57 protein-coding genes, 2 riboswitches and 1 other annotated feature (1 of these 60 running past the window's edge) are annotated in these 57,671 nt (G+C 38.6%); of the genes, 36 read left to right on the top strand and 21 right to left on the bottom strand.

The annotated features are described in order from the left end of the window. Positions 1-1,983: the 5' portion of a DNA topoisomerase III gene (locus tag GJU32_RS13455; RefSeq protein WP_155592473.1), read on the bottom strand. Its footprint begins 207 nt before the window's first position; 1,983 of the gene's 2,190 nt are visible here — the first part of the coding sequence; it begins with the start codon at positions 1,981-1,983; its stop codon lies beyond the left edge, outside the window. 377 nt (positions 1,984-2,360) lie between these two features. Between GJU32_RS13455 and GJU32_RS13450 the strand changes: the two genes are divergently transcribed. The 14 genes from GJU32_RS13450 (at position 2,361) to GJU32_RS13385 (ending at position 16,705) form a co-directional block, all read left to right on the top strand. Beyond that, on the top strand, positions 2,361-2,978 hold the full coding sequence (locus GJU32_RS13450) for a TetR/AcrR family transcriptional regulator (protein WP_155592472.1): 618 nt from the start codon (positions 2,361-2,363) through the stop codon (positions 2,976-2,978). Between the two features lie 120 nt (positions 2,979-3,098). After that, positions 3,099-4,241 (top strand): acyl-CoA dehydrogenase family protein, encoded by a 1,143-nt coding sequence (locus GJU32_RS13445; protein WP_155592471.1) that lies wholly within the window; start codon positions 3,099-3,101, stop codon positions 4,239-4,241. A 124-nt stretch (positions 4,242-4,365) separates the two neighbouring features. Further along, entirely contained in the window at positions 4,366-6,000 is a 1,635-nt protein-coding gene (locus GJU32_RS13440; protein WP_155592470.1) for an AMP-binding protein, read from the top strand. A 15-nt stretch (positions 6,001-6,015) separates the two neighbouring features. Next, on the top strand, positions 6,016-7,374 hold the full coding sequence (locus GJU32_RS13435) for an acetyl-CoA carboxylase biotin carboxylase subunit (RefSeq protein ID WP_155592469.1): 1,359 nt from the start codon (positions 6,016-6,018) through the stop codon (positions 7,372-7,374). 67 nt (positions 7,375-7,441) lie between these two features. Then, positions 7,442-7,654, top strand: a complete 213-nt coding sequence (locus GJU32_RS13430) for an acetyl-CoA carboxylase biotin carboxyl carrier protein subunit (protein WP_004225532.1) — start codon at positions 7,442-7,444, stop codon at positions 7,652-7,654. A 14-nt stretch (positions 7,655-7,668) separates the two neighbouring features. Continuing rightward, positions 7,669-8,586 carry a hydroxymethylglutaryl-CoA lyase gene (locus tag GJU32_RS13425; protein WP_155592468.1) on the top strand — a complete coding sequence of 306 codons (918 nt, stop codon included), beginning with the start codon at positions 7,669-7,671 and terminating at the stop codon, positions 8,584-8,586. Beyond that, a complete protein-coding gene (locus tag GJU32_RS13420) occupies positions 8,583-9,365 on the top strand; it encodes an enoyl-CoA hydratase (RefSeq protein ID WP_155592467.1) in 783 nt (260 codons plus the stop codon). Before GJU32_RS13425 ends, GJU32_RS13420 begins: the two co-directional genes overlap by 4 nt. A 52-nt stretch (positions 9,366-9,417) precedes the next feature. Next, complete coding sequence (locus GJU32_RS13415; protein WP_155592466.1) at positions 9,418-10,956, top strand: acyl-CoA carboxylase subunit beta; 1,539 nt, start codon at positions 9,418-9,420, stop codon at positions 10,954-10,956. A gap of 407 nt (positions 10,957-11,363) precedes the next feature. Continuing rightward, positions 11,364-11,930 (top strand): VanZ family protein, encoded by a 567-nt coding sequence (locus GJU32_RS13410; protein WP_230875045.1) that lies wholly within the window; start codon positions 11,364-11,366, stop codon positions 11,928-11,930. Positions 11,931-12,256: 326 nt separating this feature from the next. Continuing rightward, positions 12,257-12,985, top strand: coding sequence for a hypothetical protein (locus GJU32_RS13405; RefSeq protein ID WP_155592465.1), 729 nt, complete (start codon positions 12,257-12,259; stop codon positions 12,983-12,985). Between the two features lie 24 nt (positions 12,986-13,009). After that, positions 13,010-13,504 carry a Cys-tRNA(Pro) deacylase gene (gene ybaK, locus GJU32_RS13400; RefSeq protein ID WP_155592464.1) on the top strand — a complete coding sequence of 165 codons (495 nt, stop codon included), beginning with the start codon at positions 13,010-13,012 and terminating at the stop codon, positions 13,502-13,504. 127 nt (positions 13,505-13,631) lie between these two features. Continuing rightward, positions 13,632-14,267 (top strand): YczE/YyaS/YitT family protein, encoded by a 636-nt coding sequence (locus tag GJU32_RS13395; RefSeq protein ID WP_155592463.1) that lies wholly within the window; start codon positions 13,632-13,634, stop codon positions 14,265-14,267. A gap of 102 nt (positions 14,268-14,369) precedes the next feature. Further along, the gene (locus GJU32_RS13390; protein WP_155592462.1) at positions 14,370-15,446 is read left to right on the top strand and encodes a nucleotide kinase; all 1,077 of its coding nucleotides are present in this window, start codon (positions 14,370-14,372) and stop codon (positions 15,444-15,446) included. A 59-nt stretch (positions 15,447-15,505) separates the two neighbouring features. Further along, positions 15,506-16,705 (top strand): glycine C-acetyltransferase, encoded by a 1,200-nt coding sequence (locus GJU32_RS13385; protein ID WP_196426698.1) that lies wholly within the window; start codon positions 15,506-15,508, stop codon positions 16,703-16,705. Between the two features lie 99 nt (positions 16,706-16,804). Here GJU32_RS13385 and GJU32_RS13380 read toward each other — a convergent pair whose 3' ends face one another. The 6 genes from GJU32_RS13380 to GJU32_RS13355 all read right to left on the bottom strand — a co-directional run bounded on the left by GJU32_RS13380 (position 16,805) and on the right by GJU32_RS13355 (position 22,591). After that, on the bottom strand, positions 16,805-18,001 hold the full coding sequence (locus GJU32_RS13380; RefSeq protein ID WP_155592460.1) for a CaiB/BaiF CoA transferase family protein: 1,197 nt from the start codon (positions 17,999-18,001) through the stop codon (positions 16,805-16,807). Further along, positions 17,998-19,158, bottom strand: a complete 1,161-nt coding sequence (locus tag GJU32_RS13375; RefSeq protein WP_155592459.1) for an alpha-hydroxy acid oxidase — start codon at positions 19,156-19,158, stop codon at positions 17,998-18,000. Before GJU32_RS13375 ends, GJU32_RS13380 begins: the two co-directional genes overlap by 4 nt. A gap of 14 nt (positions 19,159-19,172) precedes the next feature. Continuing rightward, positions 19,173-19,952 (bottom strand): enoyl-CoA hydratase/isomerase family protein, encoded by a 780-nt coding sequence (locus GJU32_RS13370; RefSeq protein WP_155592458.1) that lies wholly within the window; start codon positions 19,950-19,952, stop codon positions 19,173-19,175. A 13-nt stretch (positions 19,953-19,965) separates the two neighbouring features. Then, complete coding sequence (locus GJU32_RS13365) at positions 19,966-20,637, bottom strand: methionine ABC transporter permease (RefSeq protein ID WP_155592457.1); 672 nt, start codon at positions 20,635-20,637, stop codon at positions 19,966-19,968. After that, on the bottom strand, positions 20,630-21,655 hold the full coding sequence (locus GJU32_RS13360; protein ID WP_155592456.1) for a methionine ABC transporter ATP-binding protein: 1,026 nt from the start codon (positions 21,653-21,655) through the stop codon (positions 20,630-20,632). Before GJU32_RS13360 ends, GJU32_RS13365 begins: the two co-directional genes overlap by 8 nt. A gap of 105 nt (positions 21,656-21,760) precedes the next feature. Beyond that, positions 21,761-22,591 (bottom strand): MetQ/NlpA family ABC transporter substrate-binding protein, encoded by an 831-nt coding sequence (locus GJU32_RS13355; RefSeq protein WP_155592455.1) that lies wholly within the window; start codon positions 22,589-22,591, stop codon positions 21,761-21,763. A gap of 90 nt (positions 22,592-22,681) precedes the next feature. Then, positions 22,682-22,786: riboswitch (SAM riboswitch) on the bottom strand. A gap of 122 nt (positions 22,787-22,908) precedes the next feature. Between GJU32_RS13355 and GJU32_RS13350 the strand changes: the two genes are divergently transcribed. Further along, complete coding sequence (locus GJU32_RS13350) at positions 22,909-23,412, top strand: PPC domain-containing DNA-binding protein (RefSeq protein ID WP_155592454.1); 504 nt, start codon at positions 22,909-22,911, stop codon at positions 23,410-23,412. Between the two features lie 40 nt (positions 23,413-23,452). Here GJU32_RS13350 and GJU32_RS13345 read toward each other — a convergent pair whose 3' ends face one another. After that, positions 23,453-24,622 (bottom strand): pyridoxal phosphate-dependent aminotransferase, encoded by a 1,170-nt coding sequence (locus GJU32_RS13345; RefSeq protein WP_155592453.1) that lies wholly within the window; start codon positions 24,620-24,622, stop codon positions 23,453-23,455. 96 nt (positions 24,623-24,718) lie between these two features. Between GJU32_RS13345 and GJU32_RS13340 the strand changes: the two genes are divergently transcribed. Next, positions 24,719-25,513: a carbon-nitrogen family hydrolase gene (locus GJU32_RS13340; RefSeq protein ID WP_155592452.1), complete on the top strand. Its 795-nt coding sequence runs from the start codon at positions 24,719-24,721 to the stop codon at positions 25,511-25,513. A 54-nt stretch (positions 25,514-25,567) separates the two neighbouring features. On the opposite strand, the gene GJU32_RS13335 is transcribed toward GJU32_RS13340, so the two are convergent. Then, on the bottom strand, positions 25,568-27,130 hold the full coding sequence (locus GJU32_RS13335; RefSeq protein WP_155592451.1) for a PucR family transcriptional regulator: 1,563 nt from the start codon (positions 27,128-27,130) through the stop codon (positions 25,568-25,570). A 234-nt stretch (positions 27,131-27,364) separates the two neighbouring features. Between GJU32_RS13335 and GJU32_RS13330 the strand changes: the two genes are divergently transcribed. The 3 genes from GJU32_RS13330 to GJU32_RS13320 are packed head-to-tail and all read left to right on the top strand — an operon-like array spanning position 27,365 to position 31,713. Then, the gene (locus GJU32_RS13330; protein WP_155592450.1) at positions 27,365-28,777 is read left to right on the top strand and encodes an amino acid permease; all 1,413 of its coding nucleotides are present in this window, start codon (positions 27,365-27,367) and stop codon (positions 28,775-28,777) included. Positions 28,778-28,798: 21 nt separating this feature from the next. Continuing rightward, positions 28,799-30,328, top strand: coding sequence for a CoA-acylating methylmalonate-semialdehyde dehydrogenase (locus GJU32_RS13325; RefSeq protein ID WP_155592449.1), 1,530 nt, complete (start codon positions 28,799-28,801; stop codon positions 30,326-30,328). Between the two features lie 32 nt (positions 30,329-30,360). Next, entirely contained in the window at positions 30,361-31,713 is a 1,353-nt protein-coding gene (locus GJU32_RS13320) for an aspartate aminotransferase family protein (RefSeq protein ID WP_155592448.1), read from the top strand. Between the two features lie 271 nt (positions 31,714-31,984). On the opposite strand, the gene GJU32_RS13315 is transcribed toward GJU32_RS13320, so the two are convergent. Continuing rightward, positions 31,985-33,151: an FtsW/RodA/SpoVE family cell cycle protein gene (locus GJU32_RS13315; RefSeq protein ID WP_155592447.1), complete on the bottom strand. Its 1,167-nt coding sequence runs from the start codon at positions 33,149-33,151 to the stop codon at positions 31,985-31,987. A gap of 243 nt (positions 33,152-33,394) precedes the next feature. Here GJU32_RS13315 and GJU32_RS13310 point away from each other — a divergent pair, with 243 nt between their 5' ends. From GJU32_RS13310 to GJU32_RS13300, 3 genes are all read left to right on the top strand, one after another. Then, positions 33,395-35,065 (top strand): HAMP domain-containing methyl-accepting chemotaxis protein, encoded by a 1,671-nt coding sequence (locus tag GJU32_RS13310; RefSeq protein ID WP_155592446.1) that lies wholly within the window; start codon positions 33,395-33,397, stop codon positions 35,063-35,065. 351 nt (positions 35,066-35,416) lie between these two features. Further along, positions 35,417-36,370: an L-threonine 3-dehydrogenase gene (locus GJU32_RS13305; RefSeq protein WP_155592445.1), complete on the top strand. Its 954-nt coding sequence runs from the start codon at positions 35,417-35,419 to the stop codon at positions 36,368-36,370. 194 nt (positions 36,371-36,564) lie between these two features. Continuing rightward, positions 36,565-38,184 (top strand): long-chain fatty acid--CoA ligase, encoded by a 1,620-nt coding sequence (locus tag GJU32_RS13300; RefSeq protein WP_155592633.1) that lies wholly within the window; start codon positions 36,565-36,567, stop codon positions 38,182-38,184. A gap of 44 nt (positions 38,185-38,228) precedes the next feature. Here GJU32_RS13300 and trpB read toward each other — a convergent pair whose 3' ends face one another. Further along, positions 38,229-39,395, bottom strand: a complete 1,167-nt coding sequence (gene trpB / locus GJU32_RS13295) for a tryptophan synthase subunit beta (RefSeq protein WP_155592444.1) — start codon at positions 39,393-39,395, stop codon at positions 38,229-38,231. A gap of 58 nt (positions 39,396-39,453) precedes the next feature. Then, positions 39,454-39,654, bottom strand: a binding site (T-box leader). Positions 39,655-39,723: 69 nt separating this feature from the next. Further along, positions 39,724-40,206 (bottom strand): QueT transporter family protein, encoded by a 483-nt coding sequence (locus GJU32_RS13290; RefSeq protein WP_155592443.1) that lies wholly within the window; start codon positions 40,204-40,206, stop codon positions 39,724-39,726. Between the two features lie 6 nt (positions 40,207-40,212). Continuing rightward, a riboswitch (PreQ1 riboswitch) is annotated at positions 40,213-40,257 on the bottom strand. A 320-nt stretch (positions 40,258-40,577) separates the two neighbouring features. On the opposite strand from GJU32_RS13290, the gene GJU32_RS13285 reads away from it, so the two are divergent. From GJU32_RS13285 to GJU32_RS13275, 3 genes are all read left to right on the top strand, one after another. Then, positions 40,578-41,600 carry an ABC transporter substrate-binding protein gene (locus GJU32_RS13285; RefSeq protein WP_155592442.1) on the top strand — a complete coding sequence of 341 codons (1,023 nt, stop codon included), beginning with the start codon at positions 40,578-40,580 and terminating at the stop codon, positions 41,598-41,600. 84 nt (positions 41,601-41,684) lie between these two features. Next, positions 41,685-42,683 carry an ABC transporter permease gene (locus GJU32_RS13280; RefSeq protein ID WP_155592441.1) on the top strand — a complete coding sequence of 333 codons (999 nt, stop codon included), beginning with the start codon at positions 41,685-41,687 and terminating at the stop codon, positions 42,681-42,683. After that, entirely contained in the window at positions 42,676-43,470 is a 795-nt protein-coding gene (locus GJU32_RS13275) for an ABC transporter ATP-binding protein (RefSeq protein ID WP_155592440.1), read from the top strand. The genes GJU32_RS13280 and GJU32_RS13275 overlap by 8 nt, the downstream gene beginning before the upstream one ends. Before the next feature lie 218 nt (positions 43,471-43,688). Here the strand turns inward: GJU32_RS13275 and ilvA are convergent, their stop codons facing one another. Continuing rightward, positions 43,689-44,951 carry a threonine ammonia-lyase IlvA gene (gene ilvA / locus GJU32_RS13270; protein ID WP_155592439.1) on the bottom strand — a complete coding sequence of 421 codons (1,263 nt, stop codon included), beginning with the start codon at positions 44,949-44,951 and terminating at the stop codon, positions 43,689-43,691. A gap of 267 nt (positions 44,952-45,218) precedes the next feature. Here ilvA and GJU32_RS13265 point away from each other — a divergent pair, with 267 nt between their 5' ends. Further along, complete coding sequence (locus tag GJU32_RS13265) at positions 45,219-45,962, top strand: TerC family protein (protein ID WP_155592438.1); 744 nt, start codon at positions 45,219-45,221, stop codon at positions 45,960-45,962. A 44-nt stretch (positions 45,963-46,006) separates the two neighbouring features. On the opposite strand, the gene bshB2 is transcribed toward GJU32_RS13265, so the two are convergent. From bshB2 to GJU32_RS13250, 3 genes are all read right to left on the bottom strand, one after another. Continuing rightward, positions 46,007-46,696 carry a bacillithiol biosynthesis deacetylase BshB2 gene (bshB2, locus tag GJU32_RS13260; RefSeq protein ID WP_155592437.1) on the bottom strand — a complete coding sequence of 230 codons (690 nt, stop codon included), beginning with the start codon at positions 46,694-46,696 and terminating at the stop codon, positions 46,007-46,009. A gap of 13 nt (positions 46,697-46,709) precedes the next feature. Further along, positions 46,710-47,060 (bottom strand): YojF family protein, encoded by a 351-nt coding sequence (locus tag GJU32_RS13255; protein ID WP_155592436.1) that lies wholly within the window; start codon positions 47,058-47,060, stop codon positions 46,710-46,712. 497 nt (positions 47,061-47,557) lie between these two features. After that, the gene (locus GJU32_RS13250; RefSeq protein WP_155592435.1) at positions 47,558-47,839 is read right to left on the bottom strand and encodes a hypothetical protein; all 282 of its coding nucleotides are present in this window, start codon (positions 47,837-47,839) and stop codon (positions 47,558-47,560) included. A 198-nt stretch (positions 47,840-48,037) separates the two neighbouring features. Here GJU32_RS13250 and GJU32_RS13245 point away from each other — a divergent pair, with 198 nt between their 5' ends. Beyond that, entirely contained in the window at positions 48,038-48,586 is a 549-nt protein-coding gene (locus GJU32_RS13245) for an acyl-CoA thioesterase (RefSeq protein WP_016993384.1), read from the top strand. Positions 48,587-48,629: 43 nt separating this feature from the next. Here GJU32_RS13245 and thiD read toward each other — a convergent pair whose 3' ends face one another. Continuing rightward, positions 48,630-49,460, bottom strand: coding sequence for a bifunctional hydroxymethylpyrimidine kinase/phosphomethylpyrimidine kinase (gene thiD, locus GJU32_RS13240; protein WP_155592434.1), 831 nt, complete (start codon positions 49,458-49,460; stop codon positions 48,630-48,632). A gap of 175 nt (positions 49,461-49,635) precedes the next feature. Between thiD and GJU32_RS13235 the strand changes: the two genes are divergently transcribed. The 5 genes from GJU32_RS13235 (at position 49,636) to GJU32_RS13215 (ending at position 52,640) form a co-directional block, all read left to right on the top strand. Next, positions 49,636-50,313: a uracil-DNA glycosylase gene (locus GJU32_RS13235; protein ID WP_155592433.1), complete on the top strand. Its 678-nt coding sequence runs from the start codon at positions 49,636-49,638 to the stop codon at positions 50,311-50,313. Between the two features lie 75 nt (positions 50,314-50,388). After that, positions 50,389-50,568 (top strand): uracil-DNA glycosylase, encoded by a 180-nt coding sequence (locus GJU32_RS13230; protein WP_155592432.1) that lies wholly within the window; start codon positions 50,389-50,391, stop codon positions 50,566-50,568. Next, positions 50,565-50,831: a YwdI family protein gene (locus GJU32_RS13225; RefSeq protein ID WP_155592431.1), complete on the top strand. Its 267-nt coding sequence runs from the start codon at positions 50,565-50,567 to the stop codon at positions 50,829-50,831. Before GJU32_RS13230 ends, GJU32_RS13225 begins: the two co-directional genes overlap by 4 nt. Positions 50,832-50,858: 27 nt before the next feature. Beyond that, a complete protein-coding gene (locus tag GJU32_RS13220; RefSeq protein ID WP_155592430.1) occupies positions 50,859-51,239 on the top strand; it encodes a DUF423 domain-containing protein in 381 nt (126 codons plus the stop codon). A 225-nt stretch (positions 51,240-51,464) separates the two neighbouring features. Further along, entirely contained in the window at positions 51,465-52,640 is a 1,176-nt protein-coding gene (locus GJU32_RS13215) for an amidohydrolase (protein ID WP_155592429.1), read from the top strand. Positions 52,641-52,724: 84 nt separating this feature from the next. Here GJU32_RS13215 and gerQ read toward each other — a convergent pair whose 3' ends face one another. Together gerQ and GJU32_RS13205 are read right to left on the bottom strand one after the other, a co-directional pair. Continuing rightward, the gene (gene gerQ, locus GJU32_RS13210) at positions 52,725-53,060 is read right to left on the bottom strand and encodes a spore coat protein GerQ (protein WP_004227629.1); all 336 of its coding nucleotides are present in this window, start codon (positions 53,058-53,060) and stop codon (positions 52,725-52,727) included. Positions 53,061-53,082: 22 nt separating this feature from the next. Then, complete coding sequence (locus GJU32_RS13205; RefSeq protein WP_155592428.1) at positions 53,083-53,508, bottom strand: cell wall hydrolase; 426 nt, start codon at positions 53,506-53,508, stop codon at positions 53,083-53,085. Between the two features lie 237 nt (positions 53,509-53,745). Between GJU32_RS13205 and GJU32_RS23190 the strand changes: the two genes are divergently transcribed. Together GJU32_RS23190 and GJU32_RS13200 are read left to right on the top strand one after the other, a co-directional pair. Beyond that, positions 53,746-53,916: a hypothetical protein gene (locus GJU32_RS23190; RefSeq protein WP_196426697.1), complete on the top strand. Its 171-nt coding sequence runs from the start codon at positions 53,746-53,748 to the stop codon at positions 53,914-53,916. A gap of 332 nt (positions 53,917-54,248) precedes the next feature. After that, positions 54,249-54,431, top strand: coding sequence for a hypothetical protein (locus tag GJU32_RS13200; RefSeq protein ID WP_155592427.1), 183 nt, complete (start codon positions 54,249-54,251; stop codon positions 54,429-54,431). A 43-nt stretch (positions 54,432-54,474) separates the two neighbouring features. Here GJU32_RS13200 and hemQ read toward each other — a convergent pair whose 3' ends face one another. Continuing rightward, positions 54,475-55,224: a hydrogen peroxide-dependent heme synthase gene (gene hemQ, locus GJU32_RS13195; protein ID WP_155592426.1), complete on the bottom strand. Its 750-nt coding sequence runs from the start codon at positions 55,222-55,224 to the stop codon at positions 54,475-54,477. 156 nt (positions 55,225-55,380) lie between these two features. Between hemQ and lipL the strand changes: the two genes are divergently transcribed. Continuing rightward, positions 55,381-56,214 (top strand): octanoyl-[GcvH]:protein N-octanoyltransferase, encoded by an 834-nt coding sequence (lipL, locus tag GJU32_RS13190; protein WP_155592425.1) that lies wholly within the window; start codon positions 55,381-55,383, stop codon positions 56,212-56,214. Positions 56,215-56,255: 41 nt separating this feature from the next. On the opposite strand, the gene GJU32_RS13185 is transcribed toward lipL, so the two are convergent. Beyond that, entirely contained in the window at positions 56,256-56,906 is a 651-nt protein-coding gene (locus GJU32_RS13185; protein WP_155592424.1) for an RsfA family transcriptional regulator, read from the bottom strand. Positions 56,907-57,142: 236 nt separating this feature from the next. Between GJU32_RS13185 and GJU32_RS13180 the strand changes: the two genes are divergently transcribed. Beyond that, entirely contained in the window at positions 57,143-57,367 is a 225-nt protein-coding gene (locus GJU32_RS13180; protein WP_004227652.1) for a YuzB family protein, read from the top strand. Positions 57,368-57,671 lie beyond the last annotated feature (304 nt).

Genomic DNA, 57,671 nt, shown 5'->3' with positions numbered 1-57,671 from the left:
TAATTTTTTATGACATTGTGGACAACGTGCATTTGTAGTACGTGAGACATTTTTACGATGCCCACATTCACGATCTTGGCAAACAAGCATTTTCCCTTTCTTGCCGTTTACTTCAAGCATTGGTTTACCACAATCCGGACAGGATTTAGTTGAAATATTGTCGTGTTTATATTTTTTGTCACTTGCCTTAATTTCCGTCACAATTTCTTGTGTATAATTTTTCATCTCGTTAATAAATACATCTTTTTTTAGCTTGCCCTTTGCAATTAGTTCAAGCTTCTGCTCCCATTCTGCTGTGAGGGTAGGGGATTTTAACTCTTCAGGCACTAGGTCAAGCAATTGACGACCTTTAGACGTAATAAAAATATCTTTGCCGCCGCGCTTTTCAAGTAAGAAGGAATTAAAAAGCTTGTCAATGATATCAGCACGCGTTGCCACTGTACCGAGTCCACCTGTGGATTTTAAAGTGTCAGCCAGTTTTTTATCATTCGTTCCCATGTACTTCGTAGGATTTTCCATTGCTGATAACAGTGTTGCTTCATTAAAATGAGCTGGTGGTTTTGTTTGACCAGAAGTTTGGGCAAGCAGCTTTACTTTTAGCGTATCTCCTTTATCAATGTGTGGAAGTATTTGTTCCTTTACATCCTCTGCTGTGTCCTCATCCTCAAAGCGATGCTCATAAACTTCCTTCCAACCAGATGATAAAATTGTTTTTCCACGGGCGATAAAGCTCTCATCGCCAATTTTTGCACGAAGTGTTAGTTGCTCATATTCAAAAGCAGGGAGTAACACAGCTAGGAAGCGTTTTACAACAAGATCATAAATTTTACGCTCTTTATCCGTGAAAGCAGAAAAATTCACATAGCCTTCTGTTGGAATAATCGCGTGGTGATCAGAAACTTTACTATCGTCGACAAATGCTTTTGTTGGCTTTATCGGTTTAGTGAGCAGTTTGTTGGCGATTGGGCGATACTCACCAATACCACATGCCTTTAAACGTTCTGGAATTGTTGCCACAATATCTTGAGAAATAAAGCGAGAATCCGTACGTGGATAAGTTAACACTTTATGTTGCTCATAAAGCTTTTGCATAATATTCAGCGTTTCTTTCGCAGAATAGCCAAAGATTTTATTGGCATCACGTTGCAATTCCGTTAAATCATACAGGCCAGGTGCAAATGATTTTTTAGGTTTCTTTTCAATGTCAGCTACGATGGCATTGTTATTTCCTATTTTTTTTACCAAGGCATCTATTTTTTCTTTATCAAAGCTACGGCTATTACCATTTTGATCCTGCCAAGTTAGCTTTAAATTGTCTGTTGTTTGTGCTTCTATACCATAATAAGTTTGTGCTTTAAAGTTTTTAATTTCATCCTCCCGCGCGGCTATAATAGCTACCGTTGGCGTTTGAACGCGTCCACAGTTCAGCTGTGCATTAAAGCGGGTAGTCAAAGCACGAGTAGCATTGAGCCCGATATACCAATCGGCCTCAGAACGAGCTACGGCAGAGGCATATAGATTATCGTAAGCTTTACCTGGTTTTAGATTGGCAAAGCCATCTTTTATTGCTTTATCTGTTACGGAGGAAATCCATAAACGTTTAAGTGGTTTTTTAATTTTTACTTTATCGATAATCCAACGTGCAACTAATTCACCCTCACGTCCAGCATCTGTCGCAATAATGATTTCACTTACATCATTGCGTGTAAGCTGACTTTTGACCGCATTAAATTGTTTACCTGTCTGTTTAATGACAGTCAATTTTAAGCGTTCAGGTAGCATTGGTAAATCTTCAAGATTCCACGTTTTATATTTCACATCATAATTTTCAGGGTCAGCTAGTGTGACAAGATGTCCAAGCGCCCAAGTAACAATGTATTTATCTCCTTCAAGGAAGCCATTTCCCTTTTTATTACACTTCAGCACACGTGCAATATCACGTGCAACAGAAGGTTTTTCAGCGATTACTACGCTCTTTGCCATTGTTAACACCCTTTCATAGTTCCATGGTTTTAAATATAGCATAGGTTGAGTGGGTTGGCAGTTTAACTGCAATGGAAAATTAATTTATTTGGCAAAGAAATGTAAGGAAAGGAAGTTTGTCATGAAGATTAGAGATAAATCATATGGTATGTATGTGTTTGTGGTTTTTTTGATTTCTGTTTTGTGTGGAATATATGCTCGTAATTATGCGAAAAATCTATTTTGTTGCTAGACACCAAATTTTGAGAATGCTATATTTATGTTGTCATAGTATTTTTATAATTAGGAAAAAATAGAATATTTTAAGGGTTTGAGTTATTTTTCCTGATTATAAGGAGTGATGAAGTATAGAGCTAGATGAAGGATGATAGGTGCCTATGGTAAAGAAAACGTTAAAACAAAGAATTGTAGACGCTTCAGTGGAACTGTTTCAGCAAGATGGTTATCACAATGTAACGGTTGATCGCATTGTTGAATATATTGGGGCATCAAAGGGTGGATTTTATCATAATTTTAAATCTAAAGATGAATTGTTATATGAAATTCATGATGTCTTTATTTCATATGTTATTCAACAATCGCAGGATGCATATGACAAATACGACACTCCCATCACACGTTTATGTGCCATGTTGCAAACACTGACACAGGTATTTGATATGTATCAAGCACATATTACAATTTTTTATGAAGAGAGTCGTTCACTCTCAGATGAATATAGTGACATCATTCATAAAAAGCGAGATCACTATCGAGATATCTTACAAAAAGTGATAGCAGAGGGCCAGGAATCAAAGGTTTTTCGTACCGAATTACCTTGTACGATTGTCACAATGGCAATTGTGGGGATGATTAACTGGACTTACAAATGGTTTAAGCAATCAGGGCAATTAACAATGGAACAAATTACAGATGTATTTACCGATATGGTATTACGTGCCATTGTAACGGAACAAGCAATGGAAGAAGCGAAGCAATTTATAATAAAGGGGTAGCCAGTAGAAAACACTGGTTTTATTATTTGTTTTTACAAACCGACTAGTCGGTATTTTACTTAAAGCAATTGTCATCGAGTTAAATCTACTATGGCAAATTTGACATTAGGGGGAATAGGGATGAATTTTGAATTAACAAAAGAGCAAGTAATGATTCGAGACATGGTGCGTGATTTTGCTGAGAAAGAGATTAAACCGTATGCTCGTGAGGTTGATGAGACATCAACAATGAGAATAGAAAGCTTTGAGAAGATGGCGGAACTAGGTTTATTGGGTATCCCATTTCCTGAAGAATATGGTGGCTCAGGCGGTGATACGGTGTCCTACGCTTTAGCTGTAGAGGAAATTGGTCGTGCATGTGGGGGCACAGGGTTAAGCTATGCAGCTGCTGTTAGCTTAGGGGCTTCGCCAATTTACAACTTCGGCACAGAGGAACAAAAGCGAGAATGGCTTGTTCCATTAGCAAAGGGTGAGACATTAGGAGCATTCGGTTTAACGGAGCCTAATGCAGGTTCAGATGCTGGTGGCACACGCACCACGGCAGTTATTGATGGTGACGACTACATTATTAATGGAGAAAAATGCTGGATTACCAATGCAGGATACGCTCGACAAATTATCGTAACTGCGATAACTGGTAAACGTGAAGATGGCAAGAAAATCATTTCTTCTATTATAGTGCCAACAAATACACCAGGTGTAACGATTAACTGTAATTATGACAAAATGGGTGTACGTGGCTCCAATACATGTGAAATTGTGTTGCAAAATGTTCGTGTTCCACGAGCAAATCTTTTAGGAGATGAAAAACGGGGATTTAGCCAGTTTTTAAATACATTAGATGGTGGTCGTATTTCTATTGCAGCACTTTCTGTCGGGATTGCACAGGCAGCTTATGAAAAGGCGCTGAAGTTCGCTAAAGAACGTGAACAATTTGGTGCACCTATTTCAAAGCTACAGGCTATTCAATTCAAATTAGCTGATATGGCAATGGAAATTGAGCTTGCTCGTACGCTAGTACATAAGGCGGCATGGCTAAAAGATCAAAAGAAACCATTCGGCAAAGAAGCTGCGATGGCTAAACTATTTGCTTCTGAAATGGGCTTCCGTACATGTAATCAAGCGATCCAAATTCATGGTGGTTCTGGGTATATGAAAGAATACGATGTGGAACGTCATTTACGTGACATTAAGTTAATGGAAATCGGTGAAGGAACATCAGAAATTCAACGTCTCGTAATTTCTCGTCTAATTGGCTGTTAATCATCATCAATTATGCCTTTGTATAATTGTGTCCGGAATTGGCTTTGTGCTTGCACAAAGCACTCCTTTCCGATTCCGAGACACCGTTGAAAGAAGTTAAGTAGCATAAATAAGGGGGATCTTCATGGCAGAGCTTGTGTATCAAACAATTGGTCAATTGCTAGATGAACAATCTAAAAAGTATCCACAGAACGAAGCTTTAGTCTATGCTGATAGGGATTTACGCATGACGTATAAGCAGCTAAATCGTCAAGTTCGACTAGTCGCGAGAGGCTTAATGGCTCTAGGTATTGAAAAAGGAGACCATATTGCAGTATGGACGACGAATGTTCCTGAGTGGGTGCAACTTCAATTTGGTACAGGGAAGATGGGTGCACCAATCGTTACGGTAAATACCAATTATCGTGCAAGTGAGTTGGAGTATCTATTAAAACAATCTGATGCCAAAACGATTTTTTTAATTGAAAATTATCGAGACCATTCTTTTATCAATACACTTCAAGAGTTATGTCCAGAGCTTGAACATTGTGAACCAGGTAATTTGCAATCAGAGCGACTACCTTTATTAAAAAATGTTATTTTAATCGGTGAAACAAAATACCCTGGTGTACTGAATTGGTCAGATGTTTTGTCTGCTGCCGAGCGAGTAACCGAGGAACAATTAGAACAAAGAGAGCAATCTCTTCATTATGATGATGTGATTAATATTCAATATACGTCTGGTACAACAGGCTTTCCTAAAGGTGTGATGTTAACGCACTTTAACTTAGTTAACAATGCTGTCAACATAGCAGAGTGTATGCGTTTAACTGCAGAAGATCGTTTGTGTATCCCTGTTCCATTCTTCCATTGCTTTGGTTGTGTCATTGGGACATTAGCCATTACGACAAGGGGTGGAACGATGGTGCCAGTGCAGGAATTTTCACCTGAAGAGGTGCTAAAAACTGTACAACAAGAAAAATGCACAGGATTACATGGCGTGCCAACAATGTTCATTAGCGAACTTAATTTACCGAATTTTGCGTCTTTCGATCTTTCAACTTTACGTACAGGAGTCATGGCAGGCTCAAATTGTCCAATCGAGGTTATGAAATCGGTCATTGAGAAAATGGGCATGAAAGATATTACAATCTGCTATGGTCAAACGGAATCATCGCCAGTTATTACTCAAACAAGAACGGATGACCTGTTAGCGTTAAAAGTAGAAACGGTTGGTCGTGCTTTACCCAACTTAGAAGTAAAGATTGTTGTTCCTGGTACAACTGAGGAAGCCCCGACGAATGAACAAGGGGAGCTATGTACAAGAGGCTACCATGTAATGAAGGGCTATTATAAAAACCAAGAGGAAACAGACCTTGCTATTGATCAGGATGGCTGGCTACATACAGGCGATTTGGCAACGATGGATGAAGCGGGCTATGTCCGTGTAACAGGTCGATTGAAAGATATGATCATTCGCGGTGGTGAAAATTTATATCCTAGGGAAATTGAGGAGTTCCTTTATACACATCCGAAAATTTCAGATGTACAGGTTGCTGGTGTACCTGATCCTGTTTATGGGGAAGAAGCAGCAGCTTGGATCATTTTAAGAGAAGGCGAGCAGGCAACAGAGGAAGAAATTCGAGATTATTGTCGAGACAAAATTTCTAGACATAAAATTCCACGACATATTTTCTTTATCGATAACTATCCAATGACTGCATCTGGAAAAATTCAAAAATATAAATTACGTGAAGATTTTGTAATGACCGTAAAGTAAGGAGGAGCAGTGGATATGTTCAAAAAGGTATTAATTGCAAATCGTGGGGAGATTGCTAGACGTGTTATCAGAACATGTAAGCGCCTAAATATTCATACGGTTGCTATCTATTCGGAGGCGGATGCTGAAAGCTTACATGTGAAGGATGCAGACGAAGCTTACTGTGTAGGGAAGCCACCCGTTGCACAAAGCTATTTAAATATTGACCGTATTCTTGAAATCGCACAAGAAAGTGGTGCAGAGGCTGTTCATCCAGGCTATGGTCTATTATCAGAGAATGCTGGATTCGCAAAACGCTGTACTGATGCGGGTTTAATTTTTATTGGACCAAGTGCTGATGTGATTGCTTCAATGGGTAGTAAATTAGAGGCACGTAAAACAATGAAAGCTGCTGGTGTACCTATCGTAGAAGGTGTAGAGACACCTGTGAAAGATGTAGCAGAAGCTACTGAAATTGCAGAGCGTTTAGGCTATCCAATTATGTTAAAGGCATCAGCTGGTGGTGGTGGTATCGGTATGCAGCTTGTTGAAAATGTAGAGGAGCTTGAGAAAGCATTTGAGGGAAATCAAAAACGTGCTCAGTCATTTTTTGGGGATGGCACGATGTATATGGAGCGCTTTATAGCTAATCCACACCATGTCGAAGTACAAATTATCGCAGACAATCAAGGGAATGTCGTACCTTTATTTGAACGTGAATGCTCCATTCAACGAAGAAATCAAAAGGTAGTAGAAGAAGCACCATCGCCGTTCATTTCTCTAGAGACCAGAGAGCAGATGCTAGAAGCGTCAGTTAAGGCCGCGAAGCATATTGGCTATGTCAATGCTGGAACGATTGAGTACTTAGTAGATGAAAATCAAAACTTTTACTTCTTAGAGATGAATACAAGATTACAAGTAGAGCATCCAGTAACAGAGGAAATTACGAAGCTTGATTTGGTAGAAGAGCAATTAAAAATTGCAGCAAAACAATCACTAACATTTACTAGAGAAAGTATTACTAAAGAAGGGCATGCGATTGAAGTGCGTATATACGCTGAAAATCCTTCAACTTTTTTCCCATCTCCAGGTACCATCACTGCTCTTGAGTTACCGACAGGTGAAGGGATTCGACATGAATGCGGTGTAGAGGCAGGCTCAGTAGTAACGCCATTTTATGACCCAATGATTAGTAAATTGGTGGTATGGGGGGAAACAAGGGCGATTGCGTGTGAAAGACTAACCGAGGCACTAAAAGCGTATAAAGTGGAGGGTATTCAAACGAACATTCCGATGTTGTTGAAAACCGTAATGCATGAACAATTTTTAAAAGGCTATACAACTACGAAGTTTGTAGAGCAATATTACTTACCGCAATTAGCAGAATCAAAATAACAAGATAAGGGCATTCGTGCTTCATAGGAAGTGCGAATGCATGACTTAAAAATAGGAGTGAATGATAATGGCAACAGTAAAAGCAAGCATGGCAGGAACAGTATGGAAAATCGTCGTAACAGAAGGTGAGAAAGTGACAGCAGGTCAAGATGTAGCCATTTTAGAATCAATGAAAATGGAAATTCCAATTGCGGCAGAAGAGGATGGCGTGGTAACAAAAATCATTGCCAATGAAGGAGATTTCATTAACGTCGATGATGATATTTTAGAAATTGAATAAGAGGAGGCCTTTCTATGCAGCTACCTAAGCATGTCATAATTAAAGAAGTTGGTCCTCGAGATGGTTTGCAAAATGAAAAAACGCATATTACAACCGTAGATAAAGTACAATTAGTGAATTTATTGAGTCAAACGGGATTAAATTATATCGAAGTAACGTCGTTTGTTCATCCAAAATGGATACCTCAATTAGCGGATGCGGTAGAAGTTCTTCAAGAAATTAAACGGCACAAGGATATTACCTATGCAGCACTTGTACCAAATATGCGGGGCTTAGAACGTGCATTGCAGGCTGAAGTAGATGAAGTAAGTATATTTATGTCTGCTAGTGAAAGTCATAACCAAAATAATATTAATAAAACAATAGTCGATACATTTCCAATAGTAGAGGAAGTAGTAGTAGGGGCAAAGGCTGCAAAGAAAAAAGTCCGAGGTTATATATCAACAGTTATTGGCTGTCCGTACGAGGGGTATATACATCCCGACAAGGTACTACGTGTAACGGACAAATTATTGGAGATGGGTGTGACTGAAATATCTCTCGGTGACACAATTGGAGTTGGCGTACCAACTCAGGTTGAGTATCTGTTAGAGGAATTACTAAAACGATATGGTGCTGAAAACTTTGCCATGCATTTTCATGATACACGTGGGACAGCACTAGCCAATATTATGAAATCATTAGAAATGGGCATTACCAAGTTTGATAGTGCACTTGGTGGATTAGGGGGCTGTCCATATGCTAAGGGCGCTTCAGGTAATGTTGCAACGGAAGATTTATTATATTTATTCGATGAGATGGGCATTGAAACAGGAATAAATCGACAGAAAGTGCTAGAGGCGGCACTCTTTATTGAAGAAAAATTAGGCAAAGCTGTTGCATCGAAGCAAATGGCTATTGTCCGTAATGAAAGGAGTGCAAATCAACTATGACGCAACTCGTTCGTTTTGAATTACTAGAAGGAAGTATTGGACTTGTTACCCTTTCAAGACCTGAAGCCGCGAATGCCATGTCTGTCCAGTTACTTCGCGAGCTGTCTGACACGCTTGACCAAATTAATGGAGATCCTGCAGTGCGAGTGGTCTTACTAACAGGCGCAGGGGAAAAGGCATTTTGTGCAGGGGCAGATTTAAAAGAACGCAAGGGTATGTCTGATCGACAAGTGAAGCAAATCGTGCAACTGATTGGTGCAACTGTCGCAAAAGTTGAGACACTTGCCCAACCTGTTATTGCAGTGCTGAATGGTGTTGCCTTTGGCGGAGGACTAGAGTTGGCATTAGCTTGTGATTTACGTCTTGCAGCAACCCATACAAAACTTGGTCTAACTGAAACATCACTTGGTATTATTCCAGGTGCAGGCGGGACACAACGACTTCCACGTTTAATTGGCCTTGGTAAAGCAAAGGAATTAATTTATACAGCACGTAGATTAAATGCTGAAGAAGCCAAGGATTATGGCATCGTTGAGTATGTTTTTGAGGGACATGAGGTACTGGAGAAAGCGCAACAACTTGCGCAGGAAATGGCGAAAAATGCACCGCTATCTTTAGTGCAGGCCAAAGTTGCTATCAATCAGGGTGTTGAGGTAGATTTAGCTACCGGTTTAAAAATTGAATCACTTGCATATAGTGCACTGATCCCTACAGAAGACCGACTAGAGGGCTTATTGGCTTTCCAAGAGAAGCGAGCGCCACAATATTCAGGGAAATAAAGCGCCAAAAATGATTTAGGCGTAATTGATAGGGCAAAGGGAGGAATTAAACATGAGCAATATATCGACAGAAAATACGCCACCTACAATGAAGGACAAAATTTTAACTGGTGGATTACCAAAATACCATGACAAAAATGCACAACAAGGGAAGCTATTTGTACGTGAACGTCTTGAACTATTACTAGATGATGGTCTTCAATCAGAGGATGGTCTCTATGCAAACTGTTTGGCAGGAGATTTACCTGCTGATGGTGTTGTTACCGGTATTGGTAAAATTCATGGTCGCACGGTTTGTGTGCTAGCCAATGATTCAACCATTAAGGCAGGCTCTTGGGGAAAACGTACGGTTGAAAAAATGATTCGCATTCAAGAAACGGCTGAAAAACTTAATTGCCCTTTATTGTATTTAGTTGATTCAGCAGGCGCACGTATTACGGATCAGTTAGAAATGTTCCCAGGTCGCAGAGGCGCGGGTCGCATTTTCTATAATCAAGTAAAGCTATCTGGAAAAGTACCGCAGATTTGTCTACTATTCGGCCCTTCCGCAGCAGGTGGCGCTTACATCCCTGCATTTTGCGATATCGTTGTCATGGTAGAGGGGAATGCATCCATGTATTTAGGATCTCCTCGAATGGCTGAAATGGTTATTGGTGAAAAAGTAGATTTAGAAACAATGGGTGGCGCAAAAATGCACTGTTCTGTTTCTGGTTGTGGAGATGTGCTTGTAAAAACAGAACAGGAAGCCATTACGTATGCTCGTAAATATTTAGGCTATTTCCCTAGTAACTACGCAGAACGTAGTAAGGTAGAGGCTCCTAAACCACCTGCTTCGTTTGATAAATCGATAGACGAGTTAATCCCACAGAATCAAAACGTTCCTTTTGACATGTATAAGTTAATTGATCGTATTATCGATGAAGATTCGTTCTGTGAAGTAAAGAAATTATTTGCACCAGAATTAATTACAGGTCTTGCGCGAATTAACGGGCAATCAATAGGTATTATCGCTAACCAACCACGCGTCAAGGGAGGCGTTTTATTCCATGACTCTGCTGATAAAGCGGCGAAGTTCATTTCACTTTGTGATGCATTCAATATACCGCTGCTATTCCTAGCAGATGTTCCAGGCTTTATGATTGGTACACAGGTAGAGAAAGCAGGAATTATCCGTCATGGTGCGAAAATGATTTTTGCAATGAGTGAGGCGACTGTTCCTAAGTTAACGGTTATTGTTCGTAAAGCATATGGTGCAGGTTTATATGCTATGGCAGGTCCAGCCTTTGAACCAGACTGTTGTATCGCATTATCAAATGCGCAAATTGCAGTAATGGGGCCAGAAGCTGCAGTCAATGCCGTTTATGCCAATAAAATTGCCGAGCTTCCTAAAGAGGAGCAAGCAAACTTCATTGCCGAAAAACGCAAAGAGTACCAAGAGGAAATTGATGTGTATCGATTAGCTTCAGAGCTAATCATTGATGATGTGATTGAGCCGAATGAGTTGCGTAAGGTACTAGAAAATCGCTTAGATCTTTATATGTCAAAATACTTACTATTTTCACAACGTAAACATGGGGTAAACCCAGTATAAACATACTTATTGAAAGGCTGCCTCTGCTATTAGGAGGCAGTCTTTTTAGTTAATTCATTACGTCACGTCGTAATAGCTTCCGTATTTTTCCAAGCTGACATGAAGAAGTTAACCTATAAACCGTCATTTCCTGTCATGCAAGCCTTTCTTCAAAATCTGTAACATCCGCCAGAGGCTTTGGGGCACATGATAGTAGTCACACTGTCATTGTCAATGGACGAGGCATTTTTTTCTCTATTTTAGTGAGCGATTGAGCACCCATTGAAAAAACTCAACATAAGTATTCAACTCCCTCTTTAGAGGAGGAGAGTAAATGCTGAATCAAGATAATTTTTTTTCAGCTACTTGCATGGCCTAGAATAGCATATTAAAATATGAGGAGGAATAAAGGGAAGTGGGTGTAAAGCTTGTCAAAAAACAACATAACGGATGTTCAGAGTAATGCCAAGCTCCCATTACCATACCGAGACGTCATTGATATGCATTATTTAACAATAAAGGTAATAGGTTGGATTTTATTTAGTGTCTATTCATTTATGGCTTTTTATAAATTGGTCATTGATCGCTTGGTATATGTAGTAGTTGTGTTATTTAAAGGTGATTATTCTATAGGTGACTTAGGATTGTTTGATTATAGTAGTTGGCGACTTACCACTAATTTTGTTCCCTTTGAAACGATTCTCCGCTATATAAACTACTCTCAATATTTTAATTGGGATATCATTATTATAAATTTACTTGGTAACTTATTAATTTTTACTCCAATGGGCTTTTTACTGCCATTACTATCAAAGAAATTTCGAAAAGCTTGGGTCATTATATGTTTAGGCTTTTTCTCTAGTCTTGTTGTAGAAACGATTCAATTTATTTTTACAGTTGGCTCTGCGGATATTGATGATTTAATTTTAAATACGATTGGTGCATGGCTTGGTTACTTAGCTTATAAGGGCATATTGATTAGACCAAAAAAATGAGAAAGACAGTCCAGTTTTAGGGGCTGTTTTTTTATTTTGATAAACACTTTTTAATGAGTGGAAATAGTAATAATTTTTATTAGAAATGACATGAGAGTGTTAAATGAATATGAAAACATTCATTATACAAAGGTCTTTATGCCTGTTATATAAAGTGATTAGTGTCACTTTAGGTGGTTAGTAGTAGTTTATGCTTGAATTTAATAGTGAAAATTCCGATAATAAGTGTACAGAAACTGTTCAGATAGTATAGATATAGTGTAAGAAGCTTTGTTCATATTTATTAATTTATTGGCATATGAAGATAGAAGGGTGAGGTGAAAACTATGAAAATATCAAATTTAATGGAACAAGAGCGAATTCTATCGCAATATAATCGTAAAAAGATATTGCAGCGCAAAGAGGCGGGGGATGCATATCGAAAAAATGCTATGTATTTTCAACCAAAGAAAAATCCGTTATTGCTTGAGCTTGAAAATCTACTGTTAGGGCGTACCGATCAAGATTTATATGAGCAACAACAAGAAGAATCAAACGAAGTAACGCCTGAACAGCAAGCAATTATGGAAGATTTGCAGCAAACAGAAAAGAATGTACGTGCCCATGAGCAAGCCTTTAAAGCAGGAGGAACTAGTGACAACATTGTTTCTTCTGCTGTATCCAATCCAGAGCTACATGACACATTACAAGTATTGGAGCGGGTACGAAATGCAGCGTTAGCATCGACAGAGCCTTCTCCTCAAGATTTACGTGTGGCCCATAGCGTTAATGCTCAAATGCAGCATATGTTAAACAATTCAAATTCTGAAAATGACATAATAGAAGAATATGAACCTTACTTTGTTCGTGACATCATTGAAGTGAAGGTTCCTGAACGTTTCTCGAAGGAATTGAAATCGGACCCATTTGCAGATACAATTTTCGGTAAGAACTATGAGACTGCATTCAAATTGAGAACATTCAAACAGGCATCTGAAAAATATGCGGCTCATGTTCAAATGACCAAAAATGGCTATCGTCCAGACAAGGATTCAGTGTTCTCTTTGATAGCCTGATGCTATAGATAGGAGAAGGTTGACATGGCAAAGCCAAAGCATGCTAAAACAAATGCTATTAGATTATTAGAGCAACAAAAAATTGATTTTGATGTGATTGAGTATGAAACTGGAGACGGTCAAGTCGATGGTGTATCTGTTGCAGAAAAAATTGGCCAGCCTGTTGCTCGTGTTTTTAAAACATTAGTAGCAAAGGCAAGTGCACAAAAGTTATTTGTATTTGTCATTCCAGTGGCTGAGGAGCTGGATTTAAAAGCTGCAGCAAAGGTAGTTGGGGAAAAGAAGATCGAAATGCTAGCAGTAAAAGATTTACTTGGTTATACAGGGTATGTTCGTGGTGGGTGTTCACCAGTTGGGATGAAGAAGTTATATCCAACGGTAATCGATGTATCAGCTCAAGAACAAGAATGTATTATCGTGAGCGCAGGGAAAATTGGCATGCAAATCCACGTTCAATTAGAAGATTTAAAGAATGTAATAAAGGCACAGCTTGCCCCAATTAAAACTACCCATGTGTGAGAATGGGTAGTTTTTTATGTGATTGCAAATGATGCGATGAACAATCTAGCTCAAGCACTATATCTCGATTTTTGTAGAAAATATGATACAGTTAGAGCAATATCATACATAGAGAGAGGGATAGAAAATGCGTAAAATAATGGGATGGCGTTGGACATTCTTTATTGGTGGCCTAATTGTAATGTCACTTGGCATTACGATGTCCATAAAGGGGAAAATTGTTGGAACAAGCCCATGGGATGTACTGCACGTTGGTTTATTTCAAAATTTTGGTTTAAGTATTGGTACATGGTCTATTCTAACAGGGCTTTTTATAGTCACTTCAACATCCATTGTGTTACGTGAATGGCCAAAGATAGGCACTTGGCTAAATATGCTACTAATCGGCTCATTCATAGATGTCTTTAACTGGGTGTTACCGTCAACTGATGTATATGGCTTACAGATTACATATTTTATCACTGGTTTATTTGTTTTGAGTTTTGGCTGTGGGATGTATATTGCACCAAATATGGGAGCAGGTCCACGAGATACCTTAATGATGATACTTGTCGAAAAGTTTGGTGGATCTATTAAAACAGCAAGAATGGGAATTGAAGTTCTTGTAACCATTGTTGGATGGTTGTTAGGAGGGCCAGTTGGAGTGGGGACAGTATTAATCGCCTTAACTTCTGGCTATATTGTGCAATATTCATTACCTTATTGTCGTAAAGTATTAATGAAATGTATTGGCAATATAGAAGGAATGAAGCCATTCTATTAAACTACGAAGCTACTTTTATCTGTAAAAGGGTAAGAGTAGCTTTTCATCTTTTTTAGCATTCTTTCATATAATGCAGGGCAGATGCTAAAGGGGGAACGACATTTGAACGGAAATGTAACGTATTATTTTGGACACGCATTGACTGGGCAAGGTGTGAAACATTTATATAAAGAGATAATGGAAGAAGCGGAGCTCGTTTATTTTTTACAGGGTGCAGCGACATTTAAAGGATCAGAGCTGTTAAAAGAGCTAGGTTATTTTTATGTGAAGCAAGGCTTTGCTGTTGAATGGTTTAAGCATGCTTTATTAGAGGAAGTTGTTGAAGCCGTTTATGTAAAGGGTTGCAACAGACTGTTTGTATGGGCATCCGACTGGAATATCGAGCCAACTTTGCTTGGCACTAAACATCGTGTATTGTCCTTTTATGATTGTTTAGAGGAAGTTCAGCTTGAAAAGATTGGGGAACAGCTTGCTGAGGTGATGCAGGAGCGTACATCTTGGCGTGAAAAATGTATTGCCAAGTTAGATCAGGCAATCAAGCTTCATGATGATTGGGAAGTAATTACACAAAGCTGTATGAACTGGCAGGCATTGAATGAGCAAGTGGAAAGTTTAAAGACAGAAGTGTTTCAATCCATTGTTTTAAATAAAACAGGTATGCGTACACACCGTTTACTTGGCACACTAACGCCTAGAGGTGCGGAAAATACAGTTGAAAGTATTACCAAGAGTATAACGACTAGATTCATGATTAAAGGTAAACCGGGTACTGGGAAATCTTCATTAATGAAGGGCCTAGCGGATGAGGCCAATGCGAGAGGACTTGATGCCCAAATTGTCTGGTGTGGCTTAGATGCAGGATCAGTGGATATGGTTATAATTCCAGAGCTAAATTTCTGTATTTTTGATAGCACAGAGCCACATGTCTTTGATCCACAGGATGGTAGATTAGGCGATAAGATATTTGATATTGGGCAACATTGTGCGCTTTCAGAAGAGGCTGAATCTGCAATCGAGGCAGTTCGAGCTCAATATAAAGAAGCTATGCAGGATGCGATGGCTTATTCAAAGCGTTATGCAGAAGCTGAATATACAGTTCGCCGTCTATTGGACCATTGCCTATCAGCGTCATTATGGCGCGAAAAAACAGCGCCACTATTTGAAAGATTAACAAAGTAATGTAGCTAATGGCCCGCATGTGCTAAACTAGGAGCTAGAAACAGTTTTCCTAGGAAAGGATGATACGCTTGTCAAAAGTATTGAATGCATTTTTAGATGAAAACCTACAAGCCCTACATGAACAAGGCTTATACAATGAAATTGATCCAGTAGAGGGAGCAAACGGCCCAATTATTCAAGTTCGCGGCAAAAATCTTGTTAACTTATCCTCTAACAATTATCTTGGCTTAGCAACAAATGAAGAATTAAAGCGTATTGCCAAAGAGACAATTGATAAATATGGTGTTGGAGCAGGTGCTGTTCGTACAATTAACGGGACACTTGATTTGCACGTAAAATTAGAAGAAAAGCTTGCTGAATTCAAAGGTACAGAAGCGGCTATTTCTTATCAATCGGGCTTTAATTGTAATATGGCAGCCATTTCTGCTGTCATGGATAAAAATGATGCAATTTTATCAGATCAATTGAACCATGCTTCTATTATTGATGGTTGTCGTTTATCAAAAGCGAAAATCATTGCGTTCAACCACTCAGATATGGATGATTTACGTGCTAAGGCGAAAGCGGCAAAAGAATCAGGATTATACAATAAAATCATGGTCATTACAGATGGCGTATTCTCTATGGATGGTGATATTGCTAAATTACCTGAGATTGTAGAAATTGCTAAAGAGTTTGATTTAATTACGTACGTGGATGATGCACATGGTTCAGGTGTAACAGGTAAAGGAAAAGGAACTGTGAAGCATTTTGGATTAGAAAAAGAAATTGATTTCCAAATTGGTACACTGTCAAAAGCAATTGGTGTTGTGGGTGGCTATGTAGCTGGTAAGAAAAATTTAATTGATTGGCTGAAAGTTCGATCACGTCCATTCTTATTCTCTACAGCTTTACCACCAGGTGATGTAGCAGCCATTACAGCGGCGGTACAAATGCTGATTGATTCAACAGAGCTACACGATAAGCTTTGGGATAATGGCAACTATTTAAAAGCTGGACTTGAAAAGCTGGGCTTTAATATCGGTGAGTCTGAGACGCCGATTACACCTTGTATTATTGGAGATGAAAAGCTGACACAGGAATTTTCAAAACGTTTATTTGAAGAAGGCGTTTATGCAAAATCGATTGTCTTCCCAACGGTTCCAAAAGGTACAGGGCGTGTACGTAATATGCCAACAGCGGCTCATACAAAAGAAATGTTGGATGATGCGATTGCGATATACGGAAAAGTTGGTCGTGAATTAGGCGTTATTCAATAAGAAAAAAGCTTCCTCGTTGATGGGGAAGCTTTTTTGCGTGATAGAAGGATAAAAGCGGTGGATAGACACTCGAAACGAATCCAAAAGTAGTCGATAGCTTTATTTCGAGCCAATAATATTCGCTGCTCTTAACTGTTGGATGTCTTCATCAGCAATATTCAAAGCTTGTAATATTTCTTCATTGTGTTGCCCTAAAGTAGGAGCTGCACTAGTTAGCTGTCCTGGTGTTTGTGAAAACTTTGCTGGAAAGCCCAGTGTTCGCATTGGCCCAGCAGTCGGGTGCTCATAGGACAAGACCATACCGCGATCTAATATATGAGGATCATTCAATGTTTGTTCATAGGAGTAGATAGGGCTAGATGGTACACCGTGTTCATCTAAACGTGCAAGCCAGTAAGTAGCAGGATGCTTGATTAATTCTCTTTCAATCTCTTCCTCCAGTACTTTCACATGTTGGGCACGAGCATAGTTAGTAGCAAAAAGGGGATTGTCTAACCAATCAGGTCGGTTGACAACCTTTGTTGCGAAAATCTCCCACAGCTTTTGATTGCCAGCACCTATTAAAATATAGTCATCCTGCGTTTTGAAACCTTGATAGGGAGCGGACACACGATGAGCAGTCCCTGTTCGCTCCGGTAGCTCACCTTGTCCAAAGTAAGCCGCCGCCTCCCATACAGTCCAGGCCAGACCTGACTCCACTAAGGAAACATCAATATATTGCCCCTCGCCACTACGAAGCTTATAAATATAAGCCATTAAAATCGATTGTAATGCTGTTTGAGCAGCGGCAATATCATTCACGGCAAAGCCAACTTTTACAGGACGACCATCCGCTTCACCCGTCATATGCATTAGGCCACTCAGACCTTGTGCCATAATATCATAGCCACCCTTTTGACTATATGGGCCTGTTTGGCCATAACCTGAAATGGAGCAATAAATAAGACCAGGATTGATAGCTTTTAATGTATCATAATCAATACCAAGTTTTTTCGTGACACCTGGTCGATAGTTTTCCACAAGGACATCAACGGATTGTATAAGCTCTTTAAATAAAGCTAATCCTTCAGGCGTTTTTAAATTAATACAAACACCCTTTTTATTGCGATTAACCATCATATACATATGGCTTTCTTCATTAACAAAAGGACCCATTGTACGGGTATCATCGCCATTTGGATACTTCTCAATTTTGATGACCTCTGCACCCATATCTGCTAAGACCATGGTGCAATAAGGACCAGCTAATACTTGCGATAAATCAACAACCTTTAATCCTTGTAATGCTTGTTTCATTTAACCTCAGTCCCATCATGTTTGACTAATGTAATGTTGCGTAATCCTTTGACAGAGGTGGCACCTGCTAATGCAATGGAAACCTTTAATTCATCGTATAGATTGGTCATCACTTTCTCGACACCTTGTTGTCCTTCAAGGGCTAGCCCATAGACGAAAGGACGGCCAATTGCAACGGCATCAGCTCCTAAAGCAAGTGCTTTTAAAGCATCCATACCACGATATACACCACTATCTAAAATAATGGGAATTTGTCCGTTAACAGCTTTCACAATAGCAGGAAGGGCATCAAGTGAACCAATTACCCCATCTAATTGACGGCCACCATGATTTGATACAATAATGCCGTCAATCCCATTGTCAATAGCTAGCTTTGCATCTTCCGGATGTAAAATTCCCTTCAATAATAGAGGGAGATTTGTGCGTCGCTTTAATTCTCGAACATGTTCCCAATTAAGTGTTGGATGGAAGACATTTTGCAAGACACCTTGTACATAGGATTCAAATGAATCATCAGGTAAAGAGGCTGTGAAGATAGGATCATTCATATAGTTTCCTCTAGCATAGCCTAGCTTCAGCGGCGAAAATTGGTTGCGCACATCTTCTTCACGCCAGCCGAGCATCACTGTATCGACAGTTAAAACGATGGCTTCAAATCCAGCTGCCTCCGCTCGAGCCGCCATGCTAAAAGCAATTTCTTCATTAGTAGACCAATATAATTGAAACCATTTTGTTGAAGAAGGAGCAGCTTGAGCAACGTCTTCAAGTGCATAAGTGGAAACAGTGCTTTGAATATATGGGATATTTAAATGCTGGGCAGCACGAGCAACAGCAAGCTCACCTTCATCGTGAACCATTCCGTTCATGCCAACAGGAGCAAAGAGCAATGGAGTAGGGTATGTTTTACCAAACAAATGAATCGATGTATCAACGCTCGAAACATCATTTAAAAAGCGGGGAACAATGGAATACTTTTCAAAAGCTGCATGATTGTTGCGCAATGTTTGTTCACCACCAGCACCTGAACGGATGTAGCCGAAAGGTCCAGCTTCTATTTTTTCTGCCACAGCCTTTTCTAAATCCGCAAAGCAAATGGGAAAGGGGGCTTGTGCAGTTATATTTTTTAAGAGTAGGTCACCATCAGTTGTGTTTGTCATCGTTACTACCTCACTTATTTATTGAAAATAGGCTTTCTTTTATTTAAGAAGGCTTGAATACCTTCGTTATAATCATCTGAACTAAATGAATCAAGAATTATTTGTGCTAGCTCATCGCTTTCTTCATTGTCACCATCTACAATCGCTTGAATAATTTTCTTGATGCCCGAATTTGCAACAGACGATTTATTTAATAGATGTTCAGCAAATTGTAGCGTGGCACTTTCAATATCTTCTGGCTCATGTAAGGCAGTGATCAAACCAATGTTTTTTCCTTCTTCCGCTGTAAAGATGTTTGCTGTGTATAAAATTTCTTTTGCCTTGGCGACACCAACAATATTGATTAGACGTTTAGTGCTTTCGAGATTATAAACTATACCAATGTTTGCAGCCGTGATGCCTAGCTTACTCTTGGGGGTTGCCATTCTAAAATCACAAGCGTTAGCTAACTCTAAACCACCGCCAATCGCTAAGCCTTGAATCATAGCAATCGTAGGGTGTGGAAATTTATAGAGGGCATCAATAGCTTTTAACGCCAAATCATTATAGGCTTTGGCGTTGCTAGCTGCATACCGAATATCTAAAAACTCACTAATGTCCGCACCAGATGAAAAGGCCAATTCATTGACCCCGCGGACAATTAAAAGCTTGATAGATGAATCTGTACGTAACTGCTCGAGTTGGTCTACTATGGCTTGAAACATCGCCCTTGATAAAGAATTTCTTTTATCAGGGCGATTTAATACTAACGTTGCGATATAGCCATTTTTCACTACATAAATTTCATTCGTCATCGTCATTCTCCTCTTAGTCTTTCTTCAATTTTGCAGCGAAGCGGTTGCCGATGGATTGAATACTTTGAACAAGGATGATTAAGATAAATACTGTTGCATACATCACATCGACCTCATAGCGAAGGTGACCATATCGGTAGGCAAGGTCACCTAAGCCGCCAGCACCAACCATTCCAGCCATCGCCGTTGCACCAATTAATCCAATTGTGGCAATGGTTAAGCCTAAAATAATAGATGGTCGGGCTTCACGTAATAGCACATGCCAAATAATATGGCGACGTTTAATACCCATTGCTGTGTATGCTTCCACAACACCCGAATCAACTTCTAATAGCGCAGATTCCATCAGTCGTGCAATATAAGGCGCTGTATACACAACAAGCGGAACGATTACACCTTTAACACCAATCGTCGTACCAACAATAAGCTTTGTGAAAGGTAAAATGAAAAATAATAAGATGATGAATGGAACAGAACGTATAATATTGATTACTAGGTTAAAAAATTGATAGAGAAATTTATTTTCAAAGGATTGTCCTGGTCGCGTTAAAACGATTAACAGCCCTAATGGAATACCAATTAGAATAGAAAACAATAAGGAAATTCCGACCATTTGAAATGTTTCGATAATTGATTTTCCAATAACATCTGACCATTCTGTAAAGAAGCTCTGAATGCTACTCATTGAACTCGCCTCCTAATTCTTCCACAGCAACACCATTTTCCGTAAAATACGTAAGCGCTTTTTGAACAAAATGGGACTCTCCATGCAAATGCACCACAATATTACCAACGATACCGTTTTTTAATTCAATAATATTTGCCGTTAAAATATTTGGTTGTACATCATACACTTTCGTAACTTCTGCTAGTAATGGCTTACCTGTACTTTCACCAAGGAAGGTTAAACGAATCACACTGCCTGAAACATTTAACTGCTCGATAAGGGAAGGGGATAAATTACGTTGTGAAATGGTATTTAAAAATTTTCTCGTTGTAGGATGTTGAGGTTTCGCAAAAAGTTCAATAGCCGTACCAAACTCAACAACTTTCCCTGATTCTAGAACTGAAACCTCATCACATATTTTTTGAATCACATTCATTTCGTGTGTGATCAGCAGAATCGTAATGCCTAATTCGCGGTTAATTTTCAACAACAATTCAAGAATGGCTTCCGTTGTCTCAGGGTCTAGTGCACTTGTTGCTTCGTCACTAAGTAAAATCTCAGGTTCCTGTGCTAAAGCACGTGCAATAGCGACACGTTGCTTTTGACCACCCGAAAGTTGATTAGGGTAGCTATCTAGCTTCTCTGTTAAACCTACAATTTCAGCGTATTTAGCCACACGATTTTTTACTTCTGCATCGTTATAGCCAAGTAGCTTTAATGGAACAGCAATATTGTTGTAAACTGTTGCGGTCTTTAATAGATTAAAATGTTGGAAAATCATTCCGATCTTTTGGCGAGTTTGCCGTAATTCATTAAGAGAAAGGGCAGTAATGTCGACATTGTCTATCAACACTTTCCCGGCCGTGGGGCGCTCTAGTAAATTGACACAACGAATAAGTGTACTTTTACCAGCACCACTATAGCCGATAACACCGTGAATTTGTCCTTTTTTTACATGAAGATTGATTCCGTCCACAGCATTAATGATGCCTTTTTTCGTCTTATATTCTTTTGAGATATTTTGTAGTTGAATCATACGTTTGTTTGCTCCTTTCCCAAGCTCCTAAAAAGTAAGAATCTGCTCGTCATCCATAGAGGAATTTCGGCAGATTCTTCAGCTACTAGAAGCTTCCTGACTGTATTACCAGCTAGCAATCACTGAACCTTTGAATTCTTCTTCAATGAATTGTCGTACTTCATCAGATTGATAAGCCTCAACGAATTTTTTGATGGTTGGGTCGTTTTCATTTTCTGCACGAACGACAATGTAGTTCACATATGGTGAGTCGGTAGATTCTAAAAGAATCGAGTCTTCTTTAGGATTAATGCCAGCTTCTAAGGCAAAGTTAGTATTAATTGCTGCTACATCTACTTCACTAAGCTGCTTCGGAATTTGAGCTGCCTCTAATTCAATGAATTTTAAATTCTTTTTGTTTTCTTCTACATCACGGATAGAGGCTGTTAAGTCTGCGCCATCTTTTAATGTAATATAGCCTGCTTCCTGTAAAACAAAGAGGGCACGCGCACCATTTGTTGGATCATTTGGTAAACCAAACGTTGCACCATCCGGAATGTCATCAAAGGATTTATATTTTTCAGAGTAAATACCCATTGGATTTAAAATCGTTTTGCCCACTGGTACTAAATCTGTATCATGATCTTTATTAAATGTATCGAGGAAAGGCTCATGCTGATAGCTGTTCGCATCAAGATCACCTTCAGCTAAGGATGTATTTGGTAAAACATAATCAGAAAATGATTTTAGTTCTACCTCTAGGCCATTTTCCTTTGCGACTTTAGCGGCAACTTCTGCAATCTGCTCATGTGGACCAGAAGTGACACCAATGACGATTTTGTTTTCATCAATTGCCTCGCTTTTACCCTTGCTATCCTCTTTAGAGCCACAGCCCGCTAGTGCTGTTGCTAATGTAAGACTTGCTAAACCTACTAAAAATTTATTTCTCTTTTTCATGAAAACTACCTCCAAGATTGTTTTTATCGGTTTTTTGAAAATAAAAAAAACTCTCTTACAAACTAAGAGAGGCTCATGAAAAAATGTCCTCTCTTATCTATCAAACGAAGTCCGTTTGCAGGATTTAGCACCTTCCTTTTAAAAGGAGGTTGCCGAGCTTCATAGGGCCAGTCCCTCAGCTACTCTTGATAAGAGATTCATATTATATTTTTGTATTTCCGATAGAACTAATATAATTTATAGGGTATAGTAAGTCAATAAATATTTTTTAAATTTTTTATATTGTTATAATATTTTGTCTCAAAGGAGGGATAAGAATGTCAGTAAGAGTTAATTATGGAATAGGTTCATTTGGTAAGGTGATTAGTGCCCGTCTTCTAATGGGGACCGACATCATGGAAGGTATTGAGGCGCTTTGTGAAGAGAATAACATGGACTCAGCGACAATTGTTAGCTGTATCGGTAGCTTTCAAAAAAGTAGCTTTGTTTATTTAGTACCCGATGAAACATCACAGATTAAAGTCCGTTTTAGTGAAGCGATCGAAAAAGAAGGACCACTCGAATTTATTCAAGGATCTGGCTTAGTGTGTAAACGTGATGGAGGCTATGAAACACATTTCCATGGCTCTATGAGCGATCAGTGGGGAGCAGTGTCAGGTGGGCATTTTATTAAAGGCGGGAATATCGTTATTACAGCGGATGTAGTGCTAGCAGAGATTCAAGGCATTCAGCATATCCGTAAAATGGATGATGAAACAGGTCATGTTCAATTTTATCCATTAGAATATGGTTTAGATCAGCCAAGAAAGATAGAAAAATAATAAGTCCTGTAGCTAATAAATGCTACAGGACAATGCAGTGCTAAAGGTTAAATAATTTTAATTGTTCAATTCTGTGGATGGCTTCACGTAAGCGTTCCTCGCTAACAAGCAAGCCAATACGCACATAACCTTCACCATATTGACCGAAGCCATTGCCTGCTGCTACAGCGATATCAGCCTTTTCGAGTAATAAGTCGGCAAACTGTTCGCTTGTATAGCCTACTGGTACAGGAAGCCATGCAAAGAAGGAGCCTTTTGGAGCTGTCACATGCCAGCCAATTCTTTGAGCTTCTTCAATTAGTACATTTCTACGACGCTCATAGGTAGCGCGCAGTTCTTCTGTACATTCTTGGGAAGATGTAAGTGCCAGTGCTGCTGCCTGTTGAATAGCAGGGAATTGACTACAAAACAGATGATCCTGAATAAGATTGATAGCAGCAATTATTTCGGCATTACCAACAGCGAAGCCTATTCGCCAGCCGGCCATATTATAGGTTTTGGATAATGTGTACATTTCAATACCAACTTCTTTTGCACCCTGAGCTTGTAAGAAACTAATTGGTTTAATACCGTCAAATCCTATTGCCCCATAAGCAAAATCATGTGATACGATAATATTGTGCTCCTTCGCAAAGCGGACGGTCTCTTCAAAAAATTTAAGTGTTGCTGTACCGCCTGTAGGATTGTTAGGGTAATTTAGGTAAAGTAACTTTGCCTTTTCCTTTACTTCTTCAGGTAATGCATGATAATCAGGTAAGAAATCATTTTCAGCGAAAAGTGGCATGACTTCAAAATTGACATCACCTAATACGACACCTGATAGATAGTCAGGATAGCCTGGGTCTGGTAAGAGCATTGTATCCCCAGGGTTTAATACAGCTAAAGGTAGCTCAACAAGACCGATTTTTGTACCACCGAGAATGGCTACCTCCGTGTCGGGATTTATATCCACATCATACTCACGATGATAAAAGTCTGCAGCTGCTTGGCGTAATTCAGCGATACCACGAAACGGCGAATATTTGTGGTGTTGTGGATTTTCAGCAGCCTCCTGCAATGCTTGAATGATGTGAGGAGGTGTTGGTTGATCAGGATTTCCTTGCCCAAGATTAATGACATCACGCCCTTCTTCTAAGGCAGTATTTACTTTTTGTACGAGTGCTGCAAAAAATTGAGTGGGTAGTTGCTGTAGTTTTTTAGAGAATTCCATGTATGATCACCTTTTTCAGAATTTAATAATAATTATTGGAGAATATGAAGCAAATAGTATTACGTTTTCTATTAATTGTCTAGAGGAGGAATGAATATGAAAATCGGTTGTATTCAATTAAATGTTGGCTTTGGCAAGGTAGAAGAAAATTTTTCACGTGCTGAAGACAAGATACGAGAAGCTGCAAAAAAAGGCGCAGAAATCATTGTGCTGCCAGAAATGTGGAACACGGGCTATGCGTTAGAGAAATTGGCTGAGCTAGCGGATGTCAATGGAGAGCGTACAAAAGCATTTTTGGCTGAATTAGCAAAAGAGCTTAGTGTACATATTGTAGGGGGTTCTGTGTCAACAAAGAAGGGCGACAAATTTTATAACACGATGTATACATTTGATCACAATGGCGAGTTAGTAGGTGAATATAGCAAGGCACATCTTTTCCGTTTAATGGACGAGCATCTCTATTTAGAGGCAGGGGATGAAATGAATCGTTTTGCCCTTGGTGAAATTGAAGCAGCTGGAGTCATTTGCTATGATATTCGTTTCCCTGAATGGTTGCGAGCACATGCATTACAAGGAGCAAAGGTATTGTTTGTACCAGCGCAATGGCCAACACCGCGGATCGATCATTGGAAAACATTGCTACAGGCTCGTGCGATTGAGAACCAATGTTTTGTTATAGCTGTTAATCGCATTTCAAAGAAGGTAGAAAACTTTAATGGACAATCAATGATTATTCAACCATGGGGAGAAGTACTTTGGGTCGGTGCTGAGGATGAAGAAGTGGCAGTAATCGATGTAGACTTTTCGATTGTGGATGAAGTACGCGGAAGAATTCCTGTTTACGACGATCGTAGACCAGGATTGTATCAAGATGTCGTTGTGAAAGGGTAATTGGGCGGCACACTTAAAGGGGAAAGAACCCTTTAAGCGTGCCTACACTTTTTTCTAGCTCTTATCCTCAATTAAGGAGTTTGCGAGTAGCATAAATTCAAGTGTAATACGGTTATGCCCTTTCATGAAATTTTCACCTAGTAAACTTTCAAGCTTTTTTAAGCGGTGATAGAGTGTTTGACGAACAATAAACAATTGATTCGCTGTTTGCTGCTTGGAGCCATTTGTTTGTAAATAAACCTGTAACGTTTCAAGAAGCTTGCTGTTATATTTATTATCGTACTCAATAACTGGCTGTAAATAGTCGTAAATAACTTCCTGTAAATTCACTTGCATTTGTAATTTATAGATTAAATGATATAAATGCAGATCATCATAAAAGAAGGAGGATGTTTGCACTTTACGGCAAATATATAAGGTTTCTAAGGCTGTTTGATAGCTTTTGGGAATTTCCTCTACATCTGCGACGACTTTACCAATGGCAATTTGAACACCTTGTGTCTGCTGTTTTTTATAAAACTCGGTTTTGACCAGTGTGGAAAATATGGTATTTAATGTATCACGAATTGCTTTACATTCTTTTGTGTGGAGTAAAATAAAAATAACATAGCTTTTTCTTTCAAATAAAAATGGGGTAAAGCCATGTTGTTCAAATAGATTACGATAGTAGAGTTTACTATAGACAATATCCTCCTGCTTCAATGAATTGGGAGAGGTTAAAATAAAGACAGCTCCGCTAGTTTGTTTATAGTTTGAGTAATGTGTCACGATAAATTTATAAATTTCCTCCCTCGATAGCTTTTGATCAATCCAATCCGCTAAAATGGAAGCATCCTCAATAGTCTTTTTCTCCTCAATATAGAACTCTCGCATTAATAGCTGCGCTAACGCCGTTGCTGTACGATCTAATATTAATAACTCAAACTCCGAAAATAGCCCATCCTCCCGATAGAGCGTTAATTCTGCATAATGTTGATCAAAGATAAAAATAGGCTCATGTTTAAAATGTGGCTCAGATTTGTTTACTGTTAATAATTGCTGACGATTTTTTTGTGCCATTTTTGGAAAAAAGATAGGCTCTCGTCCTTTAATGGAAAACATGATTTGTGTTTTTAATTCGCTATACATATTTTCTAAAATATCTTCTGTGTTTTGTCCTAATACGGCATTTTTGTTTAATGTTTGTGAGTAAGATTCCAGTGAAGAAATCATTAAATATTGCTGATTGATAATTTGGCTATGTAAATCCTGTGTAATACGAACAAAAGGTACCGCCTCATGAAAAACAATAATGGGGAACTGATGATAATTAGCAAGTGCTAATATGGCTTCAGGAACTGTTTGAATATAGGGACCATACTCAATACATAGGGCAGCACAATTTTTTTGAATAATTGCTTCAACAAAAGCGGTAAAATGCTCAATGCTTTGTTGAAGGCTTATTCCGGTTGTCAACACTAACTCTTCACCTACTAAAAAATTATCAACATGTACGATTTCAAGAACATGTACCCATTTGACAATCCTTGATAACCCCTCATGACCTGCGACAACCTCGGCATTTTGAAAATACTTATTTTCCAAAACTTGTAGTACTTTCAGTTGAAATGGACTCAATTTAACCCCTCCTTTTGATTCACAGACTTGCGTTTATAAATATGAAATTTCTGTTTAATGTTTACTATTAGCTTGAAAATTTGAAGTTAAATTATTTTAAGAATATTTAGTCTATTTTACATTATGTATAAAACAAATGTATAGAGTTTTACAGTTTGTCTATTACTTCAACGTTATGAAACATGTAAGATTTTTGTAAGCGATCAAGCAATCTACAAAAAAGAGGTGACAGGTATGGAGCAACAAACGCATTTACAAAGAGGGTTAAAGAAGCGGCATATGACGATGATTGCTATTGCCGGAGTAATCGGTGCTGGATTATTTATGGGGAGTGGCTCGGTCATTAATTTAGCTGGTCCAGGAGCAATCTTATCGTATATTTTTGCTGGAATTATCGTTGTTTTAGTTATGCGTATGCTAGGTGAGATGGCGGCTGTCAATCCAACCAGTGGGTCGTTTGCGCACTATGCACATGAAGCAATTGGTCCGTGGGCAGGCTTTATGATTGGCTGGCTGTACTGGTTTTTCTGGGTCATAGCAATTGCATTAGAAGCCACAGCAGCGGCAGCTATAATTCAATATTGGTATGATGGGATTCCTTTGTGGCTGTTAAGCCTATTATTGACTGTAGCACTTACTTTAACAAATGTTCTTTCTGTCAAAGCCTTTGGTGAATTTGAGTATTGGTTTTCTCTTATTAAGGTTGCGAGTATAGTAGTTTTCCTTGGACTTGGTGCATTTATTATTTTTGGTATCGCACCAAATTTTAATGCTGTAGGGTTGACCAATTTAGTTGGGCAAGGTGGTTTTTTACCAAATGGGTTTGGAGCTGTCCTAATGGGTGTCGTCATTGTTATTTTCTCTTTTATGGGGACAGAGATTGTTGCGATTGCTGCTGGTGAATCGGATGAACCTTTAGCTGCTGTAACGAAAGCTACCAATTCCATTACTTGGCGTATTTTAATTTTCTATGTGGGCTCAATAGCAGTCGTTGTGACATTATTACCTTGGCATTCCTCAGATATTTTAACAAGTCCTTATGTAGCGGTACTCGATTATATTGGTATTCCCGCTGCCGCACAAATTATGAATTTCGTTGTTTTAACAGCGGTATTATCCTGCTTAAATTCCGCACTTTATGCAACATCACGAATGGTATTTTCTTTAGCGGAGAAAGGGGAAGCACCGAAAGCATTTTTGAAATTAAATAAAAATGGTGCACCTGTAAATGCCATTTTAGCAGCAACATTTTTCTCTTATATTGCTGTCATTATGAATTATGTTTCTCCAGATAAAGTTTTTATGTTTTTACTGAGTTCCTGTAGTGCAATTACATTAATCCTTTACTTAATCATTGCCGTCTCACAATTAAAAATGCGACGGAAGATTGAAAAAGAAAATCCAGAAGTATTAAAGGTGAAGATGTGGTTATTCCCTTATTTAACGTATTTCACAATACTAGCAACCACAGCATTATTAATTGCGATGTTCTTTATTGAGTCTATGCGCTCGCAAATTTTATTTACATGTGTTGTCGTTGCCGTTGTGATGATTTTTTATATGCTTACGCAAAAGAAAAAGACAATCAAACAAGCCGATGAATCCAGTTCTATTTTCAGCAAAGAAGAGTTTGATTTTGAACAATAATACGGTGAAGGAGTGGTCAAAATGACAGTTCAACAAGAAATGAAAACGCTAACACATTTTATCAAAGGAGAAGAGGTAGCTGGTACAAGTGGTCGATATGCAGAAGTTTATAATCCTTCAACAGGTGAGGTCATTGCTAGAGTACCTCTTGCTTCAAGGGATGAGGTAAAGCATGCTATTGAGCTTGCAAAAGAAGCCTATCCGGCATGGAAAAAATTATCTATTGGTAAAAGGGTAGAAGTGCTGCATCGATTCCGTCAACTCTTAGTAGAAAAACAGCAAGAGCTTATTGATGTGATTTGTCAGGAAAGTGGTAAAACAAAGGAAGATGCGAAAGGCGAAATTATTCGTGGCATTGAATCTGTTGATATGGCGATTAGTGCTCCGCAAATGCTAAAAGGGGAGTACTCCGTCAATGTAGGCGGTAATATTAATGCCTTTTCTGCCAAGTCACCACTTGGCGTAGTGGCAACCATTGCCCCATTTAATTTCCCTGTTATGGTACCACTTGCTATTACAAGTATGGCAGTTGCTGTGGGGAATGCTGTTATTTTAAAGCCATCTGAACGTGTACCTATTTCTGCGTTATATTTAAGCCAATTATGGAAAGAGGCAGGGCTTCCTGATGGTATTTGGACAGTTGTCAATGGTGATAAAGAAGCGGTCAATGAACTGCTAGAAAACAAAGAGATTCAAGCCATCTCATTTGTTGGCTCAACACCAGTTGCAGAATATATTTATCAAACTGGCACAAAGCATAATAAACGTGTTGCAGCATTTGGTGGTGGAAAGAACTTTATGATTGTTATGCCAGATGCCAATCTAGAACAAACGGCAAATGCCTTTTTAGGAGCCGCATATGGTGCAGCATCTCAGCGCTGTATGGCTATTTCCGGTGCGATTGTTGTCGGTAAGGATACTGAACAACGTTTTACGGAACTATTAAAAAGTAAAATTTCTCAACTAAAGGTTGGGGCATATACAGAGAAAGACGTCGATTTCGGACCAGTGATCACTAAACAATCGAAGGAAACGATTATACGTTTTATCGATGGGGCAGTCACTGAAGGGGCAAATCTTGTCATTGACGGAAGAAATCCAAAAGTATGTGAAACGTCTAATGGTTTTTATCTTGGTCCAACGCTACTTAATAAGGTCACACCAGAAATGACGATCTTCAAAGAGGAGGTTTTCGGCCCAGCACGTATTGTAGTGGGGGTTGAAACATTACAAGAAGCCATCGACTTAATAAATGTGCATGAGCTTGGCAATGGTGTAACGATGTTTACAAGCAGTGGAGCAGCTGCACGTAAGTTCCAAGAAGAAATAGAAGTAGGTATGGTAGGAATTAATGTGCCGATTCCAATTCCTGTTGGTTATCACAACTTTGGTGGATGGAAACGATCTAAATTTGGTGAAGGGCATATGTTTGGTCCAGATCAAGCGAGATTCTTTACAAAAGCAAAAACAATTTCTGAACGATGGCCAGATGAAACAGAGGATACAACAAGTTCCTTTGCATTCCCAAGTAATAACGATGTGAAAAGCTAATGTAGTAAAAATAATAGTGAGGGGTGTTTAGTATGACGCAGACAAATCTTAAAAGTGATGTATTAGCAAAAGATGAGCAATATGTATGGCATTCAATGAAACCTTATAATCCACAGGCCACATATGTAGTGGAGAAATCTGATGGTGCAAGAATCATCGATACAGAAGGTGTGGAATATATAGATGCGATGGCCGGTCTATGGTGTGTAAACGTGGGATATGGACGTAAAGAATTAGCAGATGCTGCTCATGAGCAAATGATGAAAAATGCTTATGCACCTTTGTCTCAAGGACATTTGCCAGCAGTGGAATTAGCTGAAAAGCTAAATGAGTTGCTTGGTGGAGATTATGTTATTTTCTTCTCCAATAGTGGGTCAGAGGCGAATGAAACAGCTTTTAAAATAGCTCGACAATACCATCAGCAAAAGGGGCAAAGCTCCCGCTATAAAATTGTCTCTCGCTACCGAGCTTATCATGGTAACTCCTTTGGAGCATTAGCGGCAACGGGGCAGGCAGAGCGTAAATATAAATATGAGCCACTATCACCTGGCTTTATCCATGTTGCACCGCCAGATCAATATCGAGAGCATGAAAGTGATGCTAGTGCAGCATTAGATTTGGCGAGTGTAAAAGCTGTAGACAAAACGATGACATGGGAACTAAGCGATACGATTGCGGCTATGATCTTAGAGCCTATTATTACAGGTGGCGGTGTCATTATGCCCCCAGAAAACTATTTAAAAGGCATTGAGGAAGTATGTAAAAAACACGGTGCATTAATGATCGTGGATGAAGTTATTTGTGGCTTTGGTCGAACAGGTAAGCCTTTTGGATTTATGAATTATGGCGTAAAACCAGATATTATTACGATGGCTAAAGGGATTACAAGTGCTTATTTACCATTATCAGCAACAGCGGTGAAACGTGAAATTTATGAGGCGTTTACGGGTTCAGATGCATACGGCTATTTCCGCCATGTGAATACATTTGGTGGCTCTCCAGTGGCATGTGCAGTCGCATTAAAAAATATTGAAATTCTTGAGCAAGAAGCGTTGTTCGAGCGTTCCAATGAAATTGGTGCTGCAACACTTCAAACTTTGCAACAAGAATTACAACTTCATCCGAACGTAGGAGATGTGCGAGGCAAAGGTTTATTGATTGGGATTGAATTAGTTGTGGATAAAACCTCAAAAGAACCATTACCAGTGGAGAAGGTGAATGCTGTCATTGCAGCATGTAAAGAGCAAGGAGTCATCATTGGGAAAAATGGAGCAACCGTTGCAGGGTTTAATAATGTCTTAACATTATCACCACCACTTAATATTGCACAAGAAGATCTTGAACGCATACTTGATGTGGTTGTGAATAGTATAAATAAGCTGTAAGGAATGTTGATTTAGGTTCTAAAAGCCTTGTAGTAAAGGCTTTTAGAACTTTTAACTTCAGCAAATACTATTGTACTGAAAGTGAAATGCCTAGTACAAAATCGTTTAGAGGTGAAGGTACTTATATTGCCACAATCATAACCTTTCGTGGGCAAGTTAGAATGGAAGCAAAAAAGAATTTTTAAATGAATGAGTAATTGTAGATAATCCCCCCATATAACAAGTGGAAAATGTAATTGTACATTATCTACTTGCATTTTTGTTTGTGCTCCTAGTTCTCAACTTTGAACATATACCCTTTATAAGATTTGTGAATGATCATGACAATCCCCATAAGCATGAAATTGGATAATAGCGAACTTCCACCATAGCTTAAAAATGGCAAGGTAACACCTGTGACAGGTAATAACCCAATGGTCATGCCAATATTTTGAGTAATTTGAAAGGCTAGTAAGCTTGAAATACCTGCCCCCATTAAAGTCATAAAGGGGTCCCTCGCTTCTACCGTAATAAGAACAATGCGATAGATAACAAAAAATAGTAGGGTAATGACCAATGCTCCGCCAACAAACCCCAATTCCTCCGCAATAGCTGAGAATATAAAATCGGTATGCTTTTCGGGTACATAGATGTCGTTATTGAGGTAGCCTTTGCCAACAAACTCCCCAGATCCTATGGCTAAAAAGCCTTGGCGTACTTGATAAGAAGAATCTGTATATTCATAAGGCTGAAGCCATCCATAAATTCGAGAAATTTGATGTCCTGATAAGGCACCTAAAATCTTCACCGTAAAAAAATCATTAAATCTGACAAAGAGCACTACAACTGTACTGATAATAACTAAAGGGATGGCAGTAAAAACGGCGAGTAACTTTCTTTGAATACCTGAAAAGAAAAGCATTGGTAAAATCATTGCCATATATAACATGACCATACCTGTATCGGGTTGTTTATAAACTAGAAGAGTAGGAGGAAGGATGATAAGCCCGATTTTTACTAGTAGCCATAAATCTGCTAGATAAGAGGGGCGTACATTTTTCTCTTGATGAGCAATAATGACCTTACTCACAACAATTAGAAAGGCAAACTTTAAAAATTCCGATGGTTGAAGGGAACCTAAAAACGGTATTTGATACCATGATTTGGCTTCGTTGATCGTCCTGGCTATACTCTCGGGTGCTACAATGAGTCCAGCAGTTAACGCAACTATCAACCCATAAAATGGCCAGCCAATTTTCTTTAACTGTTCAATATCAAGTAGGGATATTCCGAACATGATGATTAAGCCGATGAGATAAAATATGAATTGCTTGATGATAAAGGAACTTGAATATTGTTCAAAATTTACACTACTAGAGTGCACAAAAAGACAGCTAACGCCACCTAGTAGAAGAAAGCTTACTACTAAACTTCCATCCAACCTTTTGAGTTGAGACAAATGTAACACCTCCGTTCTCTATTAATACTATAAACGTTGGGAATGTATGGAAGGTTGCGGTGGCAGAAATAGTATAAATAAGGATCTATTGTAGGGAGTCATTTGCGTGGTAAATTACCTATATAAAACTAGATAATGGGCATAAATTCTTAATTCTTCTTACAATCTTTACAAAAACATAACACTGGCTTTATATCTTCATACTATCATTATTGGTAAGAGTTGGAGGAGGAGCCAAGGATCATGCATTTTTTTCGTTTCATTAAGGTGAAGGACAAGTTACTTGTACTCATGATTGTTTGTGTATTATCGAATGTGTTGCTAGGTGTATTTAGTGTGGATTATTTAAGGAAAATGTCGTGGCATGCAAGTGAGAGTTACACACAGGGACTTGTCCCAATCGGTTGGCTAAATGAGCTAGAAGAATCACAGCGTCAATTAGATTTAATAGTAGATGCTAAAGGTGACTATCAAGAAATGACTGTTATTTTAAAAGATATGGCACAGCCTTTAGCGCATCTGGATAGCCAAGAAATGGATAAAAAAATGAGTCATCAAATCAAAAAATATAAGTCTTTGCTGAAGAGGCAGGGAGAATTGATTGAGGGCTATAAGCAATTGAACCAAGGTGAGGTAGAGCAGTTTTATTTAGAGATATTTCTACCAATAAGTCAGGAGAGCCATACATTATTAGAAGAAACACAAAATTATTTAGTTGAAAAAGCTAAAAACCAACAAAAGTCTTATCAAAAAGATGTGCAATTTGGTTATTGGTTACTAGGTGGCGTATGCTTAGCCGTTGTGTTGCTTGTCATTTTAATTGGATTTATTGCGACTAAGGCAGTTAATGTGCCAACTCGCCAATTGAAGTCATTATTAAAACGAGCAGAACAAGGCGATTTCACTGCGAATGCGAGTTATGTGGCCCATGATGAGCTTGGTGAGGTAGTACTGTCCTACAATCAAATGGTCACAGAGGTGAAACACCTACTCCATACTGTAACGGATAGTGTCTATGAAGTAGAAGAAATGACAGGTAAATTGCAGGAATCCTCAGAGCAATCATCAACAACAACGTTAAAAATAGCAAAGGATGTACAATCTATTTCAGATTCAACGGCTGCTTCTACTAGTAAATTAGCTTCCAATACGGCTTCTTTAGAGGAAGTTTTAAATGATGTACAGGTCATTTTAGAAAAAGTGCAGGTCGTGGAAAGCTTTGCGCATCAAACAGCCCGAGATGCTGAGAGTGGGACTGAAATTGTACAAGCTAATTTAATGCAAATGCAGGCGATAAAGCAAGCAGTAGAAAAATCAAATACAGCTATCTTTAATTTGGTTGAACGTGCATCATCGATCGATCAAATGATTGAGGTCATTGAAAAAATAACAGCACAAACCAACTTACTAGCGTTAAACGCGTCCATTGAAGCAGCTAGAGCAGGAGAACATGGAAAGGGATTTGCGGTTGTAGCCAATGAGGTGCGGAAGCTTGCGGAACAAACAGTCCAATCAACACAAACGATTACATCTATTGTACAGAATATCCATTTAGATTCGAGCTACGCAGTACAAATGATGGAAGGTGTGTTGGGAGCTACTGAAAAAGGTGTTGCCGTAACAGGACAAACAGCGACAAGTTTCGATCAAATTTTAGAAAAAGTACATACAATTAAGCCATACATTATGGAAGTATCTGTTACAGTTCAAGAGATTGCCACTCACACAAAGAAAGTGAGTGAGGATGCAGTAATGTTAACAGCTATATCGGATACGAACGCCGTGTCCACTAAGCATGTTGCTACGTTAACAGCAGACCAATTAACAGCCCAGCAACAATTCCATAATTATATTAAAGAATTGCGCAAAGTATCAAAAGTTTTACAAATAGCTGTCAAACGTTTTTCAATATAATTTACTATTAAAGAATAATGTTGAAAAGGAGTCTTTTTTGCAGAAATTAGCAAAGAAGATTCTTTTTTTGCGTGATTACAAAACTAGTTTATAAAAGATTTAATTATCTGTATTTTTGAGGTGTACAAATGTGTTTTATATATTTTTGTAGCACAATATTTTTTGTGTGCACATATACTGAAAGTAAGGGATTGTATGTTCTTTTTAATGAATGATGTTAATATAATTGTTGTATTTTCAAAACGAACACATTATAATGAATTTCATTGAAAGTGTTATTAAATCAATGTTTATCAATATATATATGTACTTTCTGTGAGTACAATTGTTCATATGTGGAGGTTTTGAGAAATGAAAAAGATTATTGTTACTGGAGCACTTGGTCAAATTGGTTCTGAACTAGTAGAAAAACTTCGTGGTATTTATGGAGAGGACAATATACTTGCCACAGACATTAGAAAGCTTGAACATACTAAGGGCCCATTTGAAATACTGGACGTTACAGATGGACAAAGAATGCACGATTTAGCAAAGGACTTCGGTGCAGATACAATGATGCATTTAGCAGCATTATTATCGGCCACAGCTGAAAGAAATCCATTGTTAGCTTGGAATTTAAATATGGGCGGTTTAATGAATGCATTGGAAGTTTCTCGTGAGTTGAATATGCAATTTTTCACGCCAAGTTCGATTGGAGCATTTGGCCCATCTACACCGAAGGAAGATACACCGCAGGATACTTTGCAACGACCAACAACCATGTATGGTGTGAATAAAGTAGCGGGTGAGTTATTATGTGATTATTATTTCAATCGTTTTGGTGTCGATACACGTGGTGTTCGATTCCCTGGATTAATTTCCTATGTAACACCTCCAGGTGGTGGCACAACTGATTACGCAGTAGAAATTTTCTATGAAGCAATCGAACAAGGTAAGTATACATCTTATATTCAAGAAGGTACGTTTATGGATATGATGTACATGCCGGATGCTTTACAAGCTATAGTAGATTTAATGGAGGCAGATGGTAGTAAGCTAATTCATCGCAATGCCTTTAATATTACAGCGATGAGCTTTGAACCATCACAAATCGCGGCTGAAATCAAGAAGCATTTACCAAATTTCACAATGGATTATCAGGTTGATCCAGTGCGTCAAGCCATTGCAGACAGCTGGCCAAACTCTTTAAATATTGAAGCCGCTCAAAAAGAGTGGGGCTTCAAAGCAGAGTATGATTTAGCCAAAATGACGTTAGATATGTTAGAAAAACTAAAAATTAAACTGCATAAAAAGGCAATTTCCTAATAGTTAAGAGAACGGATGTAGAATTAGTCTACATCCGTTTTTTATATGTCCAGTAAAGAAAATTATTGGCATATATAGATAAAATGATACAATTAAAATATAATAATATTCGGAATATTAATAGTATTCAGTTAAATTGATGCTACTACTATTTCATAAGGGGAAATTCACAAAACGAGGGGATGATGGATTTTATGATGCAAGCGCCATTAGTTTTAACTAGTTTTTTCAAACGAGCAGAGAGCTATTTTGCACGAAAAATGATTATTTCACGGACAAGCCCACACAAAATACACCGTTTAACATACGGAGAGTGGGCGAAAAGGACACGTCGTTTGGCAAATGCCCTTACAAAACTAGGGATGACAAGGGGAACAAAAGTCGGTTCCTTTGCCTGGAATCAGCACCGTCACTTAGAAGCCTATTTTGCTGTACCTTGTTCAGGGGCTATTTTACACATGGTAAATATTCGTTTATCAGAGGAGCATTTAATCTATATTATTAATCATGCAGAAGATGAGATTTTAATGATTGATGTGGATCTATTACCAATTATTGAAGCTATCGCGCCAAAGCTGAAGACTGTAAAACATTATATTATTATGACAGATGATATAACTTTGCCAAAGACAACATTATCAAATGTTTTATCCTATGAGGAGTTATTAGCAGATGCTGATGAAGGATTTCAATTTCCAGAGGATATTGATGAAGAAACGCCAGCTGGAATGTGCTACACAAGTGCAACTACAGGTAATCCAAAGGGAGTTGTCTATTCACATCGAGGTTTAGTATTACACAGCCATATGCTAAGTATGACTGATTCCATGGGGATTGCAGAAAGAGATATTGTAATGCCAATTGTTCCAATGTTTCATGCAAATGCATGGGGGTTACCGTTTGCTAGTGTCAATGTTGGAGCCACACAGGTGCTCCCAGGTCCACAATTTACATCAGCACTAATTATCGATTTAATTGAACAAGAAAGAGTGACATTAACCGCTGGTGTACCAACAATTTGGATAGGAGCATTACAGGAGCAGGAAAAGAGAGAGCGAGATATTAGTTCATTAAGAGCAATATGTTGTGGCGGCTCAGCTTCACCAACTAAACTCATCCGTACTTTTGAGGAAAAGTACGGTATACCTTATATTGTCGTGTATGGCATGACAGAAACTACACCAATTGTGGCATTGTCCAACTATATGTCGTGGATGGATGATTGGCCAATTGAAAAGCGTATTGAAGCTCGAGCAATGCAAGGAATGACGATGGCAGGTATCGAATCTAGTATCGTCAATGAGAATGGAGAGGTAGCATGGGATGGGGAAACGATGGGTGAATTACGCTTGCGCGGTCCATGGATTTCGCATGAATACTATCGTGATGAACGAACAGCAGATGCCTATCGAGATGGCTGGTTATATACAGGAGACATTGCAGTACGAACAGCAGATGGCTTTATTAAAATAATGGATCGTACGAAGGACTTAATTAAATCTGGTGGGGAGTGGATTTCCTCTGTTGATTTAGAGAATGCATTGATGACTCATCATGCAGTGTTAGAAGCTGCTGTCATCGCCATGCCGCATGCTAAATGGCAGGAACGTCCATTAGCTTGTGTTGTATTAAAAGGAGGACAATCTGCAACTGAACAAGAGCTTCTTGCATTTTTAGAAAATCAATTTGCCAAATGGTGGGTACCAGATGCGGTCGTATTTTTAGAAGAAATTCCAAAGACATCCGTTGGGAAATTCCTAAAAGCGAAACTGCGTGATAATATCGCAGAAATTTATCCTAAAATATTGGTATAGTAAAAATAGCGATTTCCATAAGAGGAAGTCGCTATTTTTTGGATTTATTTAGTTAACATCTGAAAAACTTGCTCAACGTCTTTATCGCCACGACCTGATATGTTAATAATAATGCTTTCCTCAGGAGATAGAGATGGCGCTAGTTTTAGAGCATATGCAACGGCATGTGCGCTTTCGAGGGCAGGAATAATTCCTTCAACTTTTGAAAGCACTTGAAATGCCTCTAGAACCTCTTCATTTGTCACGGTAACATACTCAGCGCGGCCGATTGTTTTCAAATGGCTATGCTCAGGTCCAGCGCCTGGATAATCTAAACCAGCAGCAATCGAGTATGTTGGTAGTGGATTTCCGTCTGCATCCTGAAGCACTAAACATTTGAAGCCATGTAACTCTCCTGGCGTTCCTTCGTTTAATGTAGCAGCTTTGTCTGGCTCTATCCCAATAAGACGAACATTTTCATCTGCAATGTAATCAGCGAATGCGCCAATAGCATTACTACCGCCTCCAACACAGGCAAGGACAGCTGTCGGAAGTTTTCCTTCTTTTTCTAATATTTGTTCACGACTTTCGCGGCTAATCACTGATTGAAAATGCTTAACCATGGAAGGGAACGGGTGTGGTCCAACTGCAGAGCCTAGTAAATAGAATGTTGTTTCATAGTTCTCGACTAAGTCAGCAAATGCTTCATCAACTGCATCCTTTAGGCGCCCTTGCCCTTTATCAACAGCTATGACTTTCGCGCCAAGAAGCTCCATACGAAACACGTTCAATGCTTGACGTTTCGTATCTTCCAAGCCCATATAAATAGTGCAATCCATTCCAAACATTGCACAAGCAGTAGCTGTTGCTACACCATGTTGACCTGCGCCTGTTTCTGCAATAACGCGATTGGCCCCCATACGTTTGGCTAGTAAAATCTGTCCCAATACATTATTGATTTTATGTGAGCCTGTATGGTTAAGATCTTCACGTTTTAAATAAATTTTTGCTCCATCCAATTGCTTTGTTAGATTTTCTGCAAAATAAAGAGGGGATTGACGACCGACATATTCACGAAAATAGTAATCTAATTCTTTCTTAAAGCCTTCATCATCTTTATATTTTTGGAAATTTTCATCTAGAACATTTAATACATGTTGAAGCTCCTTTGGAACAAAGCTTCCACCAAATTCACCGAAATATCCTTTTTTCTCTACTACTACTTTACTCATCTTTACTCGACTCCTCTATGCTAATTTTTTCCATAAAAAAAGCCACTCCAATCCTCATAAAAAGGACGAGTAACCGTGGTGCCACCTTCATTCGCAATTTTTGCGCGCTTTCTTACTCCGGTAACGGGGAGTGAATCGGCCTTACATTTGATAAGGCTGCTCTGAAGTCCATTCACAAGTACGTACTACTGGTTTGCACCAACCACCAGCTCTCTTTAAAGTAACAATGCTTGCTACTACTCTTCTTCCTTGCATTTATTAGAAAGAATTGTAGATTATTTTCAAAATAGTGTCAAGAAAAAAAGACGAATCTAGAAAGACTCGTCTGTTAAATCAAATTTTTAAAGTGAAGGCGTTTATTAAGTACATACATAATCGGTGCACCAACCGCTAACACAACGAATTCACCTGCTGCCACTGTTAGCCAAGTCCATAAGAATGGTAGTTCTAAGGCTAAGTTCAACTCAAAGGCAATGATAAACATAGTGCATGTAAATAAAAAGGTATTAATGATTAAACGTGCCCAAATATTTTTGACAAATTTACAGATTAGAATGAACAGACCAAGTGTAATCATGGAGTGACCGACACCAAACACTAAATCGTATATGCCAAGTGGTGAAAAAAGATTGGAAATAAATACACCAATAATGATTCCTACGGCAAAGCGTGGGTTAAAGGCCACTAAATGGTTAAACATCTCGGATACTCGGAACTGCACCTCTGTAAAACCAAATGGTGCAACAAGCATAGTTACAGCAATATAAAGCGCTGCAATAATACCACTTGCTGCTAAAAATTTTATCTTCATATTCATTTCTCCTTAGTTTTTTTGCGTGGGATGGTTACGAACCACGGTGCTTTCACACAAGTAAATATTTTATTATACATGTCCTGCTGAAGTCAAATGTCAGACTTTTGTCCAGATGGGCTATCTTCGAAAAATTGTCATAAATATTTTTACTATTTTTTAAAAAGAAATCGAATAACTAAAATAGCGTAGTTTAGCGGTTTAAAGCGCCAAATTGAATGAAAAACAAAAATATTTTGTCACTTTTAAAAGTCAGAACATTCATAATGTTATTGACGGAGCTCGATAATCACGATAATATAGCGATACATTCACACTTTGTTTGGATAAAGTGTGATAGATATTGAAGAATATAATCGGGGGGATTAGTTGTGAACAGTCATTTAAAAAAGCTGTCATTCCTTCTAGTTGGGTTAGTGTTACTACTTGCTGCTTGCGGTAGTGGCGGTTCTAGCTCAACTGATTCAAAAGGGAATGAAACAAACAATGCAAGTGAGAGCGGAACTGCAGACGATAAAACATATAAAATAGGGATTACTCAAATTGTAGAGCATCCATCGTTAAACGCGGCAACAGAAGGCTTTAAAAAAGCAATTGAAGATGCAGGCTTAAAAGTTGAGTACGATTCACAAATCGCACAAGGCGATAACAGTCTTAATACAACGATCGCTAACAATCTAGTGAGTGCAAACGTAGATTTAATTTTTGCTAACTCTACACCTTCTGCACAAGCAGCGGCTACAGCTACAGGAGATATTCCAATTATCTTCACTTCTGTAACAGATGCTGTTGGTGCACAGTTAATCGAATCAATGGAAAAACCGGGAAAAAACATTACAGGTACAATCGATTTACATCCCGAAACAATTTCTAAAACAGTAGCATTCCTAAAAGAGCTGGGCGCGAAAAAAGTCGGCATGGTCTACAATGCTGGTGAGCAAAACTCTGTAGCACAAGTTGCAGAAGTAAAAAAGGTTATGGGTGAACAAGACTTAACCGTGGTAGAAGCATCAGCATCAACTTCAGCAGATGTAAAACAAGCGACAGAATCTTTAATTGGTAAAGTAGATGCATTCTATATTATTACTGATAATACAGTAGTTTCTGCTTTAGAATCGGTAATTGATGTTGCCAATACAAATAAATTACCACTGATTGTAGGAGAACTAGATTCTGTAGCGCGTGGTGGTTTAGCTGCTTATGGATTTGAATATTTCGATATTGGTTATGAAGCAGGTCAAATGGCTGTGAAAATTTTAAAAGGTGAAGCTACACCTGCCGATACACCTGCACAGTACCCACAAAATCTAAAACTATTAATCAATAAAAAGGTAGCAGATGATTTAGGAATCGAAATAAAAGATTCTTGGGGTGCAGAAATTCTAGATAAGTAAAGCGAAGCGGGGGAAAAATATCCCCGCTTCATCTTCATTTACACGCGGTATGAATAATAAAAAGGTTTAGGAGATGATTCAACGATGTTTTTAGCATTATTTGGCGCAGTGGAGCAAGGAATCATCTATGCAATTATGGCACTTGGTGTATATTTAACATTCCGGGTGTTAGATTTTCCGGATTTAACGGTTGATGGAAGCTTTGTAACAGGGGCGGCAACAGCAGCAACAATGGTTTTGCTTGGCTACCACCCAATCTTAGCTACTTTAGTGGCAATTGTTGCTGGATTTATTGCTGGATGTATGACAGGAATTCTTCACACAAAAGGAAAGATTAATCCACTGTTATCAGGTATTTTAATGATGATTGCTTTATATTCGATTAATCTACGCATCATGGGGTTAACTGCAGAAAATACGATAGGTCGCCCGAATATTCCACTGCTAAACTCAGAAACGATATTTTCAAAGTTTCAAGCATTTTGGAGTAATTTAGGGATCGATACTGCTCTTAATAACCTATTAAAAGGCATAGGCTTTCAGCATGTACCAAGTACATGGAGTGTGCTGATTGTCGTATTAATCATCACGATTTTAATTAAGTTAATAGCAGACTGGTTCTTAAAAACGGAGGTAGGGCTGGCTATCCGAGCAACGGGTGATAATAAACGAATGATTCGGAGCTTCTCAGCAAATACAGATACCCTTATCATTTTAGGGCTAGGACTTTCCAATGCACTTGTCGCATTTTCTGGAGCTTTAATCGCACAATACTCCAAGTTCTCAGATATTAGTATGGGGATTGGTATGATAGTTATCGGTCTTGCATCGGTTATTATTGGTGAAGCCATTTTTGGTACAAAGACAATTATCCGTACAACTTTTGCAGTCATTGCAGGAGCTATCATTTATCGTATCATTCTCGCGTTGGCATTACGTGTAGATTTCCTTGATTCAGGTGATATGAAATTAATTACGGCTATTATCGTCATCTTGGCACTGATCTTACCTCAATTTATTAATAAGAGTAAACAACGAAAACGTAAGGCGAAACGGGCGCAAGGGGGTAATGGTCTTGCTTAAACTATACGGTATTAATAAGATATTTAACGAAGGAACACCGGATGAAAAAATCGCACTTGCAGAGATTAACTTGCATTTGAAGCCAGGTGATTTTGTGACTATCATCGGTAGTAATGGAGCAGGTAAATCAACGATGATGAATATGATTTCTGGGGCATTAACACCAGATTTCGGAACGGTTTCTATTGATGGAAATGATGTTACTCATTTGCCTGAATATAAACGCTCACAATATATTGGTCGTGTCTTCCAGGACCCAATGGCGGGAACAGCACCTACGATGACGATTGAAGAAAACTTAGCACTAGCATACTCTCGAAATAAGAGTAGAGGGTTGCGCAATGGTGTGGACAAGAAGCGTCGTGAATTTTTCAAAGAATCACTAGAAATGCTTGGTTTAAATCTCGAAAATCGTCTTTCGGCGAAAGTAGGCTTACTTTCAGGTGGTGAACGTCAAGCATTGTCACTTTTAATGGCTACGTTCACGAAGCCATCCATATTATTGCTGGATGAGCATACGGCTGCACTTGACCCATCTCGTGCGGATTTAATTACCCGTATTACGAAGTATTTAGTGGAAAAGGATCAGTTAACAACATTAATGGTGACACACAATATGCAACAAGCTTTAGACTTAGGGAATCGTCTTATCATGATGGATAAAGGTCAAATTATTTTAGAAGTTGCTGAAGACCGAAAACATGAATTAACGATCCCAGATTTAATGGCAGAATTTGAACGTATCCGTGGGGAAAAGATGAACTCCGACCGTGCTCTATTAGGATAATGCTGAAACGCTCATACATTGGTATGGGCGTTTTTAAATTTTGGCAACAGTGATCATTAATAATTATAGTATACCCATGAAATTATGTGCGACGAGAATAGTATTAGAGCTGTTGCTATCGATATTAGTTGGGGGGATAAAATCCTAAAATGAGTCGATAAACTCAACGTTTTTTCAACTAAAAAAGCCTCACTTGCTATAAAGTGAGACTCTTTGCTTTAAACGAGTAAGCCAAATAGTTGAATATCATTGTTAACTTCTTTGTATTTGAAGCCAAATTCATTCATTCGAGCTAATAGACCTTCATATTCAGCTCGATCGCCAAGCTCAATACCGACTAGGGCAGGTCCACTTTCTTTATTGTTTTTCTTTGTGTATTCAAACGTAGTAATATCATCGTTTGGTCCTAGTACACTAGTAAGGAATTGACGCAATGCCCCTGCACGCTGAGGGAAGCTTACAATGAAGTAGTAAAGTAAGCCCTCATGAATGAGAGATTTTTCTTTAATTTCTTGCATGCGTCCAATGTCATTATTACCACCACTAATGATAACTACGACTGACTTACCTTTAATTTCTTCTTTATAAAAATCAAGAGCAGCGACTGACAATGCGCCAGCAGGCTCAGCAATAATCGCATGTTTATTGTATAAGTCTAAAATCGTTGTACATACTTTTCCTTCAGGTACAAGAATGATATCGTCTAAATAGCGGCGACAAACATCGTACGTGTGATGGCCAACGCATTTTACCGCAGCCCCATCGACGAATTTGTCAATCCAATCAAGTGCCACAGTGCCGCCCTCTGCAAAAGCCGCCTTCATACTACCTGCACCAGCAGGCTCCACACCAATTATCTTACTAGAAGGAGAGAGGTTTTTGACGTAGGCAGAAACACCTGACATTAAGCCTCCACCACCAATACTACCAAATACGTAGTCGATTGGCTCTTCCATGTCATTCATAATTTCAACTGCTACAGTTCCTTGACCTGCAATTACATCGAAATCGTCAAAGGGATGAATGAAGATTTTATCGTGTTCTTCACAATAGCTTAACGCACTTTCAGCAGAGTCATCGAACGTATCGCCAGCTAAAATAATTTCCACATATTCACGTCCAAACATACGGACTTGATCTATTTTTTGCTTAGGTGTTGTTTGAGGCATAAAAATGCTAGCCTGAATTTTCAATTGAGCGCAGGCATACGCTACACCTTGTGCATGGTTACCTGCACTTGCACAGACCACACCAACGTTACGAGCGTCTTCCTCGATTTTTTTAATTTTATAGTAGGCACCACGAAGCTTGAATGAGCGTACATGCTGTAAATCTTCGCGTTTGAAATAAATATTTGCTCCGTATTTCTCAGATAAATAGTCGTTTTTTTGTAGTGGTGTATGCACAACTACATCTTTTAAAAAATGATGTGCAATCAGGACATTTTCCACTTGCACGGTTCTAGTATCAGCAACTTCCATAGTATTCATCCTCCGTTATACGTTTAAAACATTTATCTATGATAGCACACTTTATTTGCTTTTTGTGAGTAATTTTTAGTAAATTCTAAATTTTCCGTGTCTGTTTTAAAATGTAAGCGTTATCTTGATTTGTCATCATTTTTTGTAATGAAAATGAAGCGGCAGTGGCAAATAAGCCGAGGTGTAATTGATCAGAAAAATACAATTCTCATAACAAAAATGGTCAAGCATATACTAGATTAGCTTGGACAAGTGGGAGGGTAAGTAGTGGAAATCATTCAAGGAATTCTATCTACATATTGGCAATTTTTCGATTGGGCCATGTGGCAGGAAGTATTATTAGACCCTGTATCCTGGGGATTGATATCTTCATTAATCATTATAGAAGGGTTATTGTCAGCAGATAATGCACTAGTATTAGCGGTGCTTGTCAAACATTTGCCAGATAAACAACGCAAAAGGGCATTGATGTATGGCATGCTGGGAGCCTACTTTTTTAGATTTTTATTTATTGGCATAGGTGTTTATCTTGTTGAGTTTTGGTTTATTAAAGTGCTAGGTGCTTTATATTTAGGGTGGCTCTGCGTTGCCCATTTCCTTCATATAGGAAATGAGGATAGTATGAAGGAAGTAAAAAAATCAGGATTGATGGTACGCCTTTTTGGTGGTTTTTGGGCAACGGTTATTTCCGTGGAGCTAATGGATATTGCTTTTTCAATCGACTCGATTTTTGCTGCCTTTGCAGTATCAGATCAAGTGTGGGTGCTTTTAATTGGAGGTATGTTAGGGATTTTAATGATGAGAACGATTGCAGGTGTATTTTTAATGATCATCGAGAAAATTCCTGAACTTGAAGCAACAGCCTTCATTATTATAGGTGTCATAGGATTAAAAATGTTAGTTAGTGTTGTTAATATCCATGTACCACATTATTTATTCTTCCTATTTTTAGTGATTGCATTTTCAATCACATTTGTCGTGCACATTATTAAAAAAGTACGGGCTGCCTAACTAAAAAAGTTCTGTTCTCAAAGAAAAAGAGAACAGAACCATTTTTATTTTACATATTTGTCAGGATCGACAATATAGAACTTTTCAACATTTAGCCAGCTCTCGCTCATTGGTTCACCGTCATCAATGCGTTTTTCTGTTTCCTGCATCATCCAACCAGTTTGTGATGCATGAGCTTGTAATGTTTTTAATTTGTCCATTCTCATTCCACGAATATCATAGACAACATGTGGGTCACCATTTTTTTCAATCGTATCATTGGCAAATGCACAGCCAAATACTTGTGGGCGAGCAGCCTTTGGCATACGACGTACAGCCTCAACTACAGCACGTGCTGTTGCTTCATGGTCTGGATGGACTGCAAAACCGGGTAAGAATGTAAAGATTAAAGAAGGCATTAGCTCTTCGATTAAACCTTCAACTAGCTTTACCATTTTCTCATCGTCTTCAAATTCAACTGTTTTATCTCGCAAACCGAGCATACGTAAATCTTGAATACCCATTGCCTCTGCTGCAGCAATTAGTTCCTTGCGGCGAATTTCAGGTAAGGATTCGCGTGTTGCAAAGGGTGGATTACCTAAATTACGCCCCATTTCGCCTAATGTTAGACAGGCATATGTAACAGGTGTATTCATTTTCTTTGTATAGTAGGCGATTGTTCCAGCAACTGAAAAAGCCTCATCATCTGGGTGAGGGTACACAATTAAAATATGACGTTGTGGTTGTAAATTCAAATAGTCGTCCCCCTTAGTAAGTGAATGGCGTTTCACTAATTTCAAGCGCAATCGCCAATTTTCCAGAATAGTCTAGTCCAGCCATTAATAAACGGCCTAAATCATCTAATTCAAAATGTGTAATGCCTTGTGCATAAACCCAACCATGAGGTAATTTTAAACCGACACGATGAGGTGCATGATCTACAACTTTAGCAAGCTCATAATTAATTTTAGCATTGCGTATAAAAGCACCTGCATTAAAGAATTTTTCATCATAGTGTGCTGCATAAGAACCGTTTGTCGTCTCAAGATGAATATAAACGTCTTTGTTGGCGAAAGAATTCAGCAATTTCTGCAACGTCTCAACTTCTACTTCTTGCATCTTAACACTCCTCTCGATCATTTCTCCTTTAAGTATAGTAAAAAAAATTCGCAAAGGGAAATTGATTGCCTAGTTATGACAAATTAATGATTCCTGAAAAAATGAATCGTTATCCATAAACCTATGACAAGTTCCCGAGCAATATTCTTGAAAAAATTATTGTAATGTATCAATATAGGGAGTGTGAAAACAGTTATGTACAAAATGTGTCGTTTTGCATTGTATGCGTTTTCACATCCTAAAAGATATTGCAACCATGACTTCTTCCTAATTCGTGTGTATAGACAGCTCCAACTGTTGAAGGAAGTATTATTTTGGTAATAACGAATTCTATCTTGGTACAATAGATGACGTTTCTTAGACAGGGTATAACAGGTAGCTGTGAAAAAAGGAAGAAAAATGAAGCTCATTATCATAGTATAGTAAAAAACCGCAATTCTCTTTTATGACGGAGAATTGCGGTTTTTTATTGAGGTTATAGATAGGCTATGTATTTGTTAATATCGATTAAGTTTTCGTTCTATTGTATCTAAACGGTTATTGACATTTTGTAGTTGCTTATACATTTGCTTCATATAAAGATTTTGATCTTGTGATTCAGTCGTTTTGGCTTGTGCCAATTCTTCCTCCTCCTGCAGAGCTAAAATTGTGGCGAGGGTGGATAATGAATAACCGAGAGTTAGAACAATGGAAGCAATTACTTCTACTTTTGAAGCGGTTAATTCCCCAGCTAGTAAACCTGATTCTTCAGTTAAGTCATCTATCTTGTTTTTTTTCATCTTTTCCCCTCCCATACAGCTAATATATGGGAGGGAAAGCCTTAACGTATCTTGTCCGTTTTTTAATCTTTATCCAAAAAATGTTCATTAATTAACGGATTGTTTAATGTTTGTAATTTTCTAATAATTAAATTGATTTTTACTAATAAATATAGCATGATTGTAGGAATAAAAAATAAGTTTAGAGGGGGAATTGCTGTGAATAAGGACTTTAAATATTGTAAGGAATCAAGAGTTATGCGAACAAGCCGTGTGTTTCCGAATGATGTGAATAACCATAATACATTATTTGGGGGGCGTTTAATGAGTGATATTGATCAAGTTGCCTCGATCTCTGCAGCAAAGCATAGCCGAAAAGATTGTGTCACAGCCTCTACCGATTCAGTCGATTTTTTACACCCAATTCGCCCCACGGATTCCGTTTATTTCGAATCCTATGTGACATGGACAGGAAGATCATCGATGGAGGTCTTTGTAAAAGTCATTTCTGAAAACTTGAAAACAGGAGAAAGAAAGGTCGCAGCGACTGCGTTACTAACCTTTGTGGCATTGGACGAAAACAACAAGCCAGCGTTAGTTCCACGTGTTATCCCTGAAACGGTGGAAGAGACAAAGTTGCATGAAACAGCCTCAGAGCGAGCGAAGGCACGTGCAGAGCGTAAAAAGGAAAGTAAGGCTTTAGCTCAATTTATTTCAATGAACGATCCATGGGATTATCGGCTCGAAATGATGGAGAATTATATGTGAAGAAAGGGATGTCTCAATGGTCTTTGAGGCATCCCTTTCATTGTTAAATTTCAGTTACTGTTACTTGAGGAGCACCAAAACGAGATTTTGCTCCATGCATGACAGTACCTACATAGTCATTTAAAGCCCAGCCATGTGCAATTGCAGCTGATACAAATTCTTTTGCTTCAATAACTGAATCTTTAACAGAAAGACCATTTGCAAGATTTGCTGTTACAGAAGCTGCGAATGTACAGCCAGCACCGTGATTATTAGTGGAGGCAACTTTTTCGGATTCTAATAAGTAGAATGTTTCCCCATCGAAGAATAAGTCCGTTGCTTTTTCTGTGGCTAATGCTTTTCCACCTTTAATGACAACAGCTTTAGCCCCTAGTTCATGGATTTTTCGTGCAGCGATCTTCATATCGTCAATCGTTTTTGGTGTACCAGTGCCAGCTAATTGCCCAGCTTCAAAAAGATTCGGTGTTGTTACGGCTGCTAATGGTAGAAGAAGCTGAACCATAGCATCTGTATTACCGGGATTTAGTACTTCATCGTCTCCTTTACACACCATAACAGGATCAATGACCACATTTGTAGTGCCTGATTTTGCGATAGCATCTCCAGCAATACGTATAATTTCTTCTGTTGATAGCATCCCTGTTTTGATGGCATCGATTCCTGTTGAAAGGGCTGTGTCAATTTGCTTTTGTAATAGCTCAGTTGGCAATGGTGTGACCTGATGTGTCCAGCCATTCGGGTTCATTGTTACGACAACTGTTAAAGCCACCATTCCATATGTACCGTGCTCTTGGAATGTTTTAAGATCAGCTTGCATCCCTGCTCCGCCTGATGTATCTGAACCAGCAATTGTTAATGTTTTTTTTAGAGTCATGTAAAAGATCTCCTTTATCATTGAGAGTTATAAAATTACCATCTAGTATAGTCTGATTCTGATTCTATAAAAATAGCCAGAATATGATATTTTTATATGGTCAGTTTGAACTGATGCTTGAATTCACGTTTGATTTTTTGTACCGTTGTAAGAAGAGAAAGGGGCTTAAAGGACGATGAAACAAGTATTCCCGAATGATTGGCAAGAAATACTCGCAGAAGAATTAGAAAAACCATACTATCACAAACTACGTCAATTTGTTGCAGATGAATATTCAACGCAAACAATTTATCCACCAATGAATGATGTGATGAATGCATTTTATACAACCACTTACCATAACGTAAAGGTTGTCATTTTAGGACAAGACCCTTATCATGGTCCAAACCAAGCACATGGCTTAAGCTTTTCAGTTAAGCCAGGTATTGCACATCCACCTAGTTTGCGAAATATGTTTCAGGAGCTACAAGATGATTTAGGCTGTCCTATTCCTTCAAATGGAACGTTAACTAATTGGGCAGAGCAGGGTGTTATGCTTTTAAATACTGTACTTACGGTTCGGGCAGGACAGGCAAATTCTCATAAAGATCAAGGATGGGAGCAATTTACGGATGCTGTGATTGAACGATTAGCAGCAAGAGAGGAACCACTAATTTTTGTACTGTGGGGTAGACCAGCGCAGCGTAAAAAGCAATTAATACGTAAATATAAAACACCTCATGTCATACTCGAAGCGCCACATCCGAGCCCACTAAGTGCATATCGAGGCTTCTTTGGTAGTAAACCTTATTCCAAGATTAATCAGCAGTTAGTGGAATGGGGCGAGCAGCCAATTGATTGGAGTTTAGCATAGATTGGCACAAATCGTTTGCTTTATACACTTTGTAAATCGTGATACATTTAATATAGAAGAAAGTGAGAGACAACGATGAAGGTGAATTGCTTCAAATGCCAATTTTTTAAAGTAACTTGGGACCCTCAAACGCCACGTGCCTGTGTAGCATATGGCTTTAAAACAAAGCAAATACCATCCGCCGTTGTGAAACAATCCTCTGGTATGGATTGTTTGAAATTTGTACCAAAAGTAGAAAGTGAGAGAATGCAATGATTCCTTATCAAGCCGTTATACAACAACTTGAAAAACAATTATCTGGTGCAAAAAATGCAGGGAATGATCAGCAAATTCGCGAAGCTCTTACGGCTATTCGAGCATTATGTGATGTGGTGTTAGATTCTTCAAGTGATACGCCATCCATCACACCTCCTAAACATTTACCTCAAATGCTTGTGTCAGAGTCAAAGCCATCAGCTTTATATACATCAAAGCTTGAAGAAGATGGAGCGAATGGTGATTCAATTTTTGATTTTTAATTCATTTTAAAGGTAGGGTAACGAGAGATGAAAAGATTTATTGTAACAGGTGCTTTTCATGGCCTATTAGCAGTGGCATTTGGTGCATTCGGTGCACATGCTTTAAAGGAAGTTTTAGATGATTATAGTACAGGTATTTGGGAAACAGCTGTTCAATACCAAATGTTTCACGCTACTGGGTTGTTGATCATCGGCCTATTAATGAGCTCAAAAATATTAGGTGAAGTGAAACAATTAAATTTGGCAGGCATTTTCTTTAATCTTGGGATTGTTTTCTTTTCAGGAAGTTTATACGTACTGGCGATAAGTGGTGTTAAAGTATTGGGTGCTATTACACCAATTGGTGGCGTATTATTTTTAGCTGGATGGTTACTCATTATTTTAACTGCCCTCAAACATGCTCGCTAAATTTTAGTTATGACTCTCTTACATTATTTGTAGGAGAGTTTTTTGTTGCTTCAGCAAGGGGTTTTTGTACCGAAAGCAAAGTGTCAGCACAATGACGCTGAGGCATGATGAGTAGCGATTTTCTAAAGATCTCGATTTAAATCCTATTACTTTTGTAAGAATTTATAGTACACTACTAATATTACTTGCAATATTTAGAAAATACAAAAAGAGAGGTAATGTAGTATGGAAAAGCTATTTGCATTAATAGATGGGTACTATGATGAGATGGTAGGGATTCGCCGTCATTTACATGAATACCCTGAATTATCTTTTGAAGAAGTGGAGACACCAGCGTATATAGCTGCGTTTCATAGAGAATTGGGTCATGAAGTTCGTGAAGGAGTTGGCGGACGCGGTGTAGTGGCCGTATTACGTGGTGGAAAGCAAGGTAAGACAGTAGCGCTGCGAGCTGATTTTGACGCATTGGCGATACAAGAAGAAAATGATGTCCCTTATAAATCTAAGGTAGCTGGAAAAATGCATGCATGTGGACATGATGGTCATACGGCAACATTGCTAGGTCTAGCTAAGGCACTTAATGCGATCAAGGATGAAATTGCAGGCAATGTGGTTTTTATTCATCAGCATGCAGAAGAAGTAGCACCAGGTGGAGCCAAGCCGATGATTGAGGATGGTTGTTTAGATGGCGTAGATGTTATTTTTGGTACACATTTATGGGCGCCTACACCATTAGGAGAGATTTTAGTGAAAGATGGAGCGATTATGGCTGCCGCGGACAAAGTAGAAATCACGATTCAAGGTAAGGGTGGACACGGTGCAGAGCCACATCATTCCATTGATGCCGTTACGCTTGCCTCGCAATTTGTGATCAATGCTCAACAGCTTATTTCAAGACGTATTGATCCATTAAAATCGGCTGTTTTAACAATCGGTCATTTTGAGGCAATTAACCCGTTTAATGTTATTGCTGACCGAGTTGTATTGGCGGGAACAATTCGCACATTTGAAGAAGATGTACGCACGCAGATGGAACAAGAGTTAGAAGCAGTATTAAATGCGACTTGTTTGGCATTCGGTGCAAGCTATCAATACCGTTATACGAGGGGCTATCCACCTGTCTATAATCATCAAAAAGAAACAGAGTTTGTGGCACAGTTAGCTTCAAATGTACCAGGTGTAGAACAAGTAATCACGTGTCCACCATTTATGATAGGAGAGGACTTCGCTTATTATTTGGAAAAAGTTCCTGGCACTTTCTTCTTTACAGGTGCAAAAAAACCAGAATGGGAAACAGCCTATCCTCATCATCATGCACGCTTTGATTTTGATGAACGTTCGATGCTAATAGCTGCCAAAACTTTAGGGAAAGCAACATTAACGTATCTAGAAGAAAATTAATTTTAGCGAATGATAAAAATCCGCAAACGCTCATCGACTTATTGTCAGTGGGAGTATTGCGGATTTTTAAGCTAGCAAAAGCTATTATGGATTTTGATTAAAATAGGCCATTTCCTCATCATACTCAGCAAAATCGAAATAGATCATAGGGAATAGAAAACGGTGGTTGGATTTAAGTTCACGAATAATGACATGATCTCGACCAGCGGCTTCTACCACACCTCGAACAGTTTTAGTGTTTTTTCCCTGTTCCACTGCATGCTCAAAAGAAAAATGGAAGGTAGCCGGTTTTCCACGATTCAACCGTAAAATATTCTCTATATAGGACTCCTCACGGCCAGGTGGTCGTCCGCTTGGAAGAGTGACTGGAGGAGGAGTCATTTGTTGTTGCGTTGTTGGTGTCCAATAATAAGGCATCATCAATTATCAACCTACTTTCTTTTTAAATTTGAGGACAATCTTGTTCAGTTGGCGAGAAAAAGCAATGAGATTTGAATCTGCCAGTATTCCATTGGCCATACCATTGTGCAGGACACTCACCTGCTGGCATGAAAAACCACAAGGAGCGGGTAGCTGGATGAAATCTTTCCCCTTGTATAACCCTTTTTGCTAACCTGAGATCTTGATCACGCGCTCGCTGATAAAAATAACCCTTTTGTGTCGCTTCAAAGCCTCCCGGACGCTGATAAACCATTTGCTCAATCGTTCGTATATCACCAAAATCTAAACAATCACCTCTTACACGATTAACGCCAACATTCCCGACCATCAGCATGCCTAATTCTCCTTCACCTTCCGCTTCGGCACGCATAAGCCTTGCTAGTAGGGCTGTCTGTGCATCATTCGTCTTAATAACAGCGATTTTCATACCTCCTCGCAGACAGTATATGCATGTGGGTATTGTAGACATGTTCAATTTTATTAAGAAAGACAATCACACATAAAAGTTACTATGCATATAGTAGTAATAACGACAAGTACGTAGAAAAATATGAAACCTTATAAGGTTCGATAGTCTATTAGTAAAAACGGGTAAATAGAAAAAAGATATAAATAGGGGAACTTGAAATTGCATGTGTATTCAATACATGTGAGGTGATAGCTTATGGAAATTGGGGTTTGGTTTGGGATTTTATTAAGTGCGGTACTGGCCTTTCTATTAGGGGAGTTTTATGGGGAACCGCTCCATTGGTATCTCTTTATTGTCATTATTGTGATCGGTTTTTTTATTCAAACGGTTATCTTGATTTTAAAAGTAAAGGACGAAAGCTCTTGAAGATGTATGAAACGAGAAAATATATGGATTAAGAAAGTGTCATCGCTAAAAGGGTGGCACTTTTTTAGTTTGATTCGAAAGCTGATAGAAGCCACCTCCTCCATAGTTGGGAGACCGTTGGTATTGCTTTTTTAGCCTGTTTTCAAATGCCTGCTGAAATCGGTGGACACCTTCAAAAAGAACTACGACCTATGACAACTAAGGTGCGGCACAAATGCCTCTGGCGGAGTAAATAGATTTTTTAGGGGAATTTTAGTGCCGCAAGTATATTAACTAAATGCCGAGACATACTAAAGTGGAATTTATTTTTGCTTTCATGAAGGAGCGTTACTATGCGCATTTTTAGTATGTTTGTAGCCATCATAATCAGTGCTCTTCTGGCAGTCGGGATAGCAGAATACTATCACCAGCCATATAATTGGTATTTAGTTTTTTTAATGATTCTTACTGGATTTTTTATACACATCATTATTTTAATATTTGAATCCGAGAATGCTGAAGAAAACGAAATTTAAAAATGCGAGTCCTCCATGATGGACTCGCATTTTTAAGTGCTAATTAAACAGTTAAGAATTTAACCAGTTTATCGTTATCAAGTAGGTTTCCGACAAAGAATGCACCGAACTCACCGTAGCGTGCAGACACTTCATCAAAGCGCATTTCATATACTAGCTTTTTGAATTGTAAAACGTCGTCAGCAAATAATGTTACGCCCCATTCGTGATCATCGAAGCCTACAGAGCCTGTAATAATTTGCTTTACTTTACCAGCATAGCCGCGACCAATCATACCATGAGAACGCATTAATGATTTGCGCTCATCCATTGATAGCATGTACCAGTTATCGTTCCCTTGGCGTCGTTTATCCATTGGGTAGAAGCATACATGTTTAGCGCGTGGAAGTTCAGGATACAAACGTGCACGTACATGTGGATTTTGGTAAGGATCTTCATTTGACTCGCCAGCTAAATAGTTTGAAAGCTCGACAACAGATACATAAGAATATGTAGGAATTGTAAAATCAGCTATTGCCAATTTATTAAATTCTGCTTCAAGCTCTTGTAGTTCTTCCATTGTTTCACGCAATGTCATAATCATAAAGTCAGCTTTTTGGCCAACAATTGCATAAAAGGCATGAGCACCTGTTTTAGCAATATCTGCTTCATTCAATTTTTCTAAATAAGCAATAAATTCCTCTACTGCTGCTTGACGTTCTTCTGCAGAAACAAGTTTCCATGAAGCCCAGTCGATTGAGCGGAAATCATGTAAAGCGTACCATCCATCTAACGTAATTGCTGCTTCATTCATTATTGAAAACACTCCTTTATAAGTGAATACCATTCAAAAATTAGTTTATCATAGTTTGTACAAAATCCCTAAGTTCATGATAGTAATTCACGAATTTGACACCAACTATAGATACTGTATGCTAAAGAGAAGAGATGCAATTAGAGGAGTACCGATATGAAAAGTATTTTACAACAGCCAATTTGGCGTTATTACGACCAATCCATTAGTGCCAAGCAGAGATCACCGCTAGAATCTTTTGCAACGGATGATACGTTGTGCCAATTAGTTGGACAATTGACTTCACCTCCAACAATTCGTACATGGGTTCATGAGGCATCCGTTGTGCTTGGTATTCAAGACCATCGTTTACCTTTTGTTCAGCAAGGTATGGAATTACTAGAGTCTAGAGGCTATCATCCTATCGTTCGTAACTCTGGTGGTTTAGCTGTTGTGCTAGATGAAGGGGTTCTCAATATTTCCATTGTATTGTCTGAACAAATAGAGTCGCTCAATATAAATGATGGCTATGATGTGATGGTTGATCTTGTGAAAGGATTGTTTCCAGAAGTAGCTGATAAAATTGAGGCTTATGAAATTGTAGGCTCATATTGTCCAGGCTCTTATGATTTAAGTATTGAAGGGAAGAAATTTGCTGGAATTTCACAAAGACGTTTACGCCAAGGAGTGGCTGTGCAAATCTATTTATGTATAGAAGGAAGTGGTTCACAACGCGCTGCACTTATTCGTGACTTTTATGAAGAAAGTTTACGACAAGAGGAGACGAAATTCACTTACCCTCAAATCGTTCCTGAAGTAATGGCTTCGCTATCAGAGCTTATCGATCCACACTTAACAGTAGAAGTAGTAGTTATTCGTCTACAGCAATTACTTTATCATTTGGCAGGGGAAGTTCGTCCACAATCCTTTTATGATGAAGAAATAACGTTGTACGGTTTCTATTTACAGCGTGTTTTCGAGCGCAATGCCAAAATGCTTGATCGAAAGTAATAGGTTGATTATATGAAACATAAAAAAGAAAAGCGATGCTGCTAATTTAGCGCATCGCCATTCTCTGTTTGATAAATAGAGCCACTTGTTACAAGATTTCCGTTTTTCTCCATTTTGAAAACAGGTGCAATTCGTTCTTCCTCTTCATCGAGTGTAACAAGACGTCTAGCACGATTCATAATTTGAACAAATTGCTCATAATCTTTGCGGATTGCTCGATTTTCTTCTTCTAATTTTGTGATGGTTTTCTCTAGTTTTTTATTTTTCTCAGAAGTTACATGTACAAGCTGTCTCCATTTTGAAGATTCATTTCCTACTTCACCAGAATGCTGTAAACGTAGTAAATAGGCTATAACAATATCAAGAGAAAGAGCAGATAGCGGAATTGATTTTCCTTCTGCAGCACTATTATTTACTGTAAACATACTAGAAGCACGACGTCTTGCTGGCGCTCCCAACACTCGCATTCTCTCTTTTCTTTCCTTTTTAGCTTCTGATAATTGTTCCTCGAATTCTTTGCGAACAACAGCATTCCAACGGAAACCACAGGCTGCCGCAGTACGGTTTAATGCATCACCAGCTTCTTCAAAGGCATTAAGCTGTGTGCTACCTTCCGTTACATGACGAATAACTGCCTCTGCTAATAATTCATCGTTTTCTTGTAACCAAGCATCTTGTCTTACTTTACTCATATTAAAATCCTCCCACCTTTATTTGGTTCTTGTTATTTAACACTAGCATGACCAATCTTTTAACCTTTTATTCATTTATGTAGAAGGAATTATGCTTGAATAGAAGGGGAAAAGTACGATACAATACCCGATGTAGGTTTGTGCGCATGCTGCATACTTAAATATGTGAAGGACATGCGTTCAATAGAGCGATATTTTGATTGAAAAAATACTATATAGAAAGGGTTGTTGACAAAATGGCAAACGAATTTAAAGTTTGCGATGAATGTCAGGCCGTTAACTTAAAGACGTTAATTCCAAAATTAAAGGAAATCGATCCTGATGCAACCATCGAAATTGGCTGTCATTCTTACTGTGGTCCAGGACGCAAAAAAACATTTACCTTTGTAAATAGCCGCCCTGTTGCTGCATTAACAGAAGACGAACTAATGGAAAAGGTTTTAGCTAAATTAAAAAAATAAGTAAAACAAAAAGCTATCTCTATTCGTTAGGGATAGCTTCAGACTGTAGACAAACTCAAAAAATTTGAGAGTTTGCCTACAGTCTTTTTTCTTTTACAATGAAATAAAGTAAAGCCGTTGATTTCCACTACGGGCGGACGCTTTCCGCGAGCGGGGTCGAGCTGCTTCCCTCGCTTTGTTACTGCCGCTTCGCTTTGTTACTGCCGCTTCGCTTTGTTACTGCCGCTTCGCTTTCGTACAGAAAACATTCGCTCAGTCCAGGATCTCGACTTTCCCGCTTTTCCCGCAGGAGTCGCCGCCCTTC

The sequence above is a fragment of the Lysinibacillus cavernae genome, assembly GCF_009724685.1.
In the GTDB taxonomy this organism is placed as follows: Bacteria; Bacillota; Bacilli; order Bacillales_A; family Planococcaceae; genus Lysinibacillus; species Lysinibacillus cavernae.
The sequence above is the reverse complement of the archived record's forward strand: the minus strand, read 5'-3'. Positions and strand labels throughout refer to the sequence as shown.

Coding starts and splice junctions, on each gene's coding strand:
- GJU32_RS13450 (WP_155592472.1), top strand. CDS start 2,361: ATGGTAAAGAAAACGTTAAAACAAAGAATTGTAGACGCTTCAGTGGAA.
- GJU32_RS13445 (WP_155592471.1), top strand. CDS start 3,099: ATGAATTTTGAATTAACAAAAGAGCAAGTAATGATTCGAGACATGGTG.
- GJU32_RS13440 (WP_155592470.1), top strand. CDS start 4,366: ATGGCAGAGCTTGTGTATCAAACAATTGGTCAATTGCTAGATGAACAA.
- GJU32_RS13435 (WP_155592469.1), top strand. CDS start 6,016: ATGTTCAAAAAGGTATTAATTGCAAATCGTGGGGAGATTGCTAGACGT.
- GJU32_RS13430 (WP_004225532.1), top strand. CDS start 7,442: ATGGCAACAGTAAAAGCAAGCATGGCAGGAACAGTATGGAAAATCGTC.
- GJU32_RS13425 (WP_155592468.1), top strand. CDS start 7,669: ATGCAGCTACCTAAGCATGTCATAATTAAAGAAGTTGGTCCTCGAGAT.
- GJU32_RS13420 (WP_155592467.1), top strand. CDS start 8,583: ATGACGCAACTCGTTCGTTTTGAATTACTAGAAGGAAGTATTGGACTT.
- GJU32_RS13415 (WP_155592466.1), top strand. CDS start 9,418: ATGAGCAATATATCGACAGAAAATACGCCACCTACAATGAAGGACAAA.
- GJU32_RS13405 (WP_155592465.1), top strand. CDS start 12,257: ATGAAAATATCAAATTTAATGGAACAAGAGCGAATTCTATCGCAATAT.
- ybaK (WP_155592464.1), top strand. CDS start 13,010: ATGGCAAAGCCAAAGCATGCTAAAACAAATGCTATTAGATTATTAGAG.
- GJU32_RS13395 (WP_155592463.1), top strand. CDS start 13,632: ATGCGTAAAATAATGGGATGGCGTTGGACATTCTTTATTGGTGGCCTA.
- GJU32_RS13385 (WP_196426698.1), top strand. CDS start 15,506: ATGATACGCTTGTCAAAAGTATTGAATGCATTTTTAGATGAAAACCTA.
- GJU32_RS13380 (WP_155592460.1), bottom strand. CDS start 18,001: ATGAAACAAGCATTACAAGGATTAAAGGTTGTTGATTTATCGCAAGTA.
- GJU32_RS13375 (WP_155592459.1), bottom strand. CDS start 19,158: ATGACAAACACAACTGATGGTGACCTACTCTTAAAAAATATAACTGCA.
- GJU32_RS13370 (WP_155592458.1), bottom strand. CDS start 19,952: ATGACGAATGAAATTTATGTAGTGAAAAATGGCTATATCGCAACGTTA.
- GJU32_RS13365 (WP_155592457.1), bottom strand. CDS start 20,637: ATGAGTAGCATTCAGAGCTTCTTTACAGAATGGTCAGATGTTATTGGA.
- GJU32_RS13360 (WP_155592456.1), bottom strand. CDS start 21,655: ATGATTCAACTACAAAATATCTCAAAAGAATATAAGACGAAAAAAGGC.
- GJU32_RS13355 (WP_155592455.1), bottom strand. CDS start 22,591: ATGAAAAAGAGAAATAAATTTTTAGTAGGTTTAGCAAGTCTTACATTA.
- GJU32_RS13350 (WP_155592454.1), top strand. CDS start 22,909: ATGTCAGTAAGAGTTAATTATGGAATAGGTTCATTTGGTAAGGTGATT.
- GJU32_RS13345 (WP_155592453.1), bottom strand. CDS start 24,622: ATGGAATTCTCTAAAAAACTACAGCAACTACCCACTCAATTTTTTGCA.
- GJU32_RS13340 (WP_155592452.1), top strand. CDS start 24,719: ATGAAAATCGGTTGTATTCAATTAAATGTTGGCTTTGGCAAGGTAGAA.
- GJU32_RS13330 (WP_155592450.1), top strand. CDS start 27,365: ATGGAGCAACAAACGCATTTACAAAGAGGGTTAAAGAAGCGGCATATG.
- GJU32_RS13325 (WP_155592449.1), top strand. CDS start 28,799: ATGACAGTTCAACAAGAAATGAAAACGCTAACACATTTTATCAAAGGA.
- GJU32_RS13320 (WP_155592448.1), top strand. CDS start 30,361: ATGACGCAGACAAATCTTAAAAGTGATGTATTAGCAAAAGATGAGCAA.
- GJU32_RS13310 (WP_155592446.1), top strand. CDS start 33,395: ATGCATTTTTTTCGTTTCATTAAGGTGAAGGACAAGTTACTTGTACTC.
- GJU32_RS13305 (WP_155592445.1), top strand. CDS start 35,417: ATGAAAAAGATTATTGTTACTGGAGCACTTGGTCAAATTGGTTCTGAA.
- GJU32_RS13300 (WP_155592633.1), top strand. CDS start 36,565: ATGATGCAAGCGCCATTAGTTTTAACTAGTTTTTTCAAACGAGCAGAG.
- trpB (WP_155592444.1), bottom strand. CDS start 39,395: ATGAGTAAAGTAGTAGTAGAGAAAAAAGGATATTTCGGTGAATTTGGT.
- GJU32_RS13290 (WP_155592443.1), bottom strand. CDS start 40,206: ATGAAGATAAAATTTTTAGCAGCAAGTGGTATTATTGCAGCGCTTTAT.
- GJU32_RS13280 (WP_155592441.1), top strand. CDS start 41,685: ATGTTTTTAGCATTATTTGGCGCAGTGGAGCAAGGAATCATCTATGCA.
- ilvA (WP_155592439.1), bottom strand. CDS start 44,951: ATGGAAGTTGCTGATACTAGAACCGTGCAAGTGGAAAATGTCCTGATT.
- GJU32_RS13255 (WP_155592436.1), bottom strand. CDS start 47,060: ATGCAAGAAGTAGAAGTTGAGACGTTGCAGAAATTGCTGAATTCTTTC.
- GJU32_RS13250 (WP_155592435.1), bottom strand. CDS start 47,839: ATGAAAAAAAACAAGATAGATGACTTAACTGAAGAATCAGGTTTACTA.
- thiD (WP_155592434.1), bottom strand. CDS start 49,460: ATGACTCTAAAAAAAACATTAACAATTGCTGGTTCAGATACATCAGGC.
- GJU32_RS13235 (WP_155592433.1), top strand. CDS start 49,636: ATGAAACAAGTATTCCCGAATGATTGGCAAGAAATACTCGCAGAAGAA.
- GJU32_RS13230 (WP_155592432.1), top strand. CDS start 50,389: ATGAAGGTGAATTGCTTCAAATGCCAATTTTTTAAAGTAACTTGGGAC.
- GJU32_RS13225 (WP_155592431.1), top strand. CDS start 50,565: ATGATTCCTTATCAAGCCGTTATACAACAACTTGAAAAACAATTATCT.
- GJU32_RS13220 (WP_155592430.1), top strand. CDS start 50,859: ATGAAAAGATTTATTGTAACAGGTGCTTTTCATGGCCTATTAGCAGTG.
- GJU32_RS13215 (WP_155592429.1), top strand. CDS start 51,465: ATGGAAAAGCTATTTGCATTAATAGATGGGTACTATGATGAGATGGTA.
- gerQ (WP_004227629.1), bottom strand. CDS start 53,060: ATGATGCCTTATTATTGGACACCAACAACGCAACAACAAATGACTCCT.
- GJU32_RS13205 (WP_155592428.1), bottom strand. CDS start 53,508: ATGAAAATCGCTGTTATTAAGACGAATGATGCACAGACAGCCCTACTA.
- GJU32_RS23190 (WP_196426697.1), top strand. CDS start 53,746: ATGGAAATTGGGGTTTGGTTTGGGATTTTATTAAGTGCGGTACTGGCC.
- GJU32_RS13200 (WP_155592427.1), top strand. CDS start 54,249: ATGCGCATTTTTAGTATGTTTGTAGCCATCATAATCAGTGCTCTTCTG.
- hemQ (WP_155592426.1), bottom strand. CDS start 55,224: ATGAATGAAGCAGCAATTACGTTAGATGGATGGTACGCTTTACATGAT.
- lipL (WP_155592425.1), top strand. CDS start 55,381: ATGAAAAGTATTTTACAACAGCCAATTTGGCGTTATTACGACCAATCC.
- GJU32_RS13185 (WP_155592424.1), bottom strand. CDS start 56,906: ATGAGTAAAGTAAGACAAGATGCTTGGTTACAAGAAAACGATGAATTA.
- GJU32_RS13180 (WP_004227652.1), top strand. CDS start 57,143: ATGGCAAACGAATTTAAAGTTTGCGATGAATGTCAGGCCGTTAACTTA.